Genomic DNA, 45,405 nt, shown 5'->3' with positions numbered 1-45,405 from the left:
GTTCCCGGGATCGGCAGCTTCCTCGGCAAAAGCTTCCATTCAAGTCGTTGGGATTTCGAGTATACTGGTGGCTGTTCAGATGGGCACTTGACCAACCTAAGAGATAAGCGCGTGGCGGTGGTCGGGACGGGTGCCAGCGCAGTGCAGTGCATTCCCCATCTCGGGAAATGGGCCAAAAACCTTTACGTATTCCAACGAACGCCTTCCGCCATCGATTGGCGCGATGAACGCCCTACCGATGAAGCGTGGTACAAATCGCAAGAACTCGGCTGGCAGATGCGACGCATCCAGAACTACACATCGCTGATCGGCTTGGAACCGGTCGAGGTCGATCTTGTCAACGACTGGTGGACGAAGCGGCAATTCGCGACTCTTCAGCACCTCAAGCCAGATATGTCCGGCCAAGAAATCGGTGACCTTCTCCAAGCGGCTGATATCGAAGCGGGCGAAGAGCTCCGTAGACGAGTCTCGGACATCGTCCACAATCCGGAGACGGCGGAAGGACTGAAGTCATGGTATCAACGCTATTGTAAACGTCCGTGCTTCCATGACGATTATCTGCAAACGTTCAATCTATCCAACGTGACGTTGGTCCATACCCAAGGAAGGGGTATCGAGCGGGTGACGGAAACTGGGATCGTTGCCAATGATCGCCACTACCCGGTGGACTGCATCATCTACTCGACGGGATTCCAGCTTGGCGCATACGCGGATGAACCTCCGGTATCCCTGTTTGGAAGGGATGGAATCTCACTTTCAGAAAAGTGGCGCGACGGTGCGACCACACTTCATGGCTTCCATATACACGGATTTCCCAACTTCTTCCTCATCAGCATAGCTCAGAGCGCTTGGGGTGCCAATCTGATGCACATGCTGCTCGAACAGGGGCGCCACGTCGCCTACATTATTGCGGAATTGATGCAGAGGGGAGTTGCTGTCGCGGAGGTGTCAAGGACTGCAGAGGCTGCATGGGTCAAACACCACGAACAACTCGCATTGAATATCGCGGGCGTCTGGGAGAACTGCACTCCAAGCTTCTTCAACAACGAGGGAAATATGACGCTCAAGGCGCTACGCAGCGGTCCATACGGAAACGGAGTAGGCGCATTCTGTCATCAGCTGGAACAATGGCGTGCCACGGGGGGGCTTGAAGGTCTCGAGCTACGGTAAAGCTTGTCAATCCGTCCGCAACTCGATGAAGCCGGGAAGGCTCTAGATTTTGTCCGTTTTCCGTGGTTTCCGAGCCGGCAGATGACTCCATCTGCCTCGAAACCACTCTAAGCTTTCCCGGCGCTTGTCCCCAAGCGGGCCGGTTGCTACCCCGCGCAGGTGGCCTGGAACTTCTGGATCGATCGCGGCGGCACCTTCACCGATGTGGTGGCACGTGATCCGCAGGGTCGGATCCGCACGGCCAAGCTGCTCTCCGAGGATCCCGAGCGCTATGGCGACGCCGCTGTCGCCGCGATCCGCCGGCTGACCGGCTGTCGCGAGGGGCCGCTGCCGCCGCTCGACCTACGGATCGGAACGACGGTCGCCACCAACGCGCTGCTCGAGCGCAAGGGCGAGCCTGTCCTGCTCGCGATCACCCGCGGCTTCGGCGACGCGCTGACCATCGGATATCAGGACCGGCCGGATCTGTTCGCCCGCGCCATCCGCCGCGCTCCGCCGATCCACGCGCGCACCCTGGAAATCGACGAGCGCGTTACGGCGGCGGGCGACGTGACGATCCCGCTCGACCTGGACAAGGCGCGCGCCGGTCTTGCCGCGGCCTATGAGGACGGCCTGCGCGCCGTCGCGATCGTGCTGATGCACGGCTACCGCCATATCGCGCATGAGGCGGCGCTGGCCGCCCTCGCCCGCGACATCGGTTTCACCCAGATCTCCGCGAGCCATCAGGTCGCCCCGTTGATCAAGCTGGTCGGGCGCGGCGACACCAGCGTGGTCGACGCCTATCTCTCGCCGGTGCTGCACCGCTATGTCGACAGCTTCTCGAACGCGCTCGGTGCCGGCGCGGCGCCGCTGTTCATGCAGTCCAACGGAGGGCTGGTCGATGGCGGCGGCTTTCGCGGCAAGGACGCGATCCTGTCCGGGCCGGCGGGCGGGATCGTCGGCATGGCGCGCACCGCCGCGCAGGCCGGCTACGACCATGTCATCGGCTTCGACATGGGCGGCACCTCGACCGACGTGTCGCTCTATGCCGGCCAATATGACCGTGAAACGGAGACGATGATCGCGGGCGCCCGCATCCGCGCGCCGATGATGAAGATCCATAGCGTCGCGGCGGGCGGCGGATCGGTCTGCCGCTTCGACAATGGCCGCTTCCGGGTCGGCCCCGAATCCGCGGGCGCCATTCCGGGGCCCGCCTGCTATCGCCGCGGCGGGCCGCTGACCGTCACCGACTGCAACGTCATGCTCGGCAAGATCCAGCCCGATCATTTCCCACGACTGTTCGGTCCCGATGGAGACCAGCCGATCGATAGGACCGCGGTTGAATCCCGCTTCACCGATCTGATCGCCCAGGCCGGCGGCGGCATCGACCCCCGGCGTCTCGCCGAAGGCCTCATCGCCATCGCGGTCGCGAACATGGCCAAGGCGATCAAGGCGGTATCGATCGGCGCCGGCCACGACCCGGCGCGCTTCACCCTCGCCTGCTTCGGCGGCGCGGCGGGCCAGCATGCCTGCCTGGTGGCCGACGCGCTGGCGATCGACCGGGTGATGATCCACCCGCTGGCGGGAGTGCTGTCGGCCTATGGCATCGGCCTGGCCGAGCGCAGCGCCATCCGCGAGCGCAGCCTGTTGCTCGCGCTGGACGATGCTGCGGAAATTGCTGCAGCGGTGGCGGCACTTTCGGCCGAGGCGCTGGCCACCCTGCCCGCTGCCGGGCGGATCGATGCAACCGCGCACGTCCGCTATGCCGCCAGCGACAACAGCATCGCCGTGCCGCTCGCCGATGCTGCAGCGATGCGGGCCGCTTTCGAGCGCGCCTTCGCCCAGCGCTTCGGCTTTGCCGGCCAGGGCGAGCCGGTCATCGACATGCTCCGCGTCGAGGCGGTGATACCCGGCGGCGAGGACGCCACCCAGGCTGCGGCGCTGCCGGCCCGATCCGCGGCCCCGACCGCAATCGTCGAGACATGGATGGCCGATGCTGCGCACAAGACGCCGCTGTTCGATCGTGCCGGACTGGCGAGCGGCTTCGCCGTCGATGGCCCCGCGCTGATTGTCGACAGCGTCGCCACCACCATCGTCGAGCCGGGCTGGCGCGCCGAGGTCGACTCCCTCGGCAACCTGATCCTCACCCGCCATCTCGCGCGGCAGGCGCGGCAGGCCGTCGGCACCGCGGTCGATCCGGTGCGGCTGGAAATCTTCTCGGGCCTGTTCATGGGCATCGCCGAAGAGATGGGTGCGGCGCTGCGTCAGAGCGCGTCCTCGGTCAACATTCGCGAACGGCTCGACTTCTCCTGCGCGCTGTTCGACGCGGCCGGCAACCTGATCGCCAATGCGCCGCACATTCCGGTCCATCTCGGCTCGATGGGCGAGAGCATCCGCACGATCATCGCGCGGCGCGGGAGCGGCGTCGACGGCCGCGGCATGCGCGCCGGCGACGCCTATGCGCTGAATGCGCCCTATCAGGGCGGAACCCACCTGCCCGACATCACCGTCATCATGCCGGTGTTCGCCGAAAGCGGCGACGCGGAACCCAGCTTCTTCGTCGCGGCCCGCGGCCATCATGCCGATATCGGCGGGATCAGCCCGGGTTCGATGCCATCGAACAGCCGCAGCATCGACGAGGAAGGGGTGATCCTCGACAATGCCCTGCTCGTCGATGAGGGGCGGCTCTGCGAGGACGATATCCGGAATTTGCTGCGCAGCAATCGCTGGCCCGCGCGCAATGCCGACCAGAATATCGCCGACCTGAGCGCCCAGGTTGCCGCCTGCACGCGCGGCGGCGATGCGCTGCGGCGGCTGGCGGCGGATTATGGGCGCGATGTCGTCGCCGCCTATATGGAGCATGTCCAGGCCAATGCCGAAGCGGCGGTTCGCGCGCTGATCGGCGGGCTCGATGACGGCGAACATGCGGTCGAGCTCGACAATGGCGCGACCATCAGGGTCGCGGTCCGCATCCACCGCGCCGCCGGGACCGCCACGATCGACTTCACCGGCACGAGCGGCCAGCTGCCGGACAATTTCAACGCGCCGCTGTCGGTGGTCCGGGCCGCCGCGCTCTACGTGATGCGCATCCTGGTCGATGCCCCGATCCCGATGAATGACGGCTGCCTCCGCCCAGTGACGATGATCGTACCGGAGGGGTCGATGCTCAACCCGCGCTATCCCGCGGCGGTCGTCGCCGGCAATGTCGAGACCAGCCAGGCGATCACCGATGCGCTGCTCGGCGCGTTCGGCGCGATGGCGGGATCGCAGGGTACGATGAACAACTTCACCTTCGGTGACGAGGGCCGCCAATATTATGAGACGATCGCCGGCGGATCAGGCGCAGGGCCGGGCTTTGACGGCGCGGCGGCAGTGCAGACGCACATGACCAACAGCCGCCTGACCGATCCGGAGATATTGGAAACGCGATTCCCGGTGCTGGTCGAGCAGTTCGCGATCCGGCACGGTTCTGGCGGTGGCGGCACATGGGCCGGCGGCGCCGGTGCCATCCGCCGCATTCGCTTCCTAGACGCGATGCAGGCCAACATCCTGTCGAACCGGCGGCGGGTTGCACCATCGGGACTGGGCGGCGGTAGCGACGGCGCGGTGGGCGTGAACCGGATAGAGCGCGCGGACGGTTCGGTCGAACTGCTCGGGCCGACCGGCTCCGCCGAAATGGCGCCGGGCGACGTGTTCGTGATCGAGACGCCGGGCGGCGGCGGCTGCGGTAAGGCGGGATGAAAGATGAGCCGGTGAGCTCCATGCTCGTCCTCTGCGGCATCGCCGTCATCGTGGTGGGCTTCCTGCTGCGCTTCAATCCGCTGCTGGTGGTGCTGGCCTCGGCACTGGCAACCGGGCTGGCCGCGGGCATGGACCCGCTTATGATCGTCGCTGCGTTCGGCAAGGCGTTCAACGCCAATCGCTATGTGACGGTGATCTACATGGTGCTGCCGGTGATCGGCCTGCTCGAGCGCCATGGCCTGCAGGAGCGCGCCCGGGCGCTCATCGCCGAATTCCGCGGCGCGACCGCCGGCCGGCTGCTGATCCTCTATCTCGTCTTCCGCCAGGTCAGCGCTGCGCTGGGACTGATCTCGGTGGCCGGCCACCCCCAGACCGTCCGCCCGCTGGTCGCGCCGATGGCCGAGGCCGCCGCCGCGCAGCAAAGCGGCGAGGAGGCGCGGGACGAGAAGGTCGCGGCGATGGCGGCGGCCACCGACAATATCGGCCTGTTCTTCGGAGAGGATATCTTCCTCGCGGTCGGATCGATCCTGCTGATGAAAGGCATTCTCGAGGGCTATGGAATCTTCATCGAGCCGCTCCACCTGTCGCTCTGGGCGATCCCCAGCGCGATCGCTGCGCTGCTGATCCACGGCACGCGGCTGCTGCTGCTCGACCGCAGGCTTAAGGCCGACCGAGGGTGATCGGCCTCGATCTCGTCTATCCGGTCGCGGGGCTCGCTTTCGTCGCCTTCTCGCTGTCGGCGCTGCGCGACCGCAGCAATCGTAAGCGGCTGGGCAACGCGCTGTTCTACGCGCTGATCGCGCTGAGCCTGATCGCCGGTGACGCCCTTGGCGATCTCGGCAATGGCGTGCTGGTGCTTGGGCTGGTGGCCATCGCCGGGTCCGGGGGGATCGGGCGCGGCGCCGGCGACACCAGTTCGCCGGAAGCGCGCGCCGCAGAAGCCGCGACGCGGCGCAACCGGCTGTTCATCCCCGCCCTGCTGATCCCGGCCACGGCGCTGCTCGGCACACTGGTCTTCAAGCAGTCGCCGGCACTGGTCGATCCGAAGCAGGCGACGCTGGTCGCACTCACCCTGGGCGTGCTGCTGGCGCTCGGCGCCGGCTATGCCTGGCTGCGGCCGCACATCGCCACGCCCTTCGACGAAGGGCGGCGGCTGATGGACAGCGTCGGCTGGGCGGCGCTGCTCCCCCAGATGCTGGCCAGCCTCGGTGCGCTGTTCGCGCTCGCCGGCGTCGGCGATGTCGTCGGCGGAATGATCGCGCATGTCATTCCAGGCGGCAGCCTGATCGGCGCGGTGCTGGCCTATGCGCTCGGCATGGCGCTGTTCACCATCGTGATGGGCAATGCCTTCGCCGCCTTTCCGGTGATGGCTACGGCGGTCGGCGTGCCGGTGCTGATCCATGGCGCCGGCGGCAACCCCGCGGCGGTCGCGGCGATCGGCATGCTCGCCGGCTTCTGCGGCACGCTCATGACGCCGATGGCTGCCAACTTCAACCTGGTCCCCGCCGCACTGCTCGACCTGAAGGACCGGTACGGCGTGATCCGCATGCAGATCCCCACGGCGCTGCCGCTGCTGGCGGTGAATATCGCGCTGCTCTACTGGCTGGCGTTCCGGTGAACGGGCCTGACGATCAGGAGAGGATCACGCTCACCCCGGCCCTCGCCTCGCGCTTCGCCATGCTCACGCTGGGTCACCTAGGCCGTCAGTGGCCGTACAAGCTCGACCATGTGATGGCCGGCCCTGGGGATGTTCTGCCGCCGGTAACGCTTCACCCGATCTTCCATGGCAGCTTCGACTGGCACAGCTGCGTCCATGGCTGGTGGCAGGTGATGCGGCTGATGCGGCGCTTCCCCGACATGCCGGAGGCGGCCGCGATCCGCGCCCGCGCCGATGCGATGCTGGTGCCCGACAAGGTGGCGGGCGAGCTTGCCTATCTCCAACGGCCCAGCGCCGCCGGCTTCGAGCGGCCCTATGGCTGGGCGTGGCTGCTCGCGCTTCACGACGAACTCGACCGCCATGAGGAGCGGCGCTGGGCGCAGGCGCTCGAACCACTCGCCCGCGCCTTCACCGTGCGGTTCCACGAGTTTCTGCCACGCCTGACCTATCCGATCCGGGTCGGCACGCATCCGAACAGCAGTTTCGCCCTGCTGCTCGCCCATCGCTGGGCGACGGGCCACGACGAGGTGCTGGCGACGCTTCTTGCCGCCCGCGCCTTGGCCTGGTTCGAGCAGGATCGCGGCTGCCAGGCCTGGGAACCGGGCGGTGACGAGTTCCTGTCGCCGGCGCTGATGGAAGCGCATCTGATGCGGCACATCCTGCCCGCCGCGGCGTTTACCGCCTGGTTCGATGCTTTCCTGCCCGATATACCCGAGGCGCTGCTGACCCCCGCCTTCGTCTCGGATCGCAACGACGGCAAGATCGCGCATCTCGATGGCCTCAACCTCAGCCGCGCCTGGTGCTGGCGGGCGATATCGGCGGCGCTGCCGGCCGGACATCGCGTCGCGGCCATGGCCGGCGCCGCGGCCGAACGACACCTGACGGCGAGCCTGCCGCATATCGAAGACGACTATATGGGCGAGCATTGGCTCGCCAGCTTCGCCCTGCTCGCGCTCGATGGCCTTTAGGCGCGGAGAAAATCCCGGACCATGGCGATGAAATCGGCCTGCCGGTCATGGTGAACCCAGTGGCCGGCATCCTCGAACAGCTCGACCCGAGCGTTGCGGAAATAGCTGGCGCGGCCATCGACCGCCGGATTGGAGGCCCAGCTCTGCGCCCCATAGACCAGCAGCACCGGACAGCTGATCGCCGCCCATAGCCGGTGCTTGGTCTCGGTGCTGATATCGAACGGCCCGGGGTCGCGAAGGGCCGGATCATGCTTGGGGGTGACGGTGCCATCCTCATTGATCCTCGCGGCGTGGCGCGCGAGATGTTCGGCCAGCTCCGGCGACAGATGCTCGCTCACCTCGCTGATGCGCGCCACCATCGCCGCCATGTCGGCAAAGCGCCGAGGGACGAAGGTCGACCGCTGCGCACGTTCCTCGATCGTGCCGCGCAGCAGGTCGATCTGGTCGCGCTTGTCGCGTTCCGCTATCACCGTCGGCGAAAGTCCGAGGCCTTCGATATTGACGAGCTTCGTCACCCGGTCGGGATACAGGCCGCTGAAGCGCGTTACGATGTTGCCGCCGAGCGAATGGCCGATCATCGCGCAGGGCGGGAGGTCGAGCGCCTTCACCAGCGTCGCGAAATCCTGGACAAAATCGGTGATTTCATAGACGCCGTCCGCCGCCCAGTCGCTGTCGCCATGGCCGCGCAGATCGGGAACGATGATCCGATAGTCCTGCAGGATGGCGGAGGCCACCGCATCCCAGCTGCGGCCATGATCGCGCCCGCCATGCTGCAGCAGCAGCGGCGGTGCCGAAGGATCGCCCCATTCGGTGACATTGAGCTGGAGGCGCGAAGAACTGATCTTGTAGGTGCGTGGCGTGGGCATGGCCGTGCCTTAAGGAAAAAACCTCCCGGATGTCGAGCCTGTCGGCGATATCCGCAGAACCGGCCATGCTTGACGCCCCCCCGGCAAGCCCGGCATTGCGATGCGCATGAAGTCTCGTCTGCTCAAGGGGCTCGATCCCTTCCTCGTCCTGCTCGTTCTGACCATCCTGCTCGCGTCGCTTCTGCCGGCGCGCGGCGCAGCCGTAGAAATGTTCCGCTGGGCAACGGGCGCGGCGATCGCCCTGCTGTTCTTCCTCCATGGCGCGAAGCTGTCGCGCGAGGCGATCCTCGCCGGCATCGGCAACTGGCATCTCCACCTGCTCGTGCTCGCTTCCTCCTTCATGCTGTTCCCGCTGCTCGGCTGGGCGATGGCGCGGGCGGCGACCGGGCTCACCACGCCCGAAATCCTCTCGGGGCTGCTCTATCTGTCGGTGCTGCCCTCGACCGTGCAGTCGTCGATCGCGCTCACCGCCATCGCGGGCGGCAATGTCCCCGCGGCGGTGTGCAGCGCCTCGCTGTCCAATATCACCGGAATTATCCTCACCCCGCTGATGGTCGGCCTGCTGGTTCAGGTTCAGGGCAGCGCGCCGGGCATATCGCTGGACGCGCTGCAGGCGATCATGGTCCAGCTGCTGCTGCCCTTCATCGCCGGCCACCTGCTGCGGCCACTGATCGGCGGCTTCATCGACCGGTACAAGCGCGTGCTGATGCCGGTCGACCGGTCCTCGATCCTGCTGGTCGTCTATACCGCCTTCAGCGCGGCGGTAGTCAACGGGATATGGCAGCGCACCGAGGCGCTCGACCTGCTGGTGATCCTCGGGCTCAGCGCGGTGCTGCTCGGCCTGGTCATGGCGGCAAACCTGTTCGTGGCGCGCCGCCTGAAGCTGCCGCGCGGCGACGAAATCGTGCTGCTGTTCTGCGGATCGAAGAAGAGCATCGTCTCGGGCGTGCCGATGGCGGGCGCGATCTTCGCGCCGGCGCAGGTCGGCGTGATCATCCTGCCGCTGATGATCTTCCACCAGCTCCAGCTATTCGTCTGCACCATCATCGCGACGCGCTATCGGCGCGGCCAGTGAACCGGTTCGGCCCAGCTTCGTTCAGCGCGGATGGCTCGCATCGCGCATCTGTCGGACATCCATTTCGGCGCCCATGATCCGCGGATCGTCAGCGCCACCGAGGCGTGGCTGGAGAACAGGCGCCCCGACCTCGTCATCATTAGCGGCGACCTGACGCAGCGCGCCCGCGCAGAACAGTTCCGCGCCGCCTCCGCCTGGCTCAATCGGCTGCGGGCGGCGGGGCTGCGGACATTGGTGATCCCCGGCAACCACGATATCCCGCTCTACGACATCGTGCGCCGGTTCGCGGCGCCGCTCGCCCGCTATCAACGCTATATCGCGAACGAGCTTTGCCCGTGGTTCGAGAATGACAGGGTCGCGGTGCTCGGCATCAACACCGCCCGCTCGCTGACCATCAAGGACGGCCGCATCAACCGCCGGCAGATCGATCTGATGAAGCGCCGCTTCGATGCGGTGGAGCCGCACAAGACGCGCATCCTGGTCACGCACCATCCGCTGTTCGCGATGCCGATCGGCGAGGGCGGCGAGCTGAGCGAGGCGGTCGGGCGCCACGGCGATGCGGTGAAGGCAGTCTGCGAGGCGGGTGTCCATATCGCGCTGGCCGGGCACTTCCACCGCACCTATGCCGAAGCCGCGCGCAAGATGGTCGCGAATGCCGGCTCGGCGCTGGTCATCCAGGCCGGCACCGCCACCTCGACCCGCCTGCGCAACGACGAGCCGCAGAGCTTCAACTGGATCCATGCGCATCTCAACAGCGACGTCACGCTGCAGGTGATGGTATGGGACGGCAACAGTTTCCAGGGTGGCGACGACGTGCGCTACATCCGGCTTGGCGAGGACTGGACGTCGAGCGTCCTCGGGCCGGCGCCGCATCCGGTGAAGGCCGGCGAGCTGGCCGCGCGCTGACACGGTTGGGGAGCCTGGCTTCCCCTGTACAGCGCCTCGACTGCACCTTTCTGCTGATCTTGCCTTTCATCTGGCTGGCGGGAGGCTGAACATGCTGTACCAATGGCCGGCATGACCGATCTCGCCGCCTTCGTCGCCGGCCTGCCCAAGGCCGAGCTGCACCTCCATATCGAGGGCAGCCTCGAACCCGAGCAGATGTTCGCCCTCGCCCGGCGCAATCGCATCGCCATCCCGTTCGCGAGCGTCGAGGAACTGCGCGGCGCCTACAGCTTCTCGCGCCTCCAGGACTTTCTCGACATCTATTACCAAGGCGCCGACGTGCTGCGCACCGAGGAGGACTTCCGCGACCTCGCCACCGCCTATTTCGACCGCGCCGCCGCCGACAATGTCCGCCATGCCGAGATCTTCTTCGATCCCCAGACCCACACCGATCGCGGCATCCCCTTCCAGGTGGTCGCCGACGGCCTGCTCGCGGGCATGGCCGAGGCCAAGGCGAAGCACGGGCTCAGCTCCAAGCTGATCCTGTGCTTCCTGCGCCATCTGGACGAAGAGGCCGCCTTCGCCACGTTGGCGGCGGCCGAACCCTGGCTGGACCGGATCGTGGCGGTCGGGCTCGATTCGTCCGAACTCGGCCATCCCCCATCCAAATTCGCGCGGGTGTTCCAGCGCGCCGGCGCGATGGGGCTGCGGCGCGTCGCCCATGCCGGCGAGGAGGGGCCGCCTGACTATATCCACGAGGCGCTCGACCTGCTTCACATCGACCGGCTCGACCATGGCAATCGCGCGCTCGAGGATGCGGCGCTGACGACGAGGCTGGCACGATCGGCGATGACGCTGACCGTCTGTCCGCTCTCCAACCTCAAGCTGTGCGTGGTCGCCGATATCGCCGCGCATCCGCTCGAGCACATGCTGCGGATGGGCCTGCGCGCGACGGTGAACTCGGACGATCCCGCCTATTTCGGCGGCTATGTGAACGATAATTATCGCGCACTGATCCCCGCTGGAAAGCTGGACGCGCAGGACTTCGCCGCGCTGGCCCGAAACAGCTTCCTCGGCTCATTCCTCGATGACGCGGATGTCGCCCAGCATCTCGCGGCGCTCGATGCCTATTTGGCGAGTGAGCCGACACAAAATGGCTCGTCATCCTGAATTTATTTCAGGATCCACTCCTCCGCTTGCGATTGTTGGCTTGTGACGAGGTGGATGCTGAAACAAGTTCAGCATGACAGATGAAGAACCGAGACCAAGGAACCGCCCATGCCGACCCTGACCCCCGTCGACCAGCCGGAGTTCCTCACCGCGATCCATTATATCGCGGCGCGGATCAGGGAGAGCGGCTGGACGCCAGACTTCATCATCGGCGTCGGCCGCGGCGGGCTCACCCCTGCGGTCTATCTCAGCCATGCGACCGGCCTGCCGATGCTATCGATCGACCATAGCTCGCACCTGCCGGATTTTTCCGCCGAACTGCTGGTCAAGCTGGCGGGGCGCAGCCTCACCGATCGGCTGCTGTTCGTCGACGACATCAACGACAGCGGCGGAACCATCGCCCACCTCAAGGCGGGACTGGCCGAAGCGGGCGCCAATCTGGAGAATGTCCGCTTCGCCATGCTGATCGACAATGTCGCCTCGGCCGAGCGCGTCGACTATCGCTTTCGCACGATCGACCGCTCGATCAACAAGGACTGGTTCGTATTCCCGTGGGAACAGGTTTCCCCGGTCGCGAAAGTGATCGAGGACGCAGCGGTGGTGCCGGCGCGGCTGGCGTAGATACCGCGGCTCGACAGGATATTGAATGCGCGGGCAGACAGGCTAGCTTCAGCGCATGAAGATCACCCGACTCGCCCTGGCCGCGCTGCTCTGCGCGCTGCCGCTTCCCGCTCTGGCGCAGGATGCCCCGCCGGCCGCCGCGCCTGCGCCTGCGCCTGCGCCTGCGCCCAAGCCGGCTACCGTCAAGGTCAGCCTTTTGACCAGCGAAGGACCGATCCTGCTCGAACTCGAGAAGGAGCGCGCGCCGATCACGACCAGCAATTTCCTGCGCTATGTCGACGCGAAGCGGTTCGACAACATGACCTTCTACCGCGCCGTGAACGTGCCTAACGCGCCCGAGCTGGGCCTGGTGCAGGGCGGCGTGCATTATGACCCGCGCAAGATGTTCCCGACCATCGCGCACGAGCCGACCAGCAAGACCGGCGTGCTTCATGGCGACGGGACCATCTCGATGGCCCGCAACGCGCCGGGCACGGCGGCGGGCGACTTCTTCATCACCATCGGCCAGATGGATTATATGAACGCCGATCCGTCCGCGCCCGGCGACAATGCCGGCTATGCGGCGTTCGGCCATGTCGTCGAGGGGATGGATGTCGTGAAGCGCATCCTCGCCGCCCCGCGCTCGCCCACGCTGGGCGAAGGCATGATGAAGGGCCAGATGCTCGCCGCACCTATTAGGATCATCAGCGCGCGGCGGGTCGTTACGAAGTAAACAGGACTACGCTGCTCATGCCAGCAGCGCCTTGTGCTGCTCGCGCAGCGCGGCCTTCTGCACCTTGCCCATCGCGTTCTTCGGCAGCGCGTCGACGAAGACGATCGCGCGCGGCTGCTTGAAGCGGGCGAGCCGGTCGACGAGGCCCGCCTTGATCGCTTCGGCATCGTCGAAGGTGCGGTCGCGCGCCACCACCACCGCCACCACCGCCTCGCCCAGATCGCGCTGGGGGACGCCGATCACCGCCGACTCATGAACCTCGGGCAGCTCGTCGAGCGCGGCTTCGACCTCCGCCGGATAGACGTTGTAGCCGCCCGAAATGATCAGGTCCTTGGCCCGCCCGACGATCGAGACATAGCCGCGCGCGTCGACCACGCCGAGGTCGCCCGAGATGAAATAGCCGTCGCGGAACTCCGCCGCGGTCTTCTCGGGCATGCGCCAATAGCCCTTGAACACATTCGGCCCGGCGATCTCGATCACCCCGACCTGCCCCTGCGGCATCCCCTTGCCGCTGTGCGGATCGGCGATGCGGATCGACACGCCGGGCAGCGGCAGGCCGACCGTGCCGGCGATGCGGTCGCCATCATAGGGGTTGGATATATTCATGTTGGTTTCGGTCATCCCATAGCGTTCGAGGATGGCATGGCCGGTGCGCTCGCGGAATTCGCGGTGGATGTCGGCCGAGAGCGGGGCCGAGCCGGAGACGAACAGCCGGATGTGGCGGGCGAGGTCGGCGGTGAAGCCCGGCTCGTCGAGCAGCCGGATGTAGAAGGTCGGCACGCCCATCATCGTCGTCGCGCGCGGCAGCTGCCGCAGCACTTCGGCGGCGTCGAAGCGCGGCAGGAAGATCATCGACGCGCCGGCCGCGAGGATCGCGTTGGTCGCGACGAACAGCCCATGGGTGTGGAAGATCGGCAGCGCATGGAGCAGCACGTCATCGCGGGTGAAGTGCCATGCATCGCGGATCATGAACGCGTTCGAACCGAGATTGTCATGGCTCAGCATCGCGCCCTTCGAGCGGCCGGTGGTGCCCGATGTGTAGAGGATCGCCGCGAGATCCTGGTCGCCGCGCTCCACAGTGTCGAATCGCGCCGGGGCCTGCGCCGCGCCGCCGGCGAGTGCCGCAAGCGCCGCCACGCGCGGCACCCCCGCCGCCGCCGCCAGAGGCGCGATCCTGTCGACCGCGGCCGGATCGCAGGCGAACAGCGCCGGCTCGGCATCGCGCATGAAATAGTCGAGTTCGCTTGACGTGTAGGCGGGGTTGAGCGGCAGGAAGACCGCCCCGGCGCGCAGGCAACCGAGATAGAGCATCAGCATGTCGATGCTTTTTTCGGCCTGCACCGCCACCCGGTCGCCGATGCCGACGCCATGATCGCGCAGCACATGCGCGAAGCCGGCCGAGCGGGCCTCGACCTCGCCATAGCTGACGACGCCGCCATCGGGCAGGTGGGCAAAGGGGCGATTCGACTCAGGAAAACGGCTGGCCAGACGTGCGTAGAGATTGGTCAATGCTGCCGCCTCCCGAGCCGGCGAACCAGCTTAGGATGCGGCCGCCTCCACGCCAATGCCTTGGCCGCCGAGTCGGCGCTTTCGTCCTGGCCGGCCACGCTGCTGCCCGCGATGGGGGGAACAGCGCGGCGTGACGGCGCTCACGGACCCGCCGCGCGCGCCGTGGTTGGAGAATGTGCCCCGCGTCGCTGTTTTCTTTCCTTAACCCGCGACCGACTGTAGATTCACCGCGAGGCACCGGGTGCGGACGGACAGGGATAGGCAAGGTGCGCAAGGACGAACGACTGACGGCGATCGCCGCCGTGTTCGGCTGTGACGGGGGGCTGGCCGCGTTGCTGGATACGGCGATGGTGCCGCTCGCCATATCCCACAAGACCCTGATCGCGCATCAGGGCGATCCGTCCGATCATTGCTGGCTGATGATCGACGGCATGGTCCATATCCAGCTGAACGGCATGGACGGCCAGCGCGTGCAGCTTGCCTATCACGGGCCCGGCGAATTCTTCGGCGCCTATCCGGAGCCGACCACCCACCGCGCCGATGTCATGGCCCATGGCGCTGTCTACGCGTTGCGCATCGCCACTGTTCGCCTGACCGCCCTGTGCGACGCGCATGCGCCGATCGCCGCCGGCCTCGCGCGCCGCCTCGGCCGACAGCTCGACATGTCGCTCGACCGGATGGCCGCGCGCAGCACCTTGTCCGCACCGGGCCGGGTCCACGCCGAACTGCTGCGACTGGCGGGCGACAGCAATGAGATTTCCCCGGCGCCGAAAGTGACCGCGCTCGCGCTGAACGCCAACACGACCCGCGAGACGGCATCGCGCGCCATCAGCGCGCTCGAGAGGCGTGGAGTCATCGCGCGGGGCGAGCATAGCATGACGATCATGGCGCCGCGCATGCTGCGCGAGATGATGTACTGATCCGCTTGTGCCACCTCGGATCGCGAGGGGAGAGGGTCAGCCGGCCGACAGCATGCTCAGCGCGATATCGCCATGGGCGCTCGCGATATGGCCGAAATTCTCGCAGCGCAATTCGGGCGTCTCGAGCGTCAGCGCCAGCGCCGCGGCGCGCGAGACGGGAACGCGATGGGGATGGCCTGCCCCGGCGATGCGGGTCGCCGTTTCGCGCAGTTCGGCATCGCCGTGGTCGGGATCATAGGCGCCATAGGCGATGCCGATCGACACCACGCCATCGCGAACCTCGGCCAGTGCGGCGTGCGCCGCAGCGACCGGGTCGCTGAAGCGCGCGATCGCGAAGCCGCCCAGGCTGTCGACTTGCCCGCCGGCCTCCGCCAGCCGGCCGGGATCGTGCCGCGCGGACAGCGCCACCACCGCCTCTCGCGCAAAGGATGGCAGCGGCAGCGCCGTCGCTTGCCCGTCGCGGTCGAGCGCAACCCGTCGGATCGGCAGGCCGCGCTGGTCCCATGCGGCATCGAGCAGGCTACCCTGCGCCCGCGCGCCCTCGCCGATGCGCAGCGCGGCGGCATTGCTCTCCAGCATCTGCGCCTGACGGATCGTCATGCCCATGGCCATCTCGTCGCTGACGAAGATGCCCGCCTGCGACACCAGGTCGAGCGTGTCGATCGCGTCGACCGCATGGGCGGCGGCGAGCACGGCATCGAACCGCCCTTCCCACTCGGCGCCGAAATGGCTCACCGACTCGCGTCGGAACGCCTCGATCGTCGAGGGCAGCATGATGTGGAGCTCGACGTTGCGTTCGAGCAATATCTCCGCCGCCATGATGTCAGCCCCCGCCGCCAGCGCGCCGAAGGCGAAGCCCGGCCCGATGGCGTCGACCGCACCGGCGATCCGCTCGGCGGATCCCGGCTGGTCGGGCGCGACCTGGATGATGCCGCTGAAATGCAGGCTTGCCGGCGGGCGATGCGCGTCGAGCCAGTCGGCCGACTGGTCGAGCGTCTCCAGGATCAGCCGGAAATGGCGCAAGGTCGAAGCATGGTCCTCCCACGCCCGGGGCGCCTGCCTCACCGCCTCCGCCAGCGCGGCCTTCGCGTCGTCGCCGCGGCCGAGCAGCAGGCAGGCTTCGGCGCGGGTAGCGTTCAGCCAGTAGGAGGTTTCGGCCTCGTGGCTGCCGCTATCGAGCATGGCCAGCACCCGTTGAGCCAGTTCGGCCGCCTGCGCACGGTCTCCATCGAGCAAGGCGATCGTCGCCGCGTTGATTAGCGGATAGGTGGCCGGCGCGCAGGTCGCCGCGCGCAGATAGGCGTGCCGCGCCGCCTGCAGCAGCGGCGACCGCTCGATTGCCGACGCCTTGAGCGCGCGATCCTTGATCAGCCGCCCCTTGAGGCTGAGCGTGTCGGCCTGCGCGGTTTCGTCCTCGAACCCGGCCTCGGCGAACAGCTCCCACGCTCGCTCGGTGTCACCCGACCGGGCGAGCCGTCTTATCATCGAGAGCGTGGCGCTGTTCACATCGTCATCCAGTTCGAGGTCAGGTGAGCTTGGGCGGCGGATTCTTGATATCCGGATCGATCGTCAGACCGATCCAACGCGGATGCTTGCCGCCATGTTGCAACAGGTCGACATTGACGTTGAAGCCATGGGTGGTGCCGAGCTTGCCGCCCTTGTTGTAGCGGGCGACGAAATGGACGCTTTTGTAGCGATCAAAGTCGCGCTCATATTGGCCATATTCGATCGCGCCGTAGAAGAAGTCGAGATTGGCGCCCTTCATGGTGATCGCGTCGAATTCCTTCGAGAAGAACAGCTGGTCGCCGCGCAGCACGATCTCGACCAGCGTGTCCTCCTCGATGGCGATATAGTCCTGGCCGCTCTTGCCCTCCTGCTGCATCACCAGCGAGATTTGTCGCCCGTCGGTTCCCAGCGCGATCGTGAAGACGACCTTGGCACAGGGATGTTCAGGCAGCGGCGGGGTTCGTCCCAGCGCAAAATGGGCCAACGGGCATTGCGACATCGTCAATTCTCCTTGCCGGAATCAGGGAAGCTGCTGTCGATCCGCCGACTCCAGATATGCCAGTCCTGGTTGGCGGGATCGGTGAAGATCAATCGGTCCACCGCGTCTCGCGCCTGGCGGGCAAGCCGGCGGGCTTCCTGTTTCTCACCAAGATCGTCGAGCAGCAAGGCGATCGAGTAGCGCGCCAGCATCCAATCCTGCCGATAGCTCGCGTTCAGGGGATCGGAGCGGAGCAGCCCATCGACGATCCGGGCCTGTTCGCGGCGATGCGCCAGCGCATCCTGGGTGCGCCCCAGCGCGTGGAGCGCGTCCGCCATCCAGGCGTGGCGATTGGCGAGATCGCTGCGGACTGCCGGATCGCCGGGCATCCGCTCGGCGACCCGTTCGATCGCGGCGAGCGCCCTGGCGCAGGCATCGAGCGCCACGCGCGGATCGGCCCGGCTCGACAGTTCGAGCGAACAGATATTGCCCTGCGCATAGCCGATCTCGCGCAGCGCCCGGCTATCGTTCGGCTGAAGCTCGAGCAGCCGCTGCGCGAGCCTGAGATAGGCCTGGAAATGCGGCCGCGCCTGCGCATAGCGGTCACGCTGATAGTCGGTATAGCCCACCCAGAATTCGCTCTGGGCATGGGCGAAGACCCGCTGCGGATCGTTCGGGCTGTCGGCGAGCAGCGCTGCCGTCGCACGCTGCGCCTCGCGGAACTCGGCCAGCGCGGCATCGAGCCGGCCGCGCTTCTGGTCGTCCTCGCCCATCGCCTGCAGGACGCGCGCGCGCCGGTCCAGCGATTCGCTCGGCAAGCGGGTCAGGTCGCCCTGCGCTCCATAATAGCCGAGCGCCCGTTCGTTGACCGATCCGAGGATATCGAGCCGCCCGACCCCCTGTAATCGTGACCTCAGGTCGGTGAGCATGAACTCTATCAATCCTTCGGCCTGCTGCCGCTGGCGTTCGGCTTCGTCGCGCGCCCAGATGGCGACGATCAGCAACGCCGCCAATATTAGCGCCGAGACGACGGCCAGGAGCGTGATCACCATCACGCGCGCCAGTTGCCGCTGCCCCTCCCGCTGGACCAGCTCGTCGAGCCCCACGCCGGTAAGCCCGGCGACCAGCTTGAGCCGCGCGAGCTTGCCGTCGCCGCCCTTGCGGAAGTCCGCGGCGATGGGCTCGCGCTTCTGCGCCGACGCGCCGCCTTCGATCAACGCGCGCGGAAAGGCGTCCTCGGGCGTGCCGCGGATCAGCGCCGCGAGCACTGGGCGGTCGGGATGGATGCTGCGGAAATAGCCGATCTCCTCCTCGACCCAGCGCGAAACCCGGGCTGCTGGCGAGCAGAGGATGACGAGGCTCGCCGATTCGGCCAGGGCGATCCGAACCTCCTCGTCCAGATTATCCGAAGCGGGTAGCTCGTTGCGATCCCGGAATATCGGCGACAGCCGCCGCGGCACCGTGCCCCGCGCGGTGCCGCGCCCGACCAGCCGCGACGGCAGCCGATAGGTCTCCAGCCGGTGGTGGAGGCGCGCGGCCGCGCGCTCGTCGACATGGCTGTAGCTCAGGAAGGCGCGGTAGCGCGGGGCGGGCTCGGGCGATCGCACGGCAACGCCGCCGGCCGGCGGCTCCCGTAGTTGGTCATCGGCATGTTCCATGGACCGCCCCCTACGGCACGAGCGATGCGTCGGTACAGGATCGGCCATCCTTGTGGCGGAAAGCGCGGCGGCCCTGCAAGTGCCCATGACGGCGTCAGCGCTTCGTCCTGGCGGGTTCGCAAAGGCCGTTCTGCAATGCGCGGCGAAAATCCGCGGCCGAGAAGTTGACGACCAGATCCTCGCTCCGCCGGCCGTCCCACAATTCGCCGCCCTCGACGAAGACGGCATCGGGCGTCGATTGCAGGACCAGCCAACGCGCATCGTCGCGCCAGCGACCCTTCGAATAACCGGGGTGATCCGGCAGGTCGCGCCACGCAACGCCCGCATCGGCCGCGATCCTGCGCGCAATGCTGTCCAGCGTAACGATCGAACAGGACATGACGTCTCCCTTCCGTGCGGATCGAGAAGCGCCCCCTAAAGCGCGCCGAAGGGAGTCGTGCGTGATCGGTGTCACGCGCCTCGACACGAGTCGGCCGGTAGCGTGCCGCCATCGACCGGAGGATAGCAATGCGACATGATCTGGGGTGCGGCTGCCCGAAATGTACCGCCACCACCGCGACCGACACCGTCTTGGTCGGCCTGCTGATGATCGCCGGCGTCGTCATCGCGATCTCCACCGCGTCGCGGACCGTCGCTGCCGTGGCGATCGTACTGCTGGTCGTGCTGGTGGCTGCCAAACTGCGCGCCAAACGCCGCGCGGAGAATGGACTGGACTGAGTCTGTTTCACTAGGCTGAACCGCTCGGCCTTCGCCGTCGTTACGGCTGCAAGTACTTATATTTAAAGGTTAACTTCTCTCCGCCAAGATCAGGATTCCGCCACACCGTTGCATCGTGGCGATGGACCGTGCGCCGCCTGCAGACCCGGCTAACCTAGTTGGTGGGAGCTGCCGCAGGGGCGGCGCAAGATGCCGTGCAGGGAGGGCGGCAGGTCAGGAGAAGGTGCATGAAGGCGTTGGTCTGGCACGGCAAGGAAGACATACGCTGCGATACGGTGTCCGACCCCGGCATCGAACATCCCCGCGATGCGATCATCAAGGTGTCGAGTTGCGCGATCTGCGGCTCCGACCTCCACCTCTTTCACAATCTCATTCCCGGCGCGATGCTGCCCGGCGACATCCTCGGCCATGAGTCGATGGGCGAGGTCGTCGAAGTCGGCGATGAGGCCCAAAGCGCGCTGAAGAAGGGCGATCGGGTCGTCATCCCCTTCACCATCGTCTGCGGCGAATGCGAGCAATGCCGGCGCGGCAATTTCTCGGTCTGCGAAACCACCAATCGCAAGAAGGGCCTCGCCGACAAGATGTTCGGCCACAGCACGGCGGGCCTGTTCGGCTATACCCACCTGACCGGCGGCTATGCCGGCAGCCAGGCCGAATATCTGCGGGTGCCCTTCGCCGACGCCACCCACATCAAGGTGCCCGACGGCATTCCGGACGAGAAATTGCTGTTCCTCAGCGATATCCTGCCGACAGGCTGGCAGGCAGCGGTGCAATGCGACATCGAGCCCGACGACATGGTGGCGATCTGGGGCGCCGGGCCGGTCGGGCAGATGGCGATCCGCAGCGCGCTCCTGCTGGGCGCGCAGGATGTGGTGGCCATCGACTGCCTGCCCGAGCGCCTGTCGATGGCGGCGGCGGCCGGCGCGATCACCATCGATTTCACCAGCGAAAGCGTCGTCGAGCGGCTGAATGAACTGACCGGCGGCAAGGGCCCGCAGAAGTGCATCGACGCGATCGGCACGGAGAGCCATGTCGGCCTGTCGCAGCCGGACACCCTGCTCGACCGCGCCAAGCAAATGACCTTGATGGCCAATGATCGCGCCCACGCCCTGCGCGAGATGATCTATGCTTGCCGGCCGGCCGGCATCATCTCGATCGTCGGCGTCTATACCGGCCTGATCGACAAGGTCCCGATGGGCCAGGCGATGAACAAGGGGCTGACCTTCCGCATGGCGCAGGCCCATGTCCCGCGCTGGACCGGTGATCTGCTGCGTCGGATCGAAGAGGGGCAGATCGACCCTTCATTCGTTATCACCCACACTGCCGATCTGGCGCAAGGACCTGAAATGTACCGGAAATTCCGCGACAAGGCGGACAGCTGCATCAAGGTCGTTCTCAAGCCCTGAAGGTGTCCATCATGGCAACGCTTGCAAATATCACCCACAAGGTCGCCCGTTCTCCGGGAGACCCAAAGGTCCAGGCCGCGGGCGTCAGCTCGCTCGACGGATGGGATCGACTGGCGAAAGGGCTGGGCTGGCTCAGCTTCGGCCTGGGCGCCGCCGAGCTCATAGCGCCCGGGAAGATCGCCCGGTCGCTCGGCCTCGATGGCAGGAAGGGGCTGATCCGCGCCTATGGCGCGCGCGAAATGGCAGCGGGCGTCCCGACGCTGTCATTCGACAAGCAGGTCGGGCTGTCGGCGCGCATCGCCGGCGACGCGCTGGACCTGGCCACCCTGGCGCCCGCACTGAGGCGCGACAATCCAAAGCGCAGGAACGCGATGATCGCAACCGCCGCGGTCGCGGCGGTCACCGCGCTCGACATAGCCGCCTTTGCGGGCGTGCTGTCGACCCGTCGCCGCACCGGCCAACCGCGCGACTATGGCGACCGGAGCGGCCTGCCCAAGGGCGTGGAAGGCTCGCGCGGGATCGCGCGCCGCGATTTCGAGACGCCGCCCGACATGCGCGCCGAGCCGGCCAGCATGCCCCCTTCGCGCAATGGCGGGACGGGCGACCGCGCGGGCCGGACAGCACCTGAAGCCATGGGCACGGCGTGAGGCGGCGGCATCGCACCGCTGACGATAAGGATGGAGGTCGAGATGAATGAACCGGTGAACATGGGCGACAACCGCACAGCATCGCCGAATGCAGGCGGCTCGGATGGGAGCGATGCCAGCCAGAACATCAACGCCGGCGCAGGCAGCGCGCGGCCCGGCCAGCCGCAGCCCGATCAGTCGGCGGGCGCGGCCTCGCAGTTCAGCGGCAGCGATGCCGACGCTGACGCCATTCGGCAATCGGGCGGCGGGCAATCGGGCGCGAACGGCGGCGGACGCGCCAATCTCGGCGGCTCCGTCAACCGGTTTGTCGGCCAGCTGCGCGACAAGGCGATGTCGGCGGCCGATCAGCAGAAACACGGTGTCGCGAGCCGGCTGGAAGACGTGGCGCAGGCAGTGCATCGCTCGGGCGAACAGCTGCGCGGGCAGCAGGACTGGGCTGCGGAAGCGATCCAGCGGGGCGCCGACGAACTCCAGTCGATCGCCGGTAGGCTGCGCAACGCCGATGCCCGCGAATTATTGAACCAGCTGCGCGGCTTCGCCGATCGGCAGCCAGCGATGTTTGCCGCCGCCTCGCTGGTCGCCGGGCTCGCTCTCGGCCGGCTCGTGAAGCTTGCGGCGGCGGGTGGCTCCGGCGGCAATCTGCCGAGGGCACCGGAGATGCGCTATGTCGCAAGTTGACGCGGCGCCGTCGCCCGGTCTGGCCGAAATCGCCAGCGGTCTCGTCAGCGACATGCAGGATCTGGTGCGCGGCGAACTGGCGCTCGCCCGCGTCGAGCTCGACAAGAAGTCCAGGGTACTGCTCGCCGGCCTGATCTCGCTGGTGGGCAGCGCCCTGCTTGCTTTTGCGGGGCTGGTGGTGCTGCTCGAAGGCGTCGCCGCGGTGCTGGCGCGGTGGATGCCCGCCTGGCTGGCGCTGCTGATCGTCGGAGCCGCGATCCTGCTGATCGGCGGACTGATCGCCCGGGCCGCTCTCTCCAGGCTGTCGCTGAAGGCGCTGACTCCCGAACGAACGATCGAGAATATTGAGCGCGATGCGCGCATGATCAAGGAACATGCATGATGGCCGATATGCCTGAAGATCCAGAAAACATAGAGCGCAACCTCGCCGAGACGCGTGCCCGCATGGATCAGCGCCTCGATGCGTTGCAGGACAGGCTGACGCCCGCCAAGCTGGCCGACAATATCGCCCGCAACGTCCTGTCCGACGCCAAAGCCAACCCGATTCCGATCGCCCTGATCGGTATTGGCCTGGGTTGGATGGCGCTGGCGCGGTCCGATCAGGCAACCGACCGGCCCGCCGACGGTGGCCAGGCCTCTGACGGCGGGATGTGGGCGCGTATCCGCGAGGCCGAAGCGCGCATCACCCGTGGCGAAGGCGAAGGCGACGCCGACTATCGCACCCGGCTCGATCACGCCCGCGGCGAGATGCTCGGTATCTCGCGCTCGCCCGAAGACAGCAACGGTTCTTATGCCTGGCAGGTTCGCAAGGCGATGGCCTCGGCGGCCTCCGGCTTTCATGACGCCCGCCATCGCGTCGGCGACACTTTCGGCAAGATCGGGGAGAAGGTGGGGCTCGGTTCGTCCTCGCACGACTCCGGCGGCCGGCGTCGCGGCGGTGTCTCGATGCCGAGCGGCCTGGCCATCGGCGGGATCGCGGTGGCTCTCGGCGCGCTGGCCGGTGGCCTGCTTCCGATCAGCCGCCAGGAAGAGGCAGTGCTCGGCTCGACCGCGACGCGGATCCGCTCCGCCGGACATGACGCCACCCAGCGCCTGCTCGACCGCGGCACGGAGGTGGCCCAGGAAGCACTCGGCGCGGTCGACCTGGCCTGAACGTCGCTGCGGAACCGCGCGCCGCCACGGGGGTTTCGCTGTTCGATGAGGTAGCGCACGCCATGCCAATCGACCGAGACCGGCCCGCGGACAAAGACCGAACGCACCCCCGCTCGACAGCCAGACTCTTTGGCCATCCGATCCACCCGATGCTGGTGCCGTTCCCGATCACCTGCTTCATCGGCGCCCTGGTGACGGACATCGTGTATGCGCGCTCCGCCAACCTCTTCTGGCAGTATTTTTCGATCTGGCTGATCACCGCGGGCCTGGTGATGGGAGCGCTGGCCGCTGTCGCCGGCCTGATCGACTATCTCGGGGACCGGCGCATACGCGCCAAACGGCCAGCGACATGGCATATGCTGCTCAACATCACGGCGATGATCCTGTCGCTGCTGAACGCCTTCGTGCACAGCCGTGACGGATGGACGGCCGTGGTGCCGCAGGGCATTATCCTGTCGGGCGTTGTCGTCGCGATTCTGGGCGTCAGCGGCTGGCTCGGCGGATCGCTGGTCTATCGCCATCGCGTCGGCGTGGCCGAATGAGGCGCGGCGTCGCCGGGCGAGCCGCATTCGCCGCGTCCCTCCTCGCGCTGACGCTCGCGGCGTGCAGTGATCCGCCCTTCGACGAAAGCAAGCAGATCGGCCCCGATCCGCTGCTGCCGGAACCCAGGCAATATCTGCTGCCGCCGATCAGCGTCTCGCCGGGCGAGGGTTGGAAGGCCGGACAGAGCCCAGCCGTGGCGGCCGGGCTCAGAATCCAGCCGCTGGCGACGGGGCTGCAGCACCCGAGGATGGTCTATGTGCTGCCGAACGGCGACATCCTCGCGGTCCAGGCGAAGTCGCCGCCGCCCGAGCCGGTCAAACGTCCGAAGGATCCAATCGTCGCGATGGTGAAGAACAAGGCTACATCCTTTCCGGGCGGCCCGAAGGCCGCCAGCCGCATCACCCTGATCCGCGACGCCGATGCCGACGGCAGGCCGGAGCTGCGGGTCACCCTGATCGACAATCTCAACTCGCCGTTCGGCGTGGTGTGGGCCGACAATGCGCTTTATGTCGCCAACACCGATGCGGTGGTCCGCTATCCGTTCGTGCCGGGCCAGACGCGGATGACGGCGCCGGGGCAGGTGCTCACCGAATTGCCCGCCGGCCCTATCAACCATCACTGGACCAAGAGCCTGACCGTGAGCCCCGACGGCCAGCGGCTCTACGCAACTGTCGGATCGAACAGCAACATCACCGAGAACGGGATCGAGGCGGAAAAGGGTCGCGCCAGCGTCTGGGAAATCGATCGGGCCAGCGGCCGGGCGCGTGAGTTCGCGACCGGCCTGCGCAATCCGAACAGCCCCAATTTCTACCCCGGCACCAACACCCTGTGGGTGGTGGTGAACGAGCGCGACGAACTCGGCCCCCACCTCGTTCCGGATTACCTGACATCGGTGCGCGAGCGCGGCTTCTATGGGTGGCCCTACAGCTATTATGGCCGGCATCTCGACCCACGCGTCCGTCCGCAGCGGCCCGATCTCGTCGCCCGCGCAATCAAGCCTGATTATGCCCTCGGCAGCCATGTCGCCGCGCTTGGCCTGACCTTCTACACGGGCACGGCCCTGCCACCGCATTATCGCGGCGGCGCTTTCATCGGCGAGCATGGCAGCTGGGACCGCTATTCGCCGTCGGGCTACAAGGTGGCGTTCGTGCCGTTCCGCAACGGCCGCCCGTCAGGGATGGCCGAGGATGTCGTCACCGGCTTCCTCGACAGGGAGCGCCGCAAGAGCTTCGGCCGGCCGGTCGGCGTGGCGGTAGACCGCACCGGCGCGCTGCTGATCGCGGACGATGTCGGCAACACCGTGTGGCGGGTCACCGCGGCGCGGTGAGCCCGTCACAGGCGATGCGCTACAGCCGGGTCGAGATCGTCAGGCTGACCCGCGCCTCGTCGTCGCCGCGATCGAACCGGCCTTCCGCACCGAAGCGATAGGACCAGTTGTCCATGCTGCCGTCGATGCCGCCACCAGCAACGAGACGATCGCGTTCGGTGGACGGCAGGACGATGGCCTGCGTGCCCATCACATGCTGCGCGGCGATGAGGCTGGCGGTGGTGGCACGATCGCCGCGCTCGTCCTCCTTCGCATACCCCACGCGGATGTTCGGACGGACCGCCTCCGACCAGGTGCCGCGCAGCTCGATGCCCGCGCCATAGCGCAGGCGCTTGTAGTTCAGCCCCGCATAGCGCGCGTTAGACAGCGAGGCGCCGGCCTCGCTGAAGCCGTCGATGCTGGCATCGACATAGTCGACCGTCGCGAAGGGACCGGCGGCGACCCTCCCGACCGGGATGCTCCAGCCGATCTCCGCACCGGCCGCATAGGCCTTGCCGCTGCTACTAGCTTCGGCGACCTGGCCATAGGCCCCCGGCCGGCGGATGCTGTCGTAGCTCAGCCGGACGGACTTGCTGCCAGCGGCTTCCAGATAGAAGCCGCCTGGCAAGGCGACGCCGCCATAGACCGCGATGCTGGTGGCATTGGCCTTGATGCCGGTATCGCCGCCGAAGCTGCCATCGGCGTCGCGATAGGCGACGCTGGCGCCGAGGCGCACCGGGCCGATCCCGATATCGAAACCGCCCGCCAGCCCCTGGGTATCGGCGCGCAGATCCGATTGGCCGAGCGCCACCGTGTCGATGCGCGACCATGTGCCGTCCATCCACAGCCGGACGCCTTCACCGAAGCCGCTATCGCTGGTGCGGCGAAGGTTCGCGAGCGCGTCGATCGAGGGCTGGATCGCAGCGCTGCCGAGCTCTGCGGCCACGGCGCGGGCTGCCAGTGCGACCGCCGGCGTCTCGACCGTCATCGCCCTCAGCGCCTGCGGATCGACATAGGTCGGCAGCGTGAGGCGATAGACCAGGATCACGCTGTCATTGTCGCCCGTGCCGCCGGCGCCGGTCAGACCGGCGTTGAACGGCTGACCGTTGATGAAGCCATTCGAGGTGATGAAGTCGTTGTCATTCCCCACGAACAGGAAGAAATCCTGCGGCTTTGCTTCCTCGAGCACGGGCGCCAGGCCCATCGCTTCCCACTTTTCAGACAGCGACGTGGCGTTCGAGGGGGCCGTGTTCAGGTTCATTCCGAATCGGCCGAGCTGGACCGGATTGAGCATGTTCACCAGTTCGACCTGCTGCACCGGCTTGATCGTCGAATTGAGCACGCCGCCGGTGGCGATCGGGGCGGTCCCCGTTTCAAACGGGGTGCCGGCGAGATTGGTCGCGCCGGTGGTGTCGACCAGCAGCACGCTCTTGAACACGGGCGAATTGGTTGCCGATGCGCCCGATCCGCGGCCGATGCCGTCGCGCGACAAGACCAGAAACTGGTTCGAGTTGAGCGCGAGCATCTCGGACTGCGCGGCCGTGCGGTTGGCAGCGGTGCCGTTGCCGTTCTGGGTGAAGGTCGGCAACTGCAGCACATAATGGCCGACCGGATTGGCAGGCGTGGCGCTGGTCGAGATGTCATAGACCAGGATGCGGGTGTTGTTGCGCGTATCCTGATTGGCGCCATTGGTATCCTGCACCGTCGCCGATTGCAGGATGGTGACCAGACGGCTGCCGTCGGGCGTCACCGACAGCGCCTCGAGCCCCTGATTGTTGCGCCGGCCGGTGTTAGGTGCGTTGGCGCCATCGAAATTGACGATGCCGTTGACCCGGGGAAGCAGTGCCGCGATGGTCTGGATCGCCCCGATCTGCTTGCCGGTCGCATCGAAATGGTAGATCCCGGCGGCATATTCGTCCGAAACGTAGAAGCTTCCATCGGGTGCATAGGTGATGGCTTCGGAATCAAGGCTGATGTGGCCGCTGCCTTCGCCGCTGACGGGGCTGGGGTAGAGAATGCCGTTGCGGGTGATGACGTTGGATCCGGCATCCTTGCCGGTGAAGTTCGCGCCGGTGGCGTCCGTCAGAAAGAAGCCGCCATTGGGCGTGATCGTCAGTTGGTTCTGGGACGTGACCGACTGCGGCAGCGCCGAAATGCCGGTATAGGGCGTCAGGGTCAGCGCCGAGACATGCACGCGGTTGCGATAGTCGGTGGTACCGACAAACGGCCCGACATCGTTCGGGCCGCGATCGGGAAGAGTCCGCACGCTGCCGGAGTAGCTGCCATCCGCATTGCGGCGCCAGCTGTTCAGGTCGAGAGCCATGCCGGAGAAGGAGCCGAGCGTCTCGCCCGCGAAGTCGCGCGTCGATGCCGCAAGCCGGCCGACGCCGACCAGCCCCTGATTGGCGAAGGCGACGCCGCCCAGCTGCACGCTCTGGCTGCCGGCGGTGGTGGTGATATGCGGCGTCGTATAGGTCAGCGACTGTGCCGCGACCGGGCTGGCGAGAGCGAAGGCACAGGCGGAAGCGGCGCGGGCGAACCGAGCGGTGGATCTGATCATGATTCTTATCCCCTTGAGTCGCCATGGGATAAGCAGCGGCACATGACCGATACGCGACATCCTTGTTACGGAACGAGGTTCTGTCGCCCCTTGCGTGCGACGGACGGGGCCGAGACCCGCATTGCAACGAAAACGCCCTTATCGCATAGGCGGCGCTTGGCCCTCCGCGGCATGGAAGCCCAGACTTGCGAATTGTGATCATCGACGACAGCGGACTGCGCGCAACCGTCCTGGAGGACGGGCTGCGGGATGCCGGCTATGACGATATCCATGTCGTCCCGCCGCATGGCGCCTTCGTAGCCAAGCTGGAGCGCATGGCGCCGGATGTCGTGCTGATGGACCTGGGCAGCCCGAGTCGCGACACGCTGGAGGAAATGCTGGCGGTCAGCCGGGCGCTGGCCCGGCCGATCGCCATGTTCGTCGATCGCTCCGACGACCAGATGATCGGGGCGGCGATCGATGCCGGCGTGTCGGCCTATGTCGTCGATGGCCTGCGCAAGGAGCGGGTCAAGCCGATCCTGGACCTCGCCATCCGCCGCTTCAACGCCTTTGCGCGGATGCAGACGGAGCTGGACGAGGCGCGATCCGCCCTGGCCGACCGCAAGACGATCGACCGCGCCAAAACGCTGCTGATGAAAAGCCGAAACCTGCCGGAGCCCGAAGCCTATGCGCTGCTGCGATCGACCGCGATGAACCAGGGCCGCAAGATCATTGAGGTCGCCGAGGCACTGATCACGGCGCACAGCCTGCTCGGAGGCGGCGAATGACCCCCATCTCGATCGCCTTCCTTCCTCTCACCGACAGCGCGCCGCTGGTCGTCGCGCGCGAGAAGGGCTTCGCCGCGGACGTGGGCATCGATCTGGTGCTGCACAAGACGACCTCCTGGGCAACGCTGCGCGACAGGCTGGTCTATGGCCAGGTGCAGGCGGCCCATATGCTCGCTCCGCAGGCAATCGCCGTCACGCTGGGCCTCAGCCAGCATCCTGCCGCATTGTCGGCGCCGTTCAAGCTCAACGTCAACGGCAATGCGCTGTCGATGTCGATTGAGTTCGCGGCGGCGCTCGATCCCGATCTCGCCAAGCGGATTGCCGATCCCGTGGCGGCGGCGCACGATTTCGCGGCGGCGATCGGCCTGCATCGTCGCAAGCCGGTGATCGGCATCGTTCATCGCTACTCCAGCCATGCGCTGATGCTGCGCTACTGGCTGAGCTTCGCCGGAGTCGATCCCGATCGCGATCTCGCCCTGCGGGTGCTGCCGCCGTCGCTGATGGCCGAGGCGATGCGCAGCGGCGAAATCGACGGCTTCATCGCGGGCGAGCCCTGGAGCAGCGTTGCCGTCGCCGAAGGGTTGGCCGAGATCGTCGCTGTCGGGTCGCGCATCTGGCAGCGCGGCGTCGAAAAGGTGCTCGCCTTCCGGACCGACTGGATGGAAGACAATGCCCAGACCACCGACAAGCTGCTCATCGCCATGGCGGGCGCTGCCGCCTGGTGCGACGACCCGGCCAATGTCGAGGAACTGGCCGCACTGCTCGAGCGTCCCGGCTATGTCGGCCAGCCGGCCTCTACACTTCTTCCGGCGCTGAGCGGACGCTTCGTGCTGCGTTCGGGCAGCCCGCCAGTGGTGATCGACGATTTCATGCTGTTCGCGCGCGAGGCTGCCAACTTTCCGTGGCGCAGCCAGGCGCTGTGGATCTACTCGCAGCTCGTCCGGTGGGGATTGGCGGAGGCAAGCGCAGCCAATGAGCGGCTCGCGGCAGACGTGTTCCGCTCCGATATCTTCCGCCGCGCCCTCGCAGACGCAGCATTGCCGATGCCGGGCGCCAGCATGAAGGTCGAAGGCGCCTTGTCGACTCCGCTGGCGGTCGGTTCGAATAGCGGAACGCTGACCCTGGGGCCGGACAGGTTCTTCGACGGGCGGATTTTCGACCCTTCCAAGATTCAGGAATATCTTTCCGGCTTCGATAGTTAGGCGCTACCGCAGACGCCGCTGGCGGCACCGACATTCGCGATTGCAAAAAAACTACTTGCGCCGTAGCCGCGAATCGCTTGTTATGTGTGCACCGCACAATGGATGTGCGCGAAAAATCCGGCAGCCTCCCCAACGATGGGTGAGGCGCCTTTATCGAAACAGCAAAGCCGCTGTCGGCCCTTCATCGGGGGGCCGATCGCGGCTTTTTTTCATTTTTGCGCTTGGGGGAAAACATGGCCGACGACATCGAAGACCGTAGGGACGCCGCCACGATGATGGCGCGCCGCTCTTTCCTGAAGACTGGCGCCGCCGCCGCCGCCGGCATGGCCGCTGCCGGATTGTCCGGCCCGGTGCTGGGTGCCGCACCCGGCAAGCCCGAAGTGACCGGCGCGAAGCTCGGCTTCATCGCCCTTACCGACGCATCCCCGTTGATCATCGCCAAGGAACTCGGCCTGTTCGCCAAATATGGCATGCCCGATGTGGTGGTGGCCAAGCAGGCGAGCTGGGCCGGAACGCGTGACAATCTGGTGCTCGGCGCGGCCGGCGGCGGGATCGACGGCGCGCACATCCTGTCGCCGATGCCCTATCTGCTGACCCTCGGCACGATCGGCAAGGCCACCCCGATGAGCCTGCTCGCCCGGCTGAACGTCAACGGCCAGGCGATCTCGGTCGAGAAGCAATATCTCGCCGCGCGGGCCGACATCAACGCGGCGCGCATGAAGCCGCTGATCGCGCAGCGCAAGGCCGCCGGCCGCAAGATCACCATGGCCATGACCTTCCCCGGCGGCACCCACGACCTCTGGATCCGCTACTGGCTCGCGGCGCAGGGCATCAACCCCGAGAGCGATGTCGAGCTGATCACCATTCCGCCGCCCCAGATGGTCGCCAACATGCGCGCCAAGACGATGGAGGCGTTCTGCGTCGGCGAGCCGTGGAACGACCAGCTCGTGGCGCAGGGGCTTGGCTATACCGCGGTATCGACCGGCCAGCTCTGGATGAACCACCCGGAAAAGGCGTTCGCGATGCGCTCGGACTGGGTGGCGGCTCACCCCAATGCCGCGATTGCCCTGACCGCGGCGATCATCGAGGCGCAGCGCTGGTGCGACGTCCCCGCCAATAACGCCAAGCTGGCCGAGATCGTCGGCGGGCGCGATTGGCTCAAGGTGCCGGTCACCGACATCCAGGATCGCCTGCTGGGCAATTTCACGATGGGTGATGGCCGCGTGTTCAAGAACGCGCCGTTCAAGATGAAGTTCTGGGCGTCAAACGCCTCCTTCCCTTATAAGAGCCACGATCTCTGGTTCCTCACCGAGGACCAGCGCTGGGGCAAGCTGCCAGCGGATCTCAACACCAAGGCGGTGATCGCGAAGGTCAACCGCGCCGACATCTGGCGCAAGGCCGCGGTGTTGGCGAAGGTGCCGGCCGCACAGATCCCCAAGTCCGACAGCCGCGGCGTCGAGCGCTTCTTCGACGGCAAGGTCTTCGATCCCGCCAACCCGGCTGCCTATCTGGCCAGCCTTAAGATCAAGAAGGCCTGATCGGCCGCAAAGGAGCCTAGCGCATGTCGTCTCCTGTCCGCCTCGTCACCCCTTCGTCGGGCGCCTCCGAAAACGGCGTTGCCCGCACGGAGGCGGAGATCATCCCCTATCCGGGAGCAAGCCCCGCCGTGGCAGACGCAAGGAAGCGCCTCGATGTCGCGCCGCTGCTCGACAAGCTGCGCGGCATCGTCCTCACCATCCTGCCGACGCTGCTGATGCTCGTCGCGCTGCTGATGGTGTGGGAGATCGCCTGCAGCGGCGAGGGCGCCACGCTGCCGAGTCCGTCCAAGGTGTGGACCGGAAGCCACGACGTCATCATGCATCCGCTCAAGGGCATCGAGCTGGACGGCTTCGGCTTCAAGATCCAGGATGGCGGCGACGTCGGTATCGCCGGGCATATCCTGACCAGCCTCGGGCGCGTCGGCATCGGCTTCAGCCTGTCGGCGACCTTCGGCATCGCACTCGGCATCCTGATCGGCCAGAGCAAGTTCGCCTATCGCGCGCTCGATCCACTGTTTCAGATATTGCGCACCGTTCCGCCGCTCGCCTGGCTGCCGATCAGCCTCGCCATCTTCCAGCAGGCGCAACCCTCGGCGATCTTCCTGATCTTCATCACGGCGATCTGGCCGGTGATCCTGAACACCGCCGCCGGTGTGCAGAACATCCCGGCCACCTACCGCAATGTCGGCCGGGTGCTGTCGCTCAACCCCTTCGAATATTTCACCAAGATCATGCTGCCGGCCACCGTGCCGCACATGTTCACCGGCCTGCGCATCGGCGTCGGCATGAGCTGGCTGGCGATCGTCGCGGCCGAGATGGTCCAGGGCGGCACCGGCATCGGCTTCTTCATCTGGGACAGCTACAACAGCTCGCTGCTTACCGACACGATCGTCGCGCTCGTCTGGATTGGCCTGATCGGCTTCGCGCTCGATCGAATCGTCGGCTGGATCGGCCGCCGCATCGCTCGCGCAGCCTGAAGGAGGACATGGCATGAAGCATCGCAGCTATCTCGCGCTCGAGGGCATCGGGGTCACCTTTCCTACGCCCAAGGGCCCCTTCACAGCGCTTCGCGACATCGACCTGTCGATCGAGAAGGGCGAGTTCGTCGCATTGATCGGCCACTCCGGCTGCGGCAAGTCGACGCTGCTCAACATCATCGCCGGACTGACCCGGCCGAGTCGCGGCGTCATCTTCCTCGACGGCGACGTGATCGACCAGCCGGGGCCCGACCGCGCGGTGATCTTCCAGGATCATTCGCTGCTGCCCTGGCTGACGGTGGAGGAAAATGTCCGCCTTGCCGTCGACAAGGTGATGGCGGGCAAGCCGCGCGCCGAGCGGCGCGACTGGGTGATGCACAATCTCGACCTGGTCCAGATGGCGCATGCCGCCGCCAAGCGCCCGGGCGAGCTTTCGGGCGGCATGAAGCAGCGCGTCGGCATCGCCCGCGCCATTGCGATGAGCCCGCGCGTGCTGCTGATGGACGAGCCGTTCGGCGCGCTCGATGCGCTGACGCGCGCCAGCCTTCAGGATGCGGTCATGGCCATCCAGGCCAAGCTCAACAACACCGTGGTGATGATCACCCACGACGTCGACGAAGCCGTGCTGCTTGCCGACCGGGTGGTGATGATGACCAACGGCCCGGCCGCAACCATCGGCGAAGACCTGTCCGTCACGCTGACCCGGCCGCGCAACCGGATCGCGATGGCCGACACGCCCGACTATAACCATGCCCGGCAGGAGATCCTGCAGTTCCTGCACCAGCGCTATTCCAATCCAGCCGACAAGGCAGCCTGAATTGGCCGGGTAACAGCCCGGCCGGGGAGAGGATGCCTTCACCGGCATCGAACCAGATTACGATCTTATATGGGGGAAAGATCATGCGATTCCTGACATGCTGCCTGCTGTCTTCAGCAGCTCTGCTTCCGGCCGCCGCGCAGGCCGTCACGCTCAAGCCGATCATCGATACACGGCTCCGCTACGAGAATGTCGACCAGACCGGGTTCGGCAACAAGGCCGATGCGCTGACCGCACGCGCCCGGCTCGGCGTCGAAGCCGTCCAAGGCCCGTTCTCCTTCCTGGTCGAGGCCGAAGGGACGCTGGCGCTGGACGAGAAATATTCCAGCGGAGTCAACCGGAAGACGGCGCTCCCGGCCGCGATCGGCTATCCCGTCGTCGGCGATCCCGAGAATGTCGAACTCAACCGCATCCAGGTGCAATATAAGGGCCTGCCCGGCACCGTCGCCACCGCCGGCCGCCAGCGCATCAATCTCGACGACCAGCGCTTTGTCGGCGCGGCCGGCTGGCGCCAGAACGAACAGACTTTCGACGCGGTTCGCATCGAATGGAGCAAGGTCAAGAATCTCAAGGTGGATCTGACCTATAGCTGGTCCAATCGCACCATATGGGGCATCGACGGCGGCCGCCATGCCTACTCGCTCGGCCGGCCCCAGGCGATCAGCGGCGACAATGTCTTCGCCAACGTCTCGTACAAGACGCCCTATGGCAGCCTGACCGGCTTCTATTACCGGGTCGACGAGGACAAGCCGGTCGTGGCGCTTCTCCGCAACAGCTCGGGCACGTTCGGCGCCCGCTTCTCGGGCAGCCGGCCGCTGACGAAGTCCGTCAAATGGACCTACACGCTGAGCTACGCGCATCAGCAGGATATCGGCACCAGCCCGATCGACTATTCGGCGGATTATTTCCTGGCGGAAGGCTCGCTCGATGTCGCCGCGTTCAAGCTCGGCGCCGGCGTCGAGCAGCTCGGCGCCGACCGCAACGTCACCACCAAGGCGACCGGCCTTCGCTTTCCCGGCGGCTTCGCCTTCCAGACGCCGTTCGCGACGCTCCACAAATTCCAGGGCTGGGCTGACAAGTTCCTCACCACCCCGGCGCAGGGCATCACCGATTATTATGCCTCTGCGGGCTATGGCTGGAAGAAGGTCGGTGTATTTGACGTGATCTCGGCGACGGCCGTCTACCATCGCTTCGACAGCGACGTCGCCAGCATCCATTATGGCGACGAGATCGATCTCCAGCTCCAGGCGAAGATGAAGAAATACACCTTCACCGCCAAATATGCCGATTATCAGCGCCAGGGCATCGCCAGCTTCGCCGGCGATGCCGACACCAAGAAGATCTGGCTGCAGGTCGAATGGGCCCTGTAGAGGCTAACTGACAGCCCTCCCGTCATGCTGGCTTGTTTCAGCATTTAATCGTCCCTCGGGGCGGCACCTGGGTTCAGGTGGATACTGAAACAAGTTCAGCATGGCGATGTGGGGAGGGGCGCCTGAAAGTCATTTACCGACGGGGTTGTGACGGACGAGGTTGATCCACCACTTGCAAATGCTGCACCGCGCAAAAATCCTCTTGCCATTGCGCGGCATCCGTGGGAATTCATGCATCGAGGCAAGGACGCCTCGAATCCATAAAATGGGCCGATCCGACGCAGGAAAGGTCCACCGCCAAGGCCGCAAGGCCACGGCTCAGGCAATGACGCCGCCCGAACCGATCGATTCGATCGTGCTTCGAGGCGGCTTTTTTCATGTCTGCGCCAATTCGGATGAAACTGGCTTGAGTTGAGGTTGAGCAATGAACAAGGGTTTCTGGGCAGCGGGCCACCGGCCGACACTGATCGCCGCCTTTCTCTATTTCGACATCGCCTTCATGGTGTGGGTGTTGCTCGGCCCCTTGGCCCCGAGCATCGCGACTGACCTGGGCCTGAGCCCTGCCCAGAAAGGCTTCATGGTCGCGGTTCCGACGCTGGCCGGCGCGATCCTGCGCCTGGTCAATGGCGTGCTGGTCGACCGGATCGGCCCGAAAATGACCGGCGCGATCGGCCAGGTGGTCGTGATGACAGGGTTGCTCACGGCCTGGCTGCTTGGGGTCCATAGCTTCGGCGGCACGATTGCTGTCGGCGTGATCCTCGGCTTTGCCGGTGCGAGCTTCGCGGTGGCGCTGCCGCTCGCCAGCCGCTGGTATCCCGCCGAGCATCAGGGCACTGCGCTCGGCATCGCCGGCATGGGCAATAGCGGCACCGTCCTGGCAGCACTGTTCGCGCCGACGCTAGCCAAGCTGTTCGGCTGGAACAGCGTGCTCGGCCTCGCGGTGATCCCGCTCGCGATCGTGTTCGTGGTGTACATGATCTACGCCAGGAACGCGCCCAACCCGCCCGCTGCCAAGCCCGTCACCGCCTATCTCGAGCCGCTCAAGAAGGCCGATGCGTGGTGGTTCATGCTATTCTACGGGGTCAGCTTCGGCGGGTTCGTCGGCCTCAGCTCGTCGCTGTCGATCTACTTCACCGACCAGTTCGCCCTGACCCCGGTCATCGCCGGCTACTGCACTGCCGCCTGCGTGTTCGCCGGCTCGCTGATCCGTCCGTTCGGTGGCGCCGTGGCCGATCGCATCGGCGGCACCAAGGCGCTTAGCATCGCCTATCTGCTCGCCGCGATCACCCTCAGCGCGATCAGCACCGGCCCATCGACGGTCGCACTGGCGCTCGGCCTGTTCCTGGTGGCGATGCTGGCGCTCGGCTTCGGCAACGGCGCGGTGTTCCAGCTCGTGCCGCAGCGCTTCAAGGAGGAGATCGGCGTGATGACCGGTCTGGTCGGTTTCGCGGGCGGCGTCGGCGGCTTCTACCTGGCCTCGTCGCTGGGCCTCGCCAAGCAGCTCACCGGCAGCCCGCAGCTCGGCTTCCTGATCTTCGCGGGACTGGCGATGATCGCCCTCGGCGGGATCAGCCTGGTCAAGGGCCGCTGGCGCTCGACCTGGCCGACCGCACTGGCCGGCGCGCGTATCTGATGCGCGCCGCCGCCCTCCTCTTCGCTATCGCAAATTGAAGGAAGCGCGATGCTGTCCCCCACTCCCCGCGAACATCTGATCGTCATCGGCAACGGCATGGCCGGTTGCCGGGCGGTCGAGGAGATCCTCGAGCGCGATGCCAGCCGCTACTCGATCACCATCTTCGGGGCCGAGCCCTATGTGAACTATAACCGCATCATGCTCTCGCCGGTGCTGGCCGGCGAGAAGAGCTTCGACGACATCGTCATCAACGGGCCCGAATGGTATCGCGACAACGCCATCGAGCTGATCAGCGGCGATCCGGTGATCGCGATCGACCGGGCCGCGCGCACCGTCACCTCCCAGGGAGGCCGCACCGTCGGCTATGACAAGCTGCTGATCGCAACAGGCTCCGATCCGTTCATCATCCCGGTGCCGGGCAAGGACCTGCCCGGCGTGATCAGCTTCCGCGACATGAAGGACGTCGATCATATGCTCGCGGCGGCCGACGGCGGCGGCGATGCGGTGGTGATCGGCGGCGGCCTGCTGGGCCTCGAAGCCGCCCATGGGCTGACGCTGCGCGGCATGAAGGTCACCGTCATCCACCTGATGCCGACGCTGATGGAGCGCCAGCTCGACGAGGCGGCCGGCTGGCTGCTCAAGACCGAGCTCGAACGCCGCGGCCAGACGATCCTGATCGGCGCCGACACCGCCGCGATCGTCGGCGACGGCAAGGTCGAAGGCGTGCAGCTCAAGGACGGCCGGACGATCCCCGCCAGCCTGGTGGTGATGGCGGTCGGCATCCGCCCCTCGGTCGCGCTGGCCCGCGAGGCCGGCCTGGCGATCGGGCGCGGCATCCAGGTTGACGATCATATGGTGACCAGCGATCCCGCGATCCTGGCGGTCGGCGAATGCGTCGAGCATGACGGCATGGTTTATGGCCTCGTGGCGCCGCTGTGGGAGATGTGCCGCGCGCTGGCCGACGGGCTGGTCCAGCAGCCGAGCGGCTATCGCGGTTCGGTCACGTCGACCAAGCTCAAGGTGTCCGGCATCGATGTCTTCTCGGCGGGCGATTTCGCCGGCGGCGAGGGCGCCGAGGACATCGTGCTGCGCGATGCCTCACGCGGCGTGTACAAGCGCGTCGTGGTCCGCGACGATCGCATCGTCGGCGCCGTGCTCTATGGCGACACCGCCGATGGCGGCTGGTATTTCGATCTGCTGCGGAAGAACGAGGACATCGCGTCGATCCGTGACGTGCTGATCTTCGGCCAAGCCTTCGCCTCCGGAGGGGGGCAGACGGACCCTAAGGCTGCCGTTGCAGCGCTCTCGGACGATGCCGAGATCTGTGGCTGCAACGGCGTCTCCAAGGGCAAGGTCGTCGCGTCGATCGCGGCCGGCGCCTGCACGCTCGACGCGGTGCGCGCGACCTGCAAGGCATCGGCGTCGTGCGGCTCCTGCACCGGGCTGGTCGAACAGATCCTCGCCGTCACGCTGGGCGACGACTATCATGGCGAGCGCACGGCGAAGACGATCTGCAAGTGCAGCAGCTTCACCCATGACGACGTTCGCCGCGAGATCGTCGCGCAGGATATGAAGTCGATCCCCGAGGTGATGCAGAAGCTCAGCTGGTCGACGCCCGACGGCTGCTCCTCCTGCCGCCCGGCGCTCAATTATTATCTGCTGTGCGCGCACCCCGGCGACTATGTCGACGACCAGCAGAGTCGCTTCGTCAACGAACGCCTCCATGCCAACATCCAGAAGGACGGCACCTATTCGGTGGTGCCGCGGATGTGGGGCGGCCTGACCAACCCGCGCGAGCTGCGCGCGATCGCCGACGTCGTCGAGAAGTACGACGCGCCCATGGTCAAGGTGACCGGCGGCCAGCGGCTCGACATCTTCGGCATCAAGAAGGAGGACTTGCCCGCGGTCTGGGCCGATCTCAATGCCGCGGGGATGGTTTCTGGCCATGCCTATGGCAAGGCGCTGCGCACCGTGAAGACCTGCGTCGGATCCGAATGGTGCCGCTTCGGAACCCAGGATTCGACCGGGCTCGGCGTCCAGCTCGAGCAGATGAGCTGGGGCTCGTGGATGCCGCACAAGTTCAAGATCGCGGTGTCGGGCTGCCCGCGCAACTGCGCCGAAGCGACGATCAAGGATTTCGGCGTGATCTGCGTCGACTCGGGCTACGAGCTGCATGTCGGCGGCAATGGCGGGATCAAGCTGCGCGGCACCGATCTGCTCTGCAAGGTTGCGACCGAGCAGCAGGCGATGGATTATTGCGCGGCCTTCATCCAGCTCTACCGCGAGGAAGCCTGGTATCTCGAGCGCACGGCGCCCTGGATCGAGCGGGTCGGCATCGACTATGTCCGCCAGCGCATCGCCGAGGACGAGGTCGGCCGCGAGGCGCTGACCAGCCGCTTCCTCTATTCGCAGAACTTCTCGCAGGACGACCCCTGGGCCGCGCGCGCCGCGGGCGCCCAGCGCGAGCAGCATGCACATCTGGGCGAATTCCGCCCGCTCGCACTCGAAGCCGCGGAGTAAGCGCGATGATTGGAGACTGGATCGATGTCGGCGCGATCGGGGAGATCCCCGTCCGCGGCGCCCGCACGATAAAGATGGGCGCCAACGGCGCGGGGGGCGAGGAAATCGCCATCTTCCGCACCAGCGCAAACCGGGTCTATGCCCTCGTCAACCGCTGCCCGCACAAACATGGCCCGCTCAGCCAGGGGATCGTCCATGGCGATGCGGTCGCCTGCCCGCTGCACAATTGGCGGATATCGCTGTCGACCGGCGAGGCGCTCGGCGAGGACAAGGGCTGCGTGCCGACCATCCCGGTGCGGATCGACGCGGGGCGGGTGCTGATCTCGCGGCTCGCAATGCTGGCGAACGCGGCCGCCGCATGAACGAAGCGGCGCCCGTCAAGACGACCTGCGCCTATTGCGGCGTGGGATGCGGCGTCGTCGCCACCCCGGTCGAGGGGCGCACCGTCCAGATCACCGGCGATCCCGATCATCCTGCCAATCGCGGCAGGCTGTGCTCGAAGGGCACCCAGCTCGGCGAGACGGTCGGGCTGGAGGGGCGGCTGCTGACCCCCATGATCGGCGACCGCCGCGCCAGCTGGGACAAGGCGCTGGACCTCGTCGCCCGCCGCTTCCGCGACACCATCGCCAGACATGGTCCCGACAGCGTCGCCTTCTACGTTTCCGGCCAGTTGCTGACCGAAGACTATTATGTCGCCAACAAGCTGATGAAGGGATTCATCGGATCGGCGAATATCGACACCAATTCGCGACTGTGCATGTCGAGCGCCGTCGCCGGCCATGTCCGCGCCTTCGGCGAGGATGTGGTCCCGGCCAGCTATGAAGATCTGGATGAAGCGGACCTGATCGTGCTGGTCGGCTCCAACACCGCCTGGTGCCATCCGATCGTCTATCAGCGCATCCAGGCGGCCCGCGCGGCGCGCGGCACCAAGCTGGTCGTGATTGATCCGCGCCGCACCGAAAGCTGCGAGGACGCCGATCTCCACCTTGCCCTCCGCCCCGGCAGCGATGTGGCGTTGATGAACGGCCTGCTCGCCTATTGCCGCCGCGAAGGCCTGATCGACGAGGCCTATCTGGAAGCGAGCGTCGCCACGCCCGACGGCTTCTGGGACAATATCGCGCATGACAATGACCTGTGGTCGGTCGCCAAGACCTGCGATGTCGCACCCGAGCGGCTGCTGCGCTTCTTCGAACTGTTTGCAGCCCATCCGCGCACCGTCACGATGTTCAGCCAAGGCATCAACCAGGCGCTGCGCGGTACCGATCAGGTCAACGCGATCGTCAATCTCCACCTCGCCACCGGGCGGATCGGCAAGCCGGGCGCGGCACCCTTCTCGATCACCGGCCAGCCCAATGCGATGGGCGGCCGGGAGGTGGGCGGCCTCGCCTCGACCCTGGCCGCGCACATGGACTTCGCGCCCGCCAATGTCGCTCGGGTCGGCCGCTTCTGGGCGGCACCGAACATGGCTGCCAAGCCAGGTCTCAAGGCGGTCGAGATGTTCCGCGCCGTCGGCGAGGGCCGGATCAAGGCAATCTGGGTGATGGGCACCAATCCCGCGGTGAGCATGCCCGACGCCGGCCGGGTCCGCGAGGCGCTCGCGGCCTGCCCCTTCGTGGTCGTCTCGGACGTGATCGCCGACACCGACACCACCCGCTTCGCCCATGTCCGCCTGCCTGCCGCGGGCTGGGGCGAGAAGGATGGCACGGTCACGAACAGCGAGCGCGTCATCAGCCGCCAGCGGCAGTTCCTGCCCTTCGCGGGCGAAGCGCGCCCCGACTGGTGGATCATGAGCCAGATCGCCCACCGGATGGGCTGGGCGAGCGCGTTCAGCTACGACCGGCCCGCGGATATCTACCGCGAGCATGCGCGGCTCACCAGCTACGGCAATGAGGGTGCGCGGGTGCTGGACCTGCGCCATCATGCCGTGATCGGCAATCCCGGCTATGATGCGATGGAGCCCTATCGCTGGGGCGGGACGCCCTTCGTCGATGGCCGCTTCCCGAGCATCGACGGCAAGGCGCGGCTGGTGCCCACCGTCCAGGCGTCGCTGGCCGATCCGCTGCGCGACTGGCCGCTGACGCTCAACACCGGCCGCTATCGCGACCACTGGCACACGATGACCCGCACCGGCCTGTCGCCCCGGTTGGCGCGCCACCGCGAGGAACCCCTCGTCGACATCAACCCCGAGGATTGCGACCGGCTCGGCCTGGCCGACGGGGACATCGCGCGGGTGTCGACGCCACAGGGCGCGAGCCTGTTCCGCGTGCGGTCCACCGAGGACCAGCGCCGCGGCGACATCTTCACCCCGATCCACTGGACCGATCGCCAGTCGACCGGCGGCCGCACCGGCCTGTTGCCGCGCCCGTTGACCGATCCGCATTCGGGACAGCCCGGCTTCAAGTCGACGCCGGCGCAGGTCGAGAAGGTCGCAATCGAGTGGCGCGGCTTCCTGATCGTGCGCGGCGGCGCGAAGACGCCGCCCCCCAGCCTTTGGGCGACGCGGATCACCGTGCCCGGCGGCGCGCTCTACGAGCTCGCCGGCATCGGAGCCTATGAGGCGCTCGAGGCGAGCCTGCCCGCCGGTGCCCGGATCGAGGCGGCCGATGCCGCGCTGGGATCGCGCCGGATCGCGGTGCTGAACGACGGACGTTTGTCGGCGGTGCTGTTCGTCACCCGGGCCGGCCAGCTGCCGAGCCGCGACTGGCTGGTCGCGCAGCTCGACGCGCCGGACGTGGCTCCCACCCTGCTCGCCGGCCGGGCGCCCGGGGCGCAGCCGGATCGTGGCGCGCTGATCTGTTCCTGCTTCGATGTCGGGCTCAAGACGATCGTCGCGGCGATCAGCCAGCAGCAGCTCGCCGATGTCGCCGCGATCGGCAAGGCGCTCGGCGCCGGCACCAATTGCGGATCCTGCCGCCCCGCCCTGGCCCGCATTCTTGCCGATATCTCGCCTGCTCCGGAGACCATCTTTGCAGCGGAATGACCCGATGACGCCCGGAATCGAACCGGGAAGCGTCTGGCTGGTCGGGGCCGGCCCCGGCGATCCCGATCTGCTGACCCGCAAGGCCGAGCGGCTGATCGGCGCCGCCGACATCATCTTCTACGATGCGCTGGTGGGACCCGGCATCCTCGATCTGGCACGAGCGGGCACCCAGATGGTCAGCGTCGGCAAGCGTTCGGGACGACATAGCAAGGATCAGGGGTCGATCAACGACCTGCTCCTCGCCGCGGCGCGTGAAGGCCGCTGCGTCGTCCGGCTGAAGGGCGGCGATCCGTCGATCTTCGGCCGCTCGACCGAGGAGATCGACCATCTCACCGCGCATGGCATCGCCGTGCATGTCTGCCCCGGCATCACCGCCGCCAGCGCGGCCGCGGCCAGCGGAATGGCGTCGCTCACGCTGCGCGGGCTTGCCCGCCGCCTGACCTTCGTCACCGCGCATGCGCGCGCCGGCGAGGCGATCGATCTCGACTGGCCGGCGCTCGCCGCGGCCGACACGACGCTCGCCGTCTATATGGGCCGCGCCGCCGCGCCGCAGATCATGCGCAACCTTATCGACGCCGGCCGCGCAGCCGACACCCCGGTAATGATCGCGGTGAATATCTCGCTGCCCGGCGAGCGGCTGATCCGCGGCAAGCTGTCGGCGCTGCCATTTCTTACTTCGACGATCAGCGACGACGATCCGACGCTGCTGATCATCGGCGAAGCGGTGCGGCGGGAGCTGCCTGCCGCGGCGCAAGCGGCGGATGGGCGGCGCTTTGTCGACGACGCGCCGGTCCGCGCGTAAAGGTAGAGAGGCCTGGCCTCCTGCCGGAGGCGAAGCGGCCCGCGCGGAGTTATCCGAGCGGGCTGAGATTGTTGGTTTTGGTTATTTGGTTGCGGGGACAGGATTTGAACCTGTGACCTTCAGGTTATGAGCCTGACGAGCTACCGGGCTGCTCCACCCCGCGACACTGAGAGCGGCCTTGGGGTTGTGGCCCTGTTGGCCTTTGAGATTGTGAAGGGTTCTAATATCCCGTGCCTGTTGCGCCGGCTTCAAAGCCTGGCGGCGACCTACTCTTCCACTGCTTAAGCACTAGTACCATCGGCGCGGTCTGGTTTCACGGCCGAGTTCGGGATGGGATCGGGTGGGTCACAGACGCTATGGCCACCAAGCTATGGAGCCGGCGCAATAGGGTTGGGATATGGTTCTATCGATGCGTGCACGTTGACATATATACCGAGCGTTATTCCGCCATCAGGATTGATATTGATGGCGGGGCTCTCAAGCGCGAATAGAGCAATTAGTATCGGTTAGCTCCATGGGTTACCCCACTTCCACATCCGATCTATCAAGGTCGTGGTCTTCGACCGCTCTAAGATATCTTATCTTGAGGGAGGCTTCCCGCTTAGATGCTTTCAGCGGTTATCCCGTCCGTACATAGCTACCCTGCTGCGCGGCTGGCGCCACGACAGGTCCACCAGAGGTACGTTCAACCCGGTCCTCTCGTACTAGGGTCAACTCCTCTCAAATATCGACGCCCACGGCAGATAGGGACCAAACTGTCTCGCGACGTTCTGAACCCAGCTCACGTACCACTTTAATTGGCGAACAGCCAAACCCTTGGGACCTGCTCCAGCCCCAGGATGTGATGAGCCGACATCGAGGTGCCAAACAACCCCGTCGATATGAGCTCTTGGGGGTTATCAGCCTGTTATCCCCGGCGTACCTTTTATCCGTTGAGCGATGGCCCTTCCACGAGGGACCACCGGATCACTATGACCGACTTTCGTCTCTGCTCGACTTGTCAGTCTCGCAGTCAGGCTGGCTTATGCCATTGCACTCTAACAGCCGGTTTCCAACCGGCCTGAGCCAACCTTCGCGCGCCTCCGTTACTCTTTGGGAGGCGACCGCCCCAGTCAAACTACCCGCCACAGAGGGTCCCTGAACCAGTTTCATGGTTCGAGGTTAGACATCAGAAAACAACAGGGTGGTATTTCACCTATGGCTCCACACGGGCTGGCGCCCATGCTTCAAAGCCTCCCACCTATGCTACACAATTCTTTCCTAATGCCACTCTGAAGCTGCAGTAAAGGTGCACGGGGTCTTTCCGTCTAACCGCGGGTACTCCGCATCTTCACGGAGAATTCAATTTCGCTGAGCATGTACTGGAGACAGTGGGGAAGTCGTTACGCCATTCGTGCAGGTCGGAACTTACCCGACAAGGAATTTCGCTACCTTAGGACCGTTATAGTTACGGCCGCCGTTTACCTGGGCTTCATTTCGGAGCTTGCACCCCTCCACTTAACCTTCAGGCACCGGGCAGGCGTCAGACCCTATACGTCGTCTTGAAGCCGACTTAGCAGAGCCCTGTGTTTTTGCTAAACAGTCGCTACCCCCTGGCCTGTGCCCCCCACAAATGGTTGCCCATAGGTGGGGCCTCCTTCTTCCGAAGGTACGGAGGCAATTTGCCGAGTTCCTTCAGTACACTTCTCTCAAGCGCCTTGGTATACTCTACCTGACCACCTGTGTCGGTTTCGGGTACGGTCTATACGGTGGGGCTATTTCCTGGAACCATTTCGAAGCCACTCCAATCCAATAAGGAGTGACAACACACATGATCCGTCACACACCACCAGGCCCACGAATATTAACGTGGTTCCCATCGACTACCCCCTTCGGGCTCGTCTTAGGGGCCGGCTCACCCTGCGCGGATTAGCCTTGCGCAGGAACCCTTGGTCTTTCGGCGACAGGGCATCTCACCCTGTTTATCGCTACTCATGTCTGCATTCGCACTTCCGATACCTCCACGACCCATTACCAGATCGCTTCAACGGCCTACGGAACGCTCCGCTACCGCGTGGATAAATCCACACCCTAAGCTTCGGTGCGTGTCTTGAGCCCCGTTACATCTTCGCCGCAGGAACCCTTATTTAGACCAGTGAGCTGTTACGCTTTCTTTAAAGGATGGCTGCTTCTAAGCCAACCTCCTGGTTGTTTTGGGATTCCCACATGCTTTCCCACTTAGACACGACTTGGGGACCTTAGCTGTAGGTCAGGGCTGTTTCCCTCTTGACGACGGACCTTAGCACCCGCCGTCTGTCTCCCGGATATTACTCGATGGTATTCGGAGTTTGGTTGAATTTGGTAGATCTCGCGACCCCCGCATCCATCCAGTGCTCTACCCCCATCGGTATTCATCCGAGGCACTACCTCAATAGTTTTCGCGGAGAACCAGCTATTTCCCGGCTTGATTGGCCTTTCACCCCTAAACACAACTCATCCGGTAACTTTTCAACGTTAATCGGTTCGGACCTCCAGTGGGTGTTACCCCACCTTCATCCTGGTCATGCCTAGATCGCCGGGTTTCGGGTCTAATGCATCAAACTAAGTCGCCCTATTCAGACTCGCTTTCGCTGCGCCTACACCTAACGGCTTAAGCTTGCTTGATACATTAAGTCACAGACCCATTATGCAAGAGGTACGCTGTCAGGCCTCAAGGACCCTCCAACTGCTTGTAGGCATTCGGTTTCAGGTACTATTTCACTCCCCTCATCGGGGTGCTTTTCACCTTTCCCTCACGGTACTTGTTCACTATCGGTCATGCACGAGTATTTAGGCTTAGAGGGTGGTCCCCCTATGTTCAGACAGGATTACACGTGTCCCGCCCTACTCAAGTCCT

The 45,405-nt window shown here is 66.0% G+C and carries 37 protein-coding genes, 1 tRNA gene and 2 rRNA genes (1 of these 40 cut by a window edge); 30 read left to right on the top strand and 10 right to left on the bottom strand.

Annotated elements, in window-relative coordinates:
- From AC1DPF_RS15720 to AC1DPF_RS15700, 5 genes are all read left to right on the top strand, one after another.
- Window positions 1-1,170 (top strand): flavin-containing monooxygenase (locus AC1DPF_RS15720; protein WP_477962280.1); only part of this gene is annotated, 1,170 nt, incomplete at its 5' end.
- A gap of 159 nt (window positions 1,171-1,329) precedes the next feature.
- Window positions 1,330-4,890 carry a hydantoinase B/oxoprolinase family protein gene (locus tag AC1DPF_RS15715; RefSeq protein WP_477962278.1) on the top strand — a complete coding sequence of 1,187 codons (3,561 nt, stop codon included), beginning with the start codon at window positions 1,330-1,332 and terminating at the stop codon, window positions 4,888-4,890.
- Window positions 4,891-4,910: 20 nt separating this feature from the next.
- The gene (locus AC1DPF_RS15710; protein ID WP_477962284.1) at window positions 4,911-5,570 is read left to right on the top strand and encodes a DUF969 domain-containing protein; all 660 of its coding nucleotides are present in this window, start codon (window positions 4,911-4,913) and stop codon (window positions 5,568-5,570) included.
- On the top strand, window positions 5,567-6,508 hold the full coding sequence (locus AC1DPF_RS15705; RefSeq protein WP_477962276.1) for a DUF979 domain-containing protein: 942 nt from the start codon (window positions 5,567-5,569) through the stop codon (window positions 6,506-6,508). The genes AC1DPF_RS15710 and AC1DPF_RS15705 overlap by 4 nt, the downstream gene beginning before the upstream one ends.
- Before the next feature lie 59 nt (window positions 6,509-6,567).
- Window positions 6,568-7,515, top strand: coding sequence for a DUF2891 domain-containing protein (locus tag AC1DPF_RS15700; RefSeq protein ID WP_477962282.1), 948 nt, complete (start codon window positions 6,568-6,570; stop codon window positions 7,513-7,515).
- Here AC1DPF_RS15700 and AC1DPF_RS15695 read toward each other — a convergent pair.
- Complete coding sequence (locus AC1DPF_RS15695; RefSeq protein ID WP_477873289.1) at window positions 7,512-8,381, bottom strand: alpha/beta fold hydrolase; 870 nt, start codon at window positions 8,379-8,381, stop codon at window positions 7,512-7,514. The two genes, AC1DPF_RS15700 and AC1DPF_RS15695, sit on opposite strands and share 4 nt — an antisense overlap.
- 100 nt (window positions 8,382-8,481) lie before the next feature.
- Here AC1DPF_RS15695 and AC1DPF_RS15690 point away from each other — a divergent pair, with 100 nt between their 5' ends.
- The 5 genes from AC1DPF_RS15690 to AC1DPF_RS15670 all read left to right on the top strand — a co-directional run bounded on the left by AC1DPF_RS15690 (window position 8,482) and on the right by AC1DPF_RS15670 (window position 12,844).
- The gene (locus AC1DPF_RS15690; protein ID WP_477962274.1) at window positions 8,482-9,456 is read left to right on the top strand and encodes a bile acid:sodium symporter family protein; all 975 of its coding nucleotides are present in this window, start codon (window positions 8,482-8,484) and stop codon (window positions 9,454-9,456) included.
- A gap of 30 nt (window positions 9,457-9,486) precedes the next feature.
- Window positions 9,487-10,362, top strand: a complete 876-nt coding sequence (locus AC1DPF_RS15685) for a metallophosphoesterase family protein (RefSeq protein ID WP_477962272.1) — start codon at window positions 9,487-9,489, stop codon at window positions 10,360-10,362.
- 111 nt (window positions 10,363-10,473) lie between these two features.
- Complete coding sequence (locus AC1DPF_RS15680) at window positions 10,474-11,511, top strand: adenosine deaminase (RefSeq protein WP_477962270.1); 1,038 nt, start codon at window positions 10,474-10,476, stop codon at window positions 11,509-11,511.
- A 108-nt stretch (window positions 11,512-11,619) separates the two neighbouring features.
- Window positions 11,620-12,132 (top strand): phosphoribosyltransferase, encoded by a 513-nt coding sequence (locus AC1DPF_RS15675; RefSeq protein WP_477873297.1) that lies wholly within the window; start codon window positions 11,620-11,622, stop codon window positions 12,130-12,132.
- Window positions 12,133-12,187: 55 nt separating this feature from the next.
- Entirely contained in the window at window positions 12,188-12,844 is a 657-nt protein-coding gene (locus tag AC1DPF_RS15670) for a peptidylprolyl isomerase (protein WP_477962268.1), read from the top strand.
- A 15-nt stretch (window positions 12,845-12,859) separates the two neighbouring features.
- Here AC1DPF_RS15670 and AC1DPF_RS15665 read toward each other — a convergent pair whose 3' ends face one another.
- On the bottom strand, window positions 12,860-14,353 hold the full coding sequence (locus AC1DPF_RS15665) for a malonate--CoA ligase (RefSeq protein WP_477962266.1): 1,494 nt from the start codon (window positions 14,351-14,353) through the stop codon (window positions 12,860-12,862).
- A gap of 266 nt (window positions 14,354-14,619) precedes the next feature.
- Here AC1DPF_RS15665 and AC1DPF_RS15660 point away from each other — a divergent pair, with 266 nt between their 5' ends.
- Complete coding sequence (locus AC1DPF_RS15660; protein ID WP_477873303.1) at window positions 14,620-15,273, top strand: Crp/Fnr family transcriptional regulator; 654 nt, start codon at window positions 14,620-14,622, stop codon at window positions 15,271-15,273.
- A 36-nt stretch (window positions 15,274-15,309) separates the two neighbouring features.
- Here the strand turns inward: AC1DPF_RS15660 and AC1DPF_RS15655 are convergent, their stop codons facing one another.
- The 4 genes from AC1DPF_RS15655 to AC1DPF_RS15640 form a co-directional block, all read right to left on the bottom strand.
- Entirely contained in the window at window positions 15,310-16,779 is a 1,470-nt protein-coding gene (locus tag AC1DPF_RS15655; RefSeq protein ID WP_477962264.1) for a TRAFs-binding domain-containing protein, read from the bottom strand.
- Between the two features lie 19 nt (window positions 16,780-16,798).
- The gene (locus AC1DPF_RS15650; RefSeq protein ID WP_477873307.1) at window positions 16,799-17,278 is read right to left on the bottom strand and encodes a nucleotide synthetase; all 480 of its coding nucleotides are present in this window, start codon (window positions 17,276-17,278) and stop codon (window positions 16,799-16,801) included.
- A 2-nt stretch (window positions 17,279-17,280) separates the two neighbouring features.
- Window positions 17,281-18,915, bottom strand: a complete 1,635-nt coding sequence (locus AC1DPF_RS15645; protein WP_477962262.1) for a toll/interleukin-1 receptor domain-containing protein — start codon at window positions 18,913-18,915, stop codon at window positions 17,281-17,283.
- Window positions 18,916-19,009: 94 nt separating this feature from the next.
- Window positions 19,010-19,294 (bottom strand): hypothetical protein, encoded by a 285-nt coding sequence (locus AC1DPF_RS15640; RefSeq protein WP_477873311.1) that lies wholly within the window; start codon window positions 19,292-19,294, stop codon window positions 19,010-19,012.
- 128 nt (window positions 19,295-19,422) lie between these two features.
- Between AC1DPF_RS15640 and AC1DPF_RS15635 the strand changes: the two genes are divergently transcribed.
- The 8 genes from AC1DPF_RS15635 to AC1DPF_RS15600 all read left to right on the top strand — a co-directional run bounded on the left by AC1DPF_RS15635 (window position 19,423) and on the right by AC1DPF_RS15600 (window position 25,385).
- Window positions 19,423-19,632: a hypothetical protein gene (locus tag AC1DPF_RS15635; RefSeq protein ID WP_477873313.1), complete on the top strand. Its 210-nt coding sequence runs from the start codon at window positions 19,423-19,425 to the stop codon at window positions 19,630-19,632.
- 227 nt (window positions 19,633-19,859) lie between these two features.
- Window positions 19,860-21,038, top strand: coding sequence for a zinc-dependent alcohol dehydrogenase (locus AC1DPF_RS15630; protein ID WP_477873315.1), 1,179 nt, complete (start codon window positions 19,860-19,862; stop codon window positions 21,036-21,038).
- An 11-nt stretch (window positions 21,039-21,049) separates the two neighbouring features.
- Complete coding sequence (locus AC1DPF_RS15625; protein WP_477873317.1) at window positions 21,050-21,685, top strand: hypothetical protein; 636 nt, start codon at window positions 21,050-21,052, stop codon at window positions 21,683-21,685.
- 42 nt (window positions 21,686-21,727) lie between these two features.
- On the top strand, window positions 21,728-22,363 hold the full coding sequence (locus tag AC1DPF_RS15620; RefSeq protein WP_477873319.1) for a hypothetical protein: 636 nt from the start codon (window positions 21,728-21,730) through the stop codon (window positions 22,361-22,363).
- On the top strand, window positions 22,350-22,745 hold the full coding sequence (locus AC1DPF_RS15615; RefSeq protein ID WP_477962260.1) for a phage holin family protein: 396 nt from the start codon (window positions 22,350-22,352) through the stop codon (window positions 22,743-22,745). The genes AC1DPF_RS15620 and AC1DPF_RS15615 overlap by 14 nt, the downstream gene beginning before the upstream one ends.
- Complete coding sequence (locus AC1DPF_RS15610; protein ID WP_477962258.1) at window positions 22,742-23,515, top strand: DUF3618 domain-containing protein; 774 nt, start codon at window positions 22,742-22,744, stop codon at window positions 23,513-23,515. Before AC1DPF_RS15615 ends, AC1DPF_RS15610 begins: the two co-directional genes overlap by 4 nt.
- Before the next feature lie 62 nt (window positions 23,516-23,577).
- Window positions 23,578-24,057: a DUF2231 domain-containing protein gene (locus AC1DPF_RS15605; protein ID WP_477873324.1), complete on the top strand. Its 480-nt coding sequence runs from the start codon at window positions 23,578-23,580 to the stop codon at window positions 24,055-24,057.
- Window positions 24,054-25,385 (top strand): PQQ-dependent sugar dehydrogenase, encoded by a 1,332-nt coding sequence (locus tag AC1DPF_RS15600; RefSeq protein ID WP_477873326.1) that lies wholly within the window; start codon window positions 24,054-24,056, stop codon window positions 25,383-25,385. The genes AC1DPF_RS15605 and AC1DPF_RS15600 overlap by 4 nt, the downstream gene beginning before the upstream one ends.
- 19 nt (window positions 25,386-25,404) lie before the next feature.
- Here the strand turns inward: AC1DPF_RS15600 and AC1DPF_RS15595 are convergent, their stop codons facing one another.
- On the bottom strand, window positions 25,405-27,924 hold the full coding sequence (locus tag AC1DPF_RS15595) for an esterase-like activity of phytase family protein (protein WP_477873328.1): 2,520 nt from the start codon (window positions 27,922-27,924) through the stop codon (window positions 25,405-25,407).
- A 185-nt stretch (window positions 27,925-28,109) separates the two neighbouring features.
- Between AC1DPF_RS15595 and AC1DPF_RS15590 the strand changes: the two genes are divergently transcribed.
- From AC1DPF_RS15590 to cobA, 11 genes are all read left to right on the top strand, one after another.
- On the top strand, window positions 28,110-28,691 hold the full coding sequence (locus AC1DPF_RS15590) for an ANTAR domain-containing response regulator (protein WP_477873330.1): 582 nt from the start codon (window positions 28,110-28,112) through the stop codon (window positions 28,689-28,691).
- Entirely contained in the window at window positions 28,688-29,893 is a 1,206-nt protein-coding gene (locus AC1DPF_RS15585; RefSeq protein WP_477873332.1) for a CmpA/NrtA family ABC transporter substrate-binding protein, read from the top strand. The genes AC1DPF_RS15590 and AC1DPF_RS15585 overlap by 4 nt, the downstream gene beginning before the upstream one ends.
- Window positions 29,894-30,126: 233 nt before the next feature.
- Window positions 30,127-31,431 carry a CmpA/NrtA family ABC transporter substrate-binding protein gene (locus AC1DPF_RS15580; protein WP_477873334.1) on the top strand — a complete coding sequence of 435 codons (1,305 nt, stop codon included), beginning with the start codon at window positions 30,127-30,129 and terminating at the stop codon, window positions 31,429-31,431.
- A 23-nt stretch (window positions 31,432-31,454) separates the two neighbouring features.
- Window positions 31,455-32,408: a nitrate ABC transporter permease gene (ntrB, locus tag AC1DPF_RS15575; protein WP_477873336.1), complete on the top strand. Its 954-nt coding sequence runs from the start codon at window positions 31,455-31,457 to the stop codon at window positions 32,406-32,408.
- A 13-nt stretch (window positions 32,409-32,421) separates the two neighbouring features.
- Window positions 32,422-33,225, top strand: a complete 804-nt coding sequence (locus tag AC1DPF_RS15570; protein WP_477873338.1) for an ABC transporter ATP-binding protein — start codon at window positions 32,422-32,424, stop codon at window positions 33,223-33,225.
- A gap of 83 nt (window positions 33,226-33,308) precedes the next feature.
- Window positions 33,309-34,595 carry an alginate export family protein gene (locus AC1DPF_RS15565; protein WP_477873340.1) on the top strand — a complete coding sequence of 429 codons (1,287 nt, stop codon included), beginning with the start codon at window positions 33,309-33,311 and terminating at the stop codon, window positions 34,593-34,595.
- A 424-nt stretch (window positions 34,596-35,019) separates the two neighbouring features.
- On the top strand, window positions 35,020-36,228 hold the full coding sequence (locus AC1DPF_RS15560; RefSeq protein WP_477873344.1) for a nitrate/nitrite transporter: 1,209 nt from the start codon (window positions 35,020-35,022) through the stop codon (window positions 36,226-36,228).
- 48 nt (window positions 36,229-36,276) lie between these two features.
- Window positions 36,277-38,748: a nitrite reductase large subunit NirB gene (nirB, locus tag AC1DPF_RS15555; protein WP_477873346.1), complete on the top strand. Its 2,472-nt coding sequence runs from the start codon at window positions 36,277-36,279 to the stop codon at window positions 38,746-38,748.
- 5 nt (window positions 38,749-38,753) lie between these two features.
- Window positions 38,754-39,110, top strand: a complete 357-nt coding sequence (gene nirD, locus AC1DPF_RS15550; protein WP_477873348.1) for a nitrite reductase small subunit NirD — start codon at window positions 38,754-38,756, stop codon at window positions 39,108-39,110.
- Window positions 39,107-41,728 carry a molybdopterin-dependent oxidoreductase gene (locus AC1DPF_RS15545; RefSeq protein WP_477962256.1) on the top strand — a complete coding sequence of 874 codons (2,622 nt, stop codon included), beginning with the start codon at window positions 39,107-39,109 and terminating at the stop codon, window positions 41,726-41,728. Before nirD ends, AC1DPF_RS15545 begins: the two co-directional genes overlap by 4 nt.
- Before the next feature lie 4 nt (window positions 41,729-41,732).
- Window positions 41,733-42,530 carry a uroporphyrinogen-III C-methyltransferase gene (gene cobA, locus AC1DPF_RS15540; RefSeq protein WP_477962254.1) on the top strand — a complete coding sequence of 266 codons (798 nt, stop codon included), beginning with the start codon at window positions 41,733-41,735 and terminating at the stop codon, window positions 42,528-42,530.
- Window positions 42,531-42,616: 86 nt separating this feature from the next.
- Here cobA and AC1DPF_RS15535 read toward each other — a convergent pair.
- From AC1DPF_RS15535 to AC1DPF_RS15525, 3 genes are all read right to left on the bottom strand, one after another.
- Window positions 42,617-42,693: transfer RNA gene (locus AC1DPF_RS15535), tRNA-Met, on the bottom strand.
- Window positions 42,694-42,783: 90 nt separating this feature from the next.
- A 5S ribosomal RNA gene (gene rrf / locus AC1DPF_RS15530) occupies window positions 42,784-42,898 on the bottom strand.
- 108 nt (window positions 42,899-43,006) lie between these two features.
- Window positions 43,007-45,405: ribosomal RNA gene (locus tag AC1DPF_RS15525) — 23S ribosomal RNA — on the bottom strand (it continues 406 nt past the right edge of the window).

The sequence above is a fragment of the Rhizorhabdus sp. P4_G6 genome (genome assembly GCF_056401045.1).
This window is presented reverse-complemented; position numbering and strand designations above follow the sequence as displayed.

Coding starts and splice junctions, on each gene's coding strand:
- AC1DPF_RS15710 (WP_477962284.1), top strand. CDS start 4,911: ATGCTCGTCCTCTGCGGCATCGCCGTCATCGTGGTGGGCTTCCTGCTG.
- AC1DPF_RS15700 (WP_477962282.1), top strand. CDS start 6,568: ATGCTCACGCTGGGTCACCTAGGCCGTCAGTGGCCGTACAAGCTCGAC.
- AC1DPF_RS15695 (WP_477873289.1), bottom strand. CDS start 8,381: ATGCCCACGCCACGCACCTACAAGATCAGTTCTTCGCGCCTCCAGCTC.
- AC1DPF_RS15690 (WP_477962274.1), top strand. CDS start 8,482: ATGCGCATGAAGTCTCGTCTGCTCAAGGGGCTCGATCCCTTCCTCGTC.
- AC1DPF_RS15685 (WP_477962272.1), top strand. CDS start 9,487: ATGGCTCGCATCGCGCATCTGTCGGACATCCATTTCGGCGCCCATGAT.
- AC1DPF_RS15680 (WP_477962270.1), top strand. CDS start 10,474: ATGACCGATCTCGCCGCCTTCGTCGCCGGCCTGCCCAAGGCCGAGCTG.
- AC1DPF_RS15675 (WP_477873297.1), top strand. CDS start 11,620: ATGCCGACCCTGACCCCCGTCGACCAGCCGGAGTTCCTCACCGCGATC.
- AC1DPF_RS15670 (WP_477962268.1), top strand. CDS start 12,188: ATGAAGATCACCCGACTCGCCCTGGCCGCGCTGCTCTGCGCGCTGCCG.
- AC1DPF_RS15650 (WP_477873307.1), bottom strand. CDS start 17,278: ATGTCGCAATGCCCGTTGGCCCATTTTGCGCTGGGACGAACCCCGCCG.
- AC1DPF_RS15645 (WP_477962262.1), bottom strand. CDS start 18,915: ATGGAACATGCCGATGACCAACTACGGGAGCCGCCGGCCGGCGGCGTT.
- AC1DPF_RS15640 (WP_477873311.1), bottom strand. CDS start 19,294: ATGTCCTGTTCGATCGTTACGCTGGACAGCATTGCGCGCAGGATCGCG.
- AC1DPF_RS15635 (WP_477873313.1), top strand. CDS start 19,423: ATGCGACATGATCTGGGGTGCGGCTGCCCGAAATGTACCGCCACCACC.
- AC1DPF_RS15630 (WP_477873315.1), top strand. CDS start 19,860: ATGAAGGCGTTGGTCTGGCACGGCAAGGAAGACATACGCTGCGATACG.
- AC1DPF_RS15625 (WP_477873317.1), top strand. CDS start 21,050: ATGGCAACGCTTGCAAATATCACCCACAAGGTCGCCCGTTCTCCGGGA.
- AC1DPF_RS15620 (WP_477873319.1), top strand. CDS start 21,728: ATGAATGAACCGGTGAACATGGGCGACAACCGCACAGCATCGCCGAAT.
- AC1DPF_RS15615 (WP_477962260.1), top strand. CDS start 22,350: ATGTCGCAAGTTGACGCGGCGCCGTCGCCCGGTCTGGCCGAAATCGCC.
- AC1DPF_RS15610 (WP_477962258.1), top strand. CDS start 22,742: ATGATGGCCGATATGCCTGAAGATCCAGAAAACATAGAGCGCAACCTC.
- AC1DPF_RS15605 (WP_477873324.1), top strand. CDS start 23,578: ATGCCAATCGACCGAGACCGGCCCGCGGACAAAGACCGAACGCACCCC.
- AC1DPF_RS15600 (WP_477873326.1), top strand. CDS start 24,054: ATGAGGCGCGGCGTCGCCGGGCGAGCCGCATTCGCCGCGTCCCTCCTC.
- AC1DPF_RS15595 (WP_477873328.1), bottom strand. CDS start 27,924: ATGATCAGATCCACCGCTCGGTTCGCCCGCGCCGCTTCCGCCTGTGCC.
- AC1DPF_RS15585 (WP_477873332.1), top strand. CDS start 28,688: ATGACCCCCATCTCGATCGCCTTCCTTCCTCTCACCGACAGCGCGCCG.
- AC1DPF_RS15580 (WP_477873334.1), top strand. CDS start 30,127: ATGGCCGACGACATCGAAGACCGTAGGGACGCCGCCACGATGATGGCG.
- ntrB (WP_477873336.1), top strand. CDS start 31,455: ATGTCGTCTCCTGTCCGCCTCGTCACCCCTTCGTCGGGCGCCTCCGAA.
- AC1DPF_RS15570 (WP_477873338.1), top strand. CDS start 32,422: ATGAAGCATCGCAGCTATCTCGCGCTCGAGGGCATCGGGGTCACCTTT.
- AC1DPF_RS15565 (WP_477873340.1), top strand. CDS start 33,309: ATGCGATTCCTGACATGCTGCCTGCTGTCTTCAGCAGCTCTGCTTCCG.
- AC1DPF_RS15560 (WP_477873344.1), top strand. CDS start 35,020: ATGAACAAGGGTTTCTGGGCAGCGGGCCACCGGCCGACACTGATCGCC.
- nirB (WP_477873346.1), top strand. CDS start 36,277: ATGCTGTCCCCCACTCCCCGCGAACATCTGATCGTCATCGGCAACGGC.
- nirD (WP_477873348.1), top strand. CDS start 38,754: ATGATTGGAGACTGGATCGATGTCGGCGCGATCGGGGAGATCCCCGTC.
- AC1DPF_RS15545 (WP_477962256.1), top strand. CDS start 39,107: ATGAACGAAGCGGCGCCCGTCAAGACGACCTGCGCCTATTGCGGCGTG.
- cobA (WP_477962254.1), top strand. CDS start 41,733: ATGACGCCCGGAATCGAACCGGGAAGCGTCTGGCTGGTCGGGGCCGGC.